Origin of the sequence: Maribellus luteus (genome assembly GCF_003576475.1) — a bacterium.
In the GTDB taxonomy this organism is placed as follows: Bacteria; Bacteroidota; Bacteroidia; order Bacteroidales; family Prolixibacteraceae; genus Draconibacterium; species Draconibacterium luteum.
The window spans coordinates 1-53,033 of the sequence record NZ_QWGR01000023.1; the positions used below are offsets into that span (position 1 = coordinate 1).

General features: G+C 44.2%; 50 protein-coding genes. 26 read left to right on the top strand and 24 right to left on the bottom strand.

Annotation, left to right across the window (positions count from 1 at the left end):
* Positions 1-188 precede the first annotated feature (188 nt).
* From D1614_RS22395 to D1614_RS22410, 4 genes are all read right to left on the bottom strand, one after another.
* The gene (locus D1614_RS22395; protein WP_119440238.1) at positions 189-1,901 is read right to left on the bottom strand and encodes an FAD-dependent oxidoreductase; all 1,713 of its coding nucleotides are present in this window, start codon (positions 1,899-1,901) and stop codon (positions 189-191) included.
* A 320-nt stretch (positions 1,902-2,221) separates the two neighbouring features.
* Positions 2,222-2,548, bottom strand: coding sequence for a DMT family transporter (locus D1614_RS22400; RefSeq protein ID WP_119440239.1), 327 nt, complete (start codon positions 2,546-2,548; stop codon positions 2,222-2,224).
* A 320-nt stretch (positions 2,549-2,868) separates the two neighbouring features.
* On the bottom strand, positions 2,869-4,482 hold the full coding sequence (locus D1614_RS22405; protein WP_119440240.1) for a MutS-related protein: 1,614 nt from the start codon (positions 4,480-4,482) through the stop codon (positions 2,869-2,871).
* 594 nt (positions 4,483-5,076) lie between these two features.
* Positions 5,077-7,734: an alpha-L-rhamnosidase gene (locus D1614_RS22410; RefSeq protein WP_119440241.1), complete on the bottom strand. Its 2,658-nt coding sequence runs from the start codon at positions 7,732-7,734 to the stop codon at positions 5,077-5,079.
* Between the two features lie 205 nt (positions 7,735-7,939).
* Here D1614_RS22410 and D1614_RS22415 point away from each other — a divergent pair, with 205 nt between their 5' ends.
* The 4 genes from D1614_RS22415 (at position 7,940) to D1614_RS22430 (ending at position 14,501) form a co-directional block, all read left to right on the top strand.
* Complete coding sequence (locus D1614_RS22415) at positions 7,940-9,604, top strand: nucleoside kinase (RefSeq protein WP_119440242.1); 1,665 nt, start codon at positions 7,940-7,942, stop codon at positions 9,602-9,604.
* A gap of 281 nt (positions 9,605-9,885) precedes the next feature.
* Positions 9,886-11,985 (top strand): phosphate acetyltransferase, encoded by a 2,100-nt coding sequence (gene pta, locus D1614_RS22420; protein ID WP_206610122.1) that lies wholly within the window; start codon positions 9,886-9,888, stop codon positions 11,983-11,985.
* A 166-nt stretch (positions 11,986-12,151) separates the two neighbouring features.
* A complete protein-coding gene (locus tag D1614_RS22425; protein WP_119440243.1) occupies positions 12,152-13,348 on the top strand; it encodes an acetate/propionate family kinase in 1,197 nt (398 codons plus the stop codon).
* A 151-nt stretch (positions 13,349-13,499) separates the two neighbouring features.
* Positions 13,500-14,501 carry an adenosine kinase gene (locus tag D1614_RS22430; RefSeq protein ID WP_119440244.1) on the top strand — a complete coding sequence of 334 codons (1,002 nt, stop codon included), beginning with the start codon at positions 13,500-13,502 and terminating at the stop codon, positions 14,499-14,501.
* Between the two features lie 181 nt (positions 14,502-14,682).
* Here the strand turns inward: D1614_RS22430 and D1614_RS22435 are convergent, their stop codons facing one another.
* Both D1614_RS22435 and D1614_RS22440 read right to left on the bottom strand, forming a co-directional pair.
* The gene (locus D1614_RS22435) at positions 14,683-15,297 is read right to left on the bottom strand and encodes a deoxynucleoside kinase (protein ID WP_119440245.1); all 615 of its coding nucleotides are present in this window, start codon (positions 15,295-15,297) and stop codon (positions 14,683-14,685) included.
* A gap of 43 nt (positions 15,298-15,340) precedes the next feature.
* Positions 15,341-16,855 (bottom strand): GH3 auxin-responsive promoter family protein, encoded by a 1,515-nt coding sequence (locus D1614_RS22440; RefSeq protein ID WP_119440246.1) that lies wholly within the window; start codon positions 16,853-16,855, stop codon positions 15,341-15,343.
* A gap of 506 nt (positions 16,856-17,361) precedes the next feature.
* Here D1614_RS22440 and D1614_RS22445 point away from each other — a divergent pair.
* The 3 genes from D1614_RS22445 (at position 17,362) to D1614_RS22455 (ending at position 19,347) form a co-directional block, all read left to right on the top strand.
* Positions 17,362-17,889, top strand: coding sequence for a CvpA family protein (locus D1614_RS22445; RefSeq protein ID WP_119440247.1), 528 nt, complete (start codon positions 17,362-17,364; stop codon positions 17,887-17,889).
* Entirely contained in the window at positions 17,879-18,901 is a 1,023-nt protein-coding gene (locus D1614_RS22450) for a DUF3667 domain-containing protein (RefSeq protein ID WP_119440248.1), read from the top strand. The genes D1614_RS22445 and D1614_RS22450 overlap by 11 nt, the downstream gene beginning before the upstream one ends.
* 89 nt (positions 18,902-18,990) lie before the next feature.
* The gene (locus D1614_RS22455) at positions 18,991-19,347 is read left to right on the top strand and encodes a DUF6249 domain-containing protein (RefSeq protein ID WP_119440249.1); all 357 of its coding nucleotides are present in this window, start codon (positions 18,991-18,993) and stop codon (positions 19,345-19,347) included.
* 288 nt (positions 19,348-19,635) lie between these two features.
* Here the strand turns inward: D1614_RS22455 and fmt are convergent, their stop codons facing one another.
* The 5 genes from fmt to D1614_RS22495 all read right to left on the bottom strand — a co-directional run bounded on the left by fmt (position 19,636) and on the right by D1614_RS22495 (position 23,869).
* The gene (gene fmt / locus D1614_RS22460; protein WP_119440250.1) at positions 19,636-20,604 is read right to left on the bottom strand and encodes a methionyl-tRNA formyltransferase; all 969 of its coding nucleotides are present in this window, start codon (positions 20,602-20,604) and stop codon (positions 19,636-19,638) included.
* Entirely contained in the window at positions 20,604-20,807 is a 204-nt protein-coding gene (locus D1614_RS22465) for a C1orf53 family protein (protein WP_119440251.1), read from the bottom strand. Before D1614_RS22465 ends, fmt begins: the two co-directional genes overlap by 1 nt.
* 807 nt (positions 20,808-21,614) lie before the next feature.
* Positions 21,615-21,950 (bottom strand): hypothetical protein, encoded by a 336-nt coding sequence (locus D1614_RS22475; protein WP_119440253.1) that lies wholly within the window; start codon positions 21,948-21,950, stop codon positions 21,615-21,617.
* Positions 21,951-22,503: 553 nt separating this feature from the next.
* Positions 22,504-22,944 carry a hypothetical protein gene (locus D1614_RS22485; RefSeq protein ID WP_119440254.1) on the bottom strand — a complete coding sequence of 147 codons (441 nt, stop codon included), beginning with the start codon at positions 22,942-22,944 and terminating at the stop codon, positions 22,504-22,506.
* 508 nt (positions 22,945-23,452) lie between these two features.
* Positions 23,453-23,869, bottom strand: coding sequence for a hypothetical protein (locus D1614_RS22495; RefSeq protein ID WP_119440255.1), 417 nt, complete (start codon positions 23,867-23,869; stop codon positions 23,453-23,455).
* Between the two features lie 373 nt (positions 23,870-24,242).
* Between D1614_RS22495 and D1614_RS22500 the strand changes: the two genes are divergently transcribed.
* From D1614_RS22500 to D1614_RS22515, 4 genes are all read left to right on the top strand, one after another.
* The gene (locus D1614_RS22500) at positions 24,243-24,638 is read left to right on the top strand and encodes a hypothetical protein (protein ID WP_119440256.1); all 396 of its coding nucleotides are present in this window, start codon (positions 24,243-24,245) and stop codon (positions 24,636-24,638) included.
* Positions 24,639-24,785: 147 nt separating this feature from the next.
* Positions 24,786-25,112 carry a hypothetical protein gene (locus tag D1614_RS26095; RefSeq protein ID WP_206610123.1) on the top strand — a complete coding sequence of 109 codons (327 nt, stop codon included), beginning with the start codon at positions 24,786-24,788 and terminating at the stop codon, positions 25,110-25,112.
* 19 nt (positions 25,113-25,131) lie between these two features.
* Positions 25,132-25,854, top strand: coding sequence for an aspartyl/asparaginyl beta-hydroxylase domain-containing protein (locus D1614_RS22510; protein WP_206610124.1), 723 nt, complete (start codon positions 25,132-25,134; stop codon positions 25,852-25,854).
* Between the two features lie 100 nt (positions 25,855-25,954).
* The gene (locus D1614_RS22515) at positions 25,955-26,863 is read left to right on the top strand and encodes a cation diffusion facilitator family transporter (RefSeq protein WP_119440258.1); all 909 of its coding nucleotides are present in this window, start codon (positions 25,955-25,957) and stop codon (positions 26,861-26,863) included.
* 101 nt (positions 26,864-26,964) lie between these two features.
* On the opposite strand, the gene D1614_RS22520 is transcribed toward D1614_RS22515, so the two are convergent.
* The gene (locus tag D1614_RS22520; RefSeq protein WP_119440259.1) at positions 26,965-27,633 is read right to left on the bottom strand and encodes a class II aldolase/adducin family protein; all 669 of its coding nucleotides are present in this window, start codon (positions 27,631-27,633) and stop codon (positions 26,965-26,967) included.
* A 187-nt stretch (positions 27,634-27,820) separates the two neighbouring features.
* On the opposite strand from D1614_RS22520, the gene D1614_RS22525 reads away from it, so the two are divergent.
* The gene (locus D1614_RS22525) at positions 27,821-29,143 is read left to right on the top strand and encodes a sugar porter family MFS transporter (RefSeq protein WP_119440286.1); all 1,323 of its coding nucleotides are present in this window, start codon (positions 27,821-27,823) and stop codon (positions 29,141-29,143) included.
* A gap of 4 nt (positions 29,144-29,147) precedes the next feature.
* Here D1614_RS22525 and D1614_RS22530 read toward each other — a convergent pair whose 3' ends face one another.
* The 6 genes from D1614_RS22530 to D1614_RS22555 all read right to left on the bottom strand — a co-directional run bounded on the left by D1614_RS22530 (position 29,148) and on the right by D1614_RS22555 (position 36,062).
* Positions 29,148-29,789: an MOSC domain-containing protein gene (locus D1614_RS22530; RefSeq protein WP_119440260.1), complete on the bottom strand. Its 642-nt coding sequence runs from the start codon at positions 29,787-29,789 to the stop codon at positions 29,148-29,150.
* A gap of 472 nt (positions 29,790-30,261) precedes the next feature.
* A complete protein-coding gene (locus D1614_RS22535; protein WP_119440261.1) occupies positions 30,262-30,993 on the bottom strand; it encodes a TerB family tellurite resistance protein in 732 nt (243 codons plus the stop codon).
* Entirely contained in the window at positions 30,977-31,576 is a 600-nt protein-coding gene (gene coaE, locus D1614_RS22540; RefSeq protein ID WP_119440262.1) for a dephospho-CoA kinase, read from the bottom strand. Before coaE ends, D1614_RS22535 begins: the two co-directional genes overlap by 17 nt.
* Positions 31,577-31,579: 3 nt before the next feature.
* Positions 31,580-32,569, bottom strand: a complete 990-nt coding sequence (locus D1614_RS22545) for a CdaR family protein (RefSeq protein WP_119440263.1) — start codon at positions 32,567-32,569, stop codon at positions 31,580-31,582.
* Positions 32,570-32,789: 220 nt separating this feature from the next.
* Entirely contained in the window at positions 32,790-33,710 is a 921-nt protein-coding gene (locus D1614_RS22550) for a DUF4249 domain-containing protein (RefSeq protein WP_119440264.1), read from the bottom strand.
* Positions 33,711-33,713: 3 nt separating this feature from the next.
* Positions 33,714-36,062 carry a TonB-dependent receptor gene (locus D1614_RS22555; protein ID WP_119440265.1) on the bottom strand — a complete coding sequence of 783 codons (2,349 nt, stop codon included), beginning with the start codon at positions 36,060-36,062 and terminating at the stop codon, positions 33,714-33,716.
* A gap of 331 nt (positions 36,063-36,393) precedes the next feature.
* Between D1614_RS22555 and D1614_RS22565 the strand changes: the two genes are divergently transcribed.
* The 13 genes from D1614_RS22565 (at position 36,394) to D1614_RS22625 (ending at position 46,983) form a co-directional block, all read left to right on the top strand.
* Positions 36,394-36,693, top strand: coding sequence for an ArsR/SmtB family transcription factor (locus tag D1614_RS22565; protein ID WP_119440267.1), 300 nt, complete (start codon positions 36,394-36,396; stop codon positions 36,691-36,693).
* 229 nt (positions 36,694-36,922) lie between these two features.
* The gene (locus D1614_RS22570; RefSeq protein ID WP_119440268.1) at positions 36,923-37,321 is read left to right on the top strand and encodes a nitrophenyl compound nitroreductase subunit ArsF family protein; all 399 of its coding nucleotides are present in this window, start codon (positions 36,923-36,925) and stop codon (positions 37,319-37,321) included.
* Position 37,322: 1 nt separating this feature from the next.
* Positions 37,323-38,024, top strand: a complete 702-nt coding sequence (locus D1614_RS22575) for an aromatic aminobenezylarsenical efflux permease ArsG family transporter (RefSeq protein WP_119440269.1) — start codon at positions 37,323-37,325, stop codon at positions 38,022-38,024.
* Positions 38,025-38,088: 64 nt separating this feature from the next.
* Entirely contained in the window at positions 38,089-38,862 is a 774-nt protein-coding gene (locus tag D1614_RS22580) for a pyrroline-5-carboxylate reductase family protein (protein ID WP_119440270.1), read from the top strand.
* Between the two features lie 326 nt (positions 38,863-39,188).
* Complete coding sequence (locus D1614_RS22585; protein WP_119440271.1) at positions 39,189-39,521, top strand: ArsR/SmtB family transcription factor; 333 nt, start codon at positions 39,189-39,191, stop codon at positions 39,519-39,521.
* Positions 39,522-39,532: 11 nt separating this feature from the next.
* Complete coding sequence (locus D1614_RS22590; protein WP_119440272.1) at positions 39,533-39,961, top strand: arsenate reductase ArsC; 429 nt, start codon at positions 39,533-39,535, stop codon at positions 39,959-39,961.
* A complete protein-coding gene (locus D1614_RS22595) occupies positions 39,958-40,761 on the top strand; it encodes an arsenite methyltransferase (RefSeq protein ID WP_119440273.1) in 804 nt (267 codons plus the stop codon). Before D1614_RS22590 ends, D1614_RS22595 begins: the two co-directional genes overlap by 4 nt.
* 5 nt (positions 40,762-40,766) lie before the next feature.
* The gene (arsB, locus tag D1614_RS22600; RefSeq protein ID WP_119440274.1) at positions 40,767-41,798 is read left to right on the top strand and encodes an ACR3 family arsenite efflux transporter; all 1,032 of its coding nucleotides are present in this window, start codon (positions 40,767-40,769) and stop codon (positions 41,796-41,798) included.
* Positions 41,799-42,049: 251 nt separating this feature from the next.
* On the top strand, positions 42,050-42,895 hold the full coding sequence (locus D1614_RS22605) for a LytR/AlgR family response regulator transcription factor (protein WP_119440275.1): 846 nt from the start codon (positions 42,050-42,052) through the stop codon (positions 42,893-42,895).
* Positions 42,896-43,208: 313 nt separating this feature from the next.
* On the top strand, positions 43,209-44,708 hold the full coding sequence (locus D1614_RS22610; protein WP_119440276.1) for a B12-binding domain-containing radical SAM protein: 1,500 nt from the start codon (positions 43,209-43,211) through the stop codon (positions 44,706-44,708).
* 51 nt (positions 44,709-44,759) lie between these two features.
* Positions 44,760-45,863: a fatty acid desaturase family protein gene (locus D1614_RS22615; protein WP_119440277.1), complete on the top strand. Its 1,104-nt coding sequence runs from the start codon at positions 44,760-44,762 to the stop codon at positions 45,861-45,863.
* A 77-nt stretch (positions 45,864-45,940) separates the two neighbouring features.
* Positions 45,941-46,501 (top strand): helix-turn-helix domain-containing protein, encoded by a 561-nt coding sequence (locus D1614_RS22620; protein WP_241558152.1) that lies wholly within the window; start codon positions 45,941-45,943, stop codon positions 46,499-46,501.
* Between the two features lie 65 nt (positions 46,502-46,566).
* Complete coding sequence (locus tag D1614_RS22625; RefSeq protein ID WP_119440278.1) at positions 46,567-46,983, top strand: hypothetical protein; 417 nt, start codon at positions 46,567-46,569, stop codon at positions 46,981-46,983.
* An 82-nt stretch (positions 46,984-47,065) separates the two neighbouring features.
* Here D1614_RS22625 and D1614_RS25705 read toward each other — a convergent pair whose 3' ends face one another.
* From D1614_RS25705 to D1614_RS22650, 6 genes are all read right to left on the bottom strand, one after another.
* Positions 47,066-47,227 carry a DUF5670 family protein gene (locus D1614_RS25705; RefSeq protein ID WP_155523347.1) on the bottom strand — a complete coding sequence of 54 codons (162 nt, stop codon included), beginning with the start codon at positions 47,225-47,227 and terminating at the stop codon, positions 47,066-47,068.
* A gap of 215 nt (positions 47,228-47,442) precedes the next feature.
* Complete coding sequence (locus D1614_RS22630) at positions 47,443-48,426, bottom strand: GTP pyrophosphokinase (RefSeq protein WP_119440279.1); 984 nt, start codon at positions 48,424-48,426, stop codon at positions 47,443-47,445.
* Between the two features lie 138 nt (positions 48,427-48,564).
* Complete coding sequence (locus D1614_RS22635) at positions 48,565-48,756, bottom strand: cold-shock protein (protein WP_119440280.1); 192 nt, start codon at positions 48,754-48,756, stop codon at positions 48,565-48,567.
* Positions 48,757-48,774: 18 nt separating this feature from the next.
* Positions 48,775-49,077, bottom strand: a complete 303-nt coding sequence (rbp, locus tag D1614_RS22640; protein ID WP_119440281.1) for an RNA-binding regulator — start codon at positions 49,075-49,077, stop codon at positions 48,775-48,777.
* 123 nt (positions 49,078-49,200) lie between these two features.
* Positions 49,201-49,644 (bottom strand): cold-shock protein, encoded by a 444-nt coding sequence (locus D1614_RS22645; RefSeq protein WP_119440282.1) that lies wholly within the window; start codon positions 49,642-49,644, stop codon positions 49,201-49,203.
* 208 nt (positions 49,645-49,852) lie between these two features.
* Positions 49,853-50,971 (bottom strand): DEAD/DEAH box helicase, encoded by a 1,119-nt coding sequence (locus D1614_RS22650; protein ID WP_119440283.1) that lies wholly within the window; start codon positions 50,969-50,971, stop codon positions 49,853-49,855.
* Between the two features lie 704 nt (positions 50,972-51,675).
* Here D1614_RS22650 and D1614_RS22655 point away from each other — a divergent pair.
* Positions 51,676-52,629, top strand: coding sequence for a calcium/sodium antiporter (locus D1614_RS22655; protein WP_119440284.1), 954 nt, complete (start codon positions 51,676-51,678; stop codon positions 52,627-52,629).
* Positions 52,630-53,033 lie beyond the last annotated feature (404 nt).

A 53,033-nucleotide genomic window follows, 5' to 3' on the forward strand; every position in this document is an offset into this window, starting at 1 on the left:
AAAAAAGATGGAAGAACTACTACAGAAAACAAATAAATTTGGAGTTATAACCTGTAAACTTTTTTTAGGACGAGTCAGAGGGGTAAAATGAAAGCCGATCATAAATTGTAAGTTTCTTTTAAAAAAATTTGACTTTTTGGACAGCTTCTGCAGAGCTATGTTTGTTGTTCTTTTATCGCTTCTTTCGGCTATTGCTTTTCGTGTGCAAGAACCTGTTTGTCTTTAAGCAAGCGGGCCTTCAGTACATTGTAATCCAGCGAATGTACATCGGTTTCGTTTTCGATGGCCAAAGCGGCGGCGGTGGCGGCCGACTGCCCCAGGATCATAAACACCGGTTCCATGCGGATGGAGCCAAATGCAATGTGGGTTGAGCTTACACAAACCGGAATCAGCAGGTTGTTGCATTCTCCTTTTTTGGGGATGATGGAACGGTAGCTGATCGGGTAGGGCGGAAAGCCGTGAGCTTCTACGTTACCTTCGTTCTGAACATACCCATTGGCATCTACGTAGCGCTGCACCTGGTGCGAATCCATTCCGTATGCGGCCAGGCTCACCGGGTCGTCGGCTACTTTTAGTCCTTCGCAGTCGTGCTGGCTCATAACATAGTCGCTGAGCATGCGGCGTGCTTCACGAATGTACAACTGCTGTTGCCAGCCGTCTTCGCGTTCGTATTCATCTTTGCAGGTTCCCCACTGCGAAACCACTTCTCTTACTTTTTCCGGAATGCGCGGATGGTAGGCGAGGGTCCACATCAGCCCCTGCTGGTAGCTGCGGTGGCGGTCAATTATCCTTTCACGTTCTTCGTAGCTGGCCTCCGGGTAGTCGTGGTTTTGTCCGATAAAATCGGTGGAAAAGCCTTTTTGATTGTTGGTGTCGGTTTTGCGGTTGGGCATGGCCGAGTTGATCCATGGTACCAGTTTGTCGCCATACGGATACATTTCCTCGATGGGGCCTTGTGCGGCTTCGTAATTCCGGAAAAGAAGTTCGTATTCCAGTTCGTTGTAATCGTCAGGTTTGCGGAAAGGAATCCGGTTTTCGGGGTGGTCGGTCAGGGTCATGCGGAAACAGTAAGCCTGTATGCCCTTATCTCCCTGTCCGTCGATTCCGGGGCCGCCTTTCACAATAAAAGGGAGCAGACCACTCGAAGGATCGCCTTTTACTATGTAAGGATCAACACCGTCGATAAAATTATGGTGAACACTATTGAGCGAAACTTTGCGACCAAGTGTTATGCTGTAGTCGTTGGCCTGAACACCGTTGAGTGTTTCGCCGTATTCCGTGTTCGATTCGCGTCCGTAAGTGTAAGTTACACCGGCTGTTGCCAGTAAATCGCCTTCGTAAGTAGCATCGATAAACATTTTCCCACGGTATTTCTGACCGCTTTCCATCTCAATTTCAACGATTTTTTGCCCCTGCTTTTTTACGCCGTTGTCGCGGTTTAGCCGCTGCTGGTAAACGACATCAATTTTTTCGGGAGCCATCATTTGTTCGTACACTTTTACGGCTGCCGACGGCTCGAAGGTCCACATGGCATCTTCTCCTTGTTTGTTTCTGCTTTGCTTGTATTCTTCGGGTTTCTGCCATTTCCAGTTTTCCGGCCGGGCATAATATTGTTTTATGTTCCTGTAAAATTCGCGCGAAATTCCGCCAATGGCTTGTTTGTTGCCAATATCGGTGGCACCCAATCCGCCGGTGGTTAATCCTCCTAGCCGGTTCGATGGTTCAATGATCAGCACCGATTTTCCCATTCGTGAACTTTGAATGGCGGCGGCAATTCCGGCCGAAGTACCGCCATAGATTACAATGTCGTAAGAGGTGTTTTGTGCCTGTCCGTTCAGCATAAACAGCATTGAAAAAATGCTTGCAAAGACGGTTGTTAAGAAAGTTTTTATTGAAAACATACTATTTATTTAAGATTTAGTACAAAGTTAAGTTCGCTAAAGTGCCCAGATTTTATGCCTTTAGGATGAGTCTTCATGGTGTTAAAATAGAAAAAGTTTTAGGATCATAAAAAGCTGTTTTTGACTTGCTGAATTTAACAAAATTACAAGGAACACCAAGAGTGGTTGAGCAAAATTGGAGATGTGCCGGAAGCTGGCTGCCCGATATTTGATTGCTGGGTAGCGCATGTGTTTTGCCGAATATCAGATAGGTGAGTTTTTCGGTAAGTTCTTTAATTTCATGGAATTGTACATAAATGGGCCTTGCCTGGAAATATGAATTATTCTGAAACCGCTTTTAACCCGACAATCGATGCAATGAGGGAGGTGAGAAAAAGCAGCCTTAAAAATGTGGTCGGTTCTTTGAACACAAAAATTCCGACCAATACGGTTCCAACCGCACCAATTCCGGTCCATACGGCGTAGGCAGTCCCGATGGGTAAGGTTTGCGTGGCTTTTATCAAAAGACTCATGCTTATGGTAAGTGCAAGCAGAAATCCGGCGTACCACAGGTACATTTCGGTGCCGGATGTTTCTTTTGCTTTTCCGAGGCAAAAGGCAAAAGCAACTTCAAACAGTCCTGCCACAGTTAATATAATCCAGCTCATTTTCTTCCTTGTGTTTTTGTTGCTGATTACGGGTGCCGCAAAACAAAAAGCAGTGGTTTTACGTCCCGTTTGTCCGGGTTGAAAGATAGGTATTTAAACGAGAACTGTGGCTTAGGCATGTTCATAAACTGTTTAGGCTATTTATATGTTGTTGTCTTTCTGTTTTAAATATTATTTCCCCGTAATTTGATTTCTGCTAATTTCATTTGAGAGATTGGAGAAGAGCAAGGAGTATTTCAACATAGCCATTTTGTATTCAGTTTGAATGTATGGCGTTTACATTCTTTTACAGATATTTCGTTTTATATGGCAATGATGTTTCATTTATTGATGGGGTAAACTAATGCATGAGTTGCGACTATCTCATCAAGTTTTTTCGAAATTCCGACGGCTTCTTCTATCAATTCTTTGGGGTATTCATTTATTTCCAGAATTCTGATTGCATTTCTGTTCTTTAATTTTCCTTCTTTTAGTTTAAAATCAAAAGCCACATTATTTTCTTTTACAATTTCACTAAAATGATAAAGCTCGTATTCGTCGGATAACAAGTCGGTTAACTCAATATCATGGGTCGAAACGAAGACAAAATTCTTATTTCTTGCTAACGTTGAAAGCACTGCCTTTCCTGCAGATATCCTTTCTATGGTGTTTGTTCCTTTAAATATTTCATCTAACAAAAACAAGTTTGATTTGTCGTTGGAGGATTCTTCAATCATTTCTTTTATCGTCAATACTTCTTCAAAGTAGTAGCTTTTATCATTCATTAGGTCATCGCTTATTCTGATCGCAGAATAGATTCGCGCTCTTGGTATTGTCATCGATTCAGCAAAGCACGTGTTAATTGTCAACCCGGTTATCATGTTTAAGCCAATGGTCCGAATAAATGATGTTTTACCCGACATGTTGGAGCCTGTTATCAAAATTGATTTTTTGGAAACCTCTATACTATTTGTTATACAATCAGCTATTAAAGGATGGTACACATTTACGGCTATAATTTTTGAATCATTGATTACTGGCAAACTAAAATGTTCTAAACCTTTTCTTAATGAGCCAATTGAAATCAATATGTCTATTTCTCCAACAAAACAATATACCTTTTCAATTTCTTCCCTTTTAGAGTCTAACTGTCTTAATACTCCAAATAATAGCAAGGGTTCTAACAAAAATGCTATTTTGAATAGCTCTAAAATTCCCCAGAATAAGACATCAAAATCACTTTGTAAGCCAGCTTCCAAACGAAAAAAGGACATTCGGCGGCGTACCTGATTTATTGTCTGAATAGAATTGGCTAGATCAGGATTGAGCTCTTTAAATTGTTGGTTTCTGTTGAGATTATTGGCAATCTTATTTAATCTTAGAAGTTGAGGAATCGAACCAAGGTATTTGTGCAGGTTTCGTTTATTCCAATAGTGAAATCCCAAGTTAATAACGAAAACACCTAAAAATATAAAAAGCATCTTCGGATTAACCGGAAGCATCAGAAGCGACAGTATGCTTGTAAATGATAAGATACGTATTATGAAAAACCATCCGGGAGGTTTCTTGTGTTCCTCTTGAAATAGCGATGAAATGAGATATACATCGCTTTTATTTAATTTTTCTAGTTGTAATTGAGTATTAATCCTAAAATCGATATCATCAGTTAAAGTTTTTATAAGTTTTTCGTTTTTATCGTGATCATTGTTATCATTAGGGATTGTTCTTAGCTTATTGTATAAACATTGCTGTCCTATTATTGAAGTAGTTCTGTCGAGAAACATGAACAACTCTTCAAAATCCAAGTCGTTACAGGTTTTGTTTGATATCACATGAAAAGAATCGGCATTCTTTTTATTCTTGAAATATTTCTCAATCAAATCAAAGCGGAAGCCGTCACTCTTTGGTCTTCCAAACGATTCTTTTAATCTCTCAATATTTTTCTTTTTTCGCATTGTGATTTTACTGCCTGATGTTTTTAATAACAGTGGTTAAGGTTCTTGAAGGGGATCTTTTCCAATCTAAGAATTCTTGCAGTGCGAATTGGTATGCAAAGGCTTTGACATTATAGTTGACAGTGTTTTCAAGGTTATTGCTTTTTCCATTTTTAAAAATAGCAATAAAAAGGTTTGGCACTCTGGTTGCGAATATGTTATAAAATCAGTTTTTTATTTCAGGGGTACTTCAGAGGCCCGCGTTTGGACCTCCGAGCCCCAACGTTGAGGCTCGGAGAAACTAATTTTCACCTTTTTTGTTAAAAGCCAGGGCTCTTAGGTTCAAGCGTGGGCCTCAATTGTTAAAATTTTGAGCAATTAGGTTCTCGCTTGAGCTTCAAATGTTAAAATTCGGGGCAAAAAGGCTCACGTTTGTTTCTCTGAGGTTCAAATTAGTTCTTCAGAGGTTCAAACTAGTTTCTTTGAACCCAAAGCTGTACCTCGGAGGTGAGACGCCAGACATTAGAGCCTCACTGTAATTTATCAATAGCTCAAAGCCCGAAGCTCACTGTCCTCAGCCTTTGCCTTAGCCTCAGCCTCAGCCTTTCTCTGAGTTTACCTTTCGTACCCGATGGTGTACTTGCCGCTTTTCAGCGCAATGTTTTTATTGCTCAACAGCTCTTTCGTGAGGCCGTTAAAGCGGTATTCCTGGGTGCAGGAAGGGAAGGCCACTTCGGCTTCCACACCCACCGGAATTTCGATGGTCATTTCCATTGTTTCGTCTTTTAGTTCCCAGTTTACTGCCAGTTTACCATAGGGCGTTTCCCTGAATGTTTTGGCCCAGTTCACACCGTCCGGTATCTGGGGGTGAATACGTACTTTTTGCCAGGCGGGTGCGTCATCCACCGGATGAATTCCCCCAATGGCCTGGTAGAACCACGAGCCTGTTCCGTTGTAGCAATTGTGAATGTGGCTTCGGGCGGCGTCCCAGTGTTCCCAGGTAGTGGTGGCCCCGTTGTCGAGCATGTACAGGTAGCTGGGGTAGTCGCGTTGCTTCATCATCGAGTACATCAGGTCGGGTGCCTGGTATTTAACCACCCATTCGGTGAGCACCGGAAGTCCCACCAACCCACAGGCAAAATGTCCCTGGCGTAGCACATTGGTTTCGAGGTAAAGCGCTTGCGTAACATCTTTCTTTTTGTCGGCAGGTACTGCACCGGCAAGCATGGGGTAGGCAATATCGATCTGTGTTCCCGTTCCGTAGGTATTGTCTGCTTGGTTGAAATACACTTCGTGTATGCGTTTGCGGAGTTGCTCTTTTTGTGCCGCGTATTGTTGTTCGTCTTCCGGCTTTCCGAGCACACGGGCAATTTTCTCCATATTGTCAAAACACACGGCTATAAACGAGTTGTTTACCACATCAACGGAAGCTTCGGCGGTTTGATCGATGCCAAGGGGTGTTGCCCAGTCGCCCAGGTACCAGTTGCGGTAGTCGTTGTTGGGCCAGGGTTTCAGCAATCCGTCAATGCTGTACTTGTTGACATATTCGAGCCATTTTTGCATCACCGGGTAGTACTTTTCCAGCACCTGTGTGTCGCCGTAATTCAGGTAGGTATTCCACGAGGCGGTGATAATAAAACCACACCAGTAGGGCCCGCCGCCTGCGCGGTAAGGGTTGGGGGCGGTGTGGGGCATTCCGCCGTCTTCGCGGATAACATCGGCCCAGGCCTGCAGCCAGTTGTTGTAGAGCGGTGCCAGGTTGTACATGGTTTGGGCCGTTACGGTAGATGCGTTGCCATCGCCGCCGTACCCCAGCCGTTCAAGCTGGGGGCAGTCGACCAGGTCGCCGCCAATGCTCAAACATTGCAGAGTATAATGCTGCATGTTGTGAATCGAATTCAGGTCCGGATCGGAGCATTCAAAACCGGAGGCTTTCTCAAAATCAGTTCGGACAAGGTAGGCGCTGATTGAATCGGCAGAAGGCATTTCTTCAAGCCCGGTTACACGCACATACCGAAATCCGTGGTAGTCAAATTTATTGATGAAAACTTCGGGTGCAGTGCCCGATGCAACGTAGCGGTCGTATTGATTGCGGTCGTTGAATGTTCCCTCTTTCGTAAGATGATCGCAATAGCCCATGGTTATTTGTTGTCCGGGCTTGAGATTGCTAAAATGAAATTCGAGCCAGCCGGTGAGGTTGGTCCCCATATCAACCAGGAAAGTATCTTTTGAGATTTGTAAAATGGCAGCCGGTTTTATCGTGTCCTGAATGGTGTTGAACTCCACCATTTGCGGACTTACCGAATGAGCCGGTACTTCAATGATCGATACCGCTTTCCATTCGCGTTCGGGATCATTCACCTGTAAATCACTTTTGGCAAGGTTTCCATCCACAATTTCGCCCCCAAACTGATGGGGCCTCCAGTTGCCATGCCGGGTGTAACTGCTTTTTCTTCCAAGCCATGTCGTGTCGGTGGCCAGGACAAGCTGACTTTGGTTTCCGGCTGTTTTCTCGAGTTGAGCCCGAACCACCGGGCCATCGTTTACCACCCCGGGAAGTCCGGTGGTGTACCAGCCGCTGCCCAGCCAAAGCAATAAATCGTTTGCACCTTTTTTTACCAGGTCCGAAACATCGTAAGTATTGATCAGCGAGCGTTTATTGAATTGCGAAACGGCCGGGCTGAGCACTCCCTTTTCCACTTTCTTTCCGTTCAGATACACTTCGTGATAGCCAAGTGAATTAACGTGTAACAGGTAGTGGGAGCCGGTTTCATCTATATGAAATGACTTGTACAGTTGCGGACATTCGCGGTAACCGGCGTCGGTATTAAAGGCAATGTAGCTGGCCTGCCAGTCGTCGGGCGAAAGAAGCCCGATTCCAAACGATGCTGCTTTGCTCCATTCCGAAACATTTCCGTGATTGTCCCAGGCACGTACTTTCCATACCACGCTGCTTCCCGGGTTTAATTTTTTGCCCTGGTAAGCCACCAAAACACTGGATGATGACTCGAATTTACCGGAATCCCAAAGATCGGCTTTGCCTTCGTGCAGCAGCGAAGCATCGCTTGCCACCAGAAGTTGAAACGCCTTTTGCTCCGTACCGTTTTTGTTGCTTTTTATCTTCCAGCTAAAACGCGGAGTGTCTTTGTCAATAGCGGCAGGATTGTGCAGGTTTTCACACCGGAGGTCGTACAAATGAATGCTGTGTTTTTTGTGGCATGCGCCAAAGGTTAGGCACAGACAAAGGAGGATTATCAGGTTCTTTCGGTTCATTGGTGTAAGTCTTAAAAGCTGTAAATGTAGCATCAATTTGTGTAACCAAGCAGTAAAAAGCTATTAATTGGGAAGAAAAGTGGTAAGGGTAAGGCGCTTAGCTCCCGGTTTCGGAGTACCGGGATTGACAGGCTGATTTCACTTCCCCGGTACCGGGTCCGAAGTCATAAGTTTTAGTTACTTTTGGTTGCTAAAACCGAGAGCTATGAAGGAAATAGAAATATTCTGTAAAAATACCAATGCTTTTCATTCTTACCCGATGGGGACATCGTTGCTCGAGATCAGCCACGATTTGAACATAAAACTGGAGCACCGGGTGTGTGGCGCCATTGTGAACAACAAAGTGCGTGAACTCTCTTTTTGTGTGGTAAAACCCAAGCAGGTTGAGTTTATCGATGTTACGCACATGGATGGTACCCGCCTGTATATCCGCAGCCTGATTTTTGTAATGTATGCAGCGGTGAAGGAGGTTTTTCCGCATGTAAATTTCCGGGTGCAAAACGGCATATCGAATGGCTACTTTTGCGAACTGCAAGGGCTGGAGCGCGAAATCAATGAGTCGGACCTGTTTGCCATCCGGCAGGAAATGGAGGCGATAATTGCGGCTGACCTGCCTTTTGTAAAAAGAGGGATTGTTACCACCGAAGCTGTTGATCAGCTGATGAAACAGGGACTGGAAGAAAAGGCACAGTTGTTTGAACAACAGGGGCAGCTTTACACGCAGCTTTACTTTTTAAAAGATCTGGCCAACTATTTCTACGGCCACCTGCTGCCGTCAACCGGTTATATCTCCGGGTTCGGGGTGGTAAAATATTACGACGGGATTTTGTTGCAGATTCCGCACCGCAAGCATTTCGAGCGGCTCCGGAAGGTGTTTTACAACGAAAAGCTTTATGATATTTTCCAGGAACAGAAAGACTGGGCCGAAATCATTAACGTGTCAACGGTCGGAAACCTGAACGATCACACACTTGCCGGAAAAGGCGGCGATGTGATCAAAATCTCGGAAGCGCTGCATGAAAAAAAGATTGCGGAGATCGCCAACATGATTTCCTCGCGCAACGGCGACGTAAAAGTGGTGCTGGTGGCCGGTCCTTCGGCTTCGGGGAAAACCACATTTAGCAAGCGGCTGGGCGTGCAACTGGCGGTAAACGGTTTGCGTCCGCACCAGATTTCGCTCGACGACTATTTTGTAGACCGCGAGCACACGCCACGCGACGAGAACGGAGAATACGATTTTGAAGCGCTGGAAGCGGTCGATATTCCGTTTTTTAACCAGCAATTGATTGAGTTGTTTGAAGGCAAAGAGGTTCGTTTGCCGCTTTTCGATTTTCACCTCGGACGCAGAGCCGAAAACGGGAAAAAGCTGCAACTGGGGCGCGGCGATATTCTGATAGTGGAAGGAATTCACGGGATGAATCCCGGTTTGCTGACACAGGTGAAAGAAAAGAATACATTTAAGATCTTCATTTCGGCGCTGACCCAGATATCGATGGATGAACACACCCATATTTCAACGGCCGACAATCGCCTGATCCGTCGTTTGATCCGCGACAGTAAATACCGGGGCTATCCGGCGGCAGCCACCATTAAACGCTGGCCCTCGGTGCGAAAAGGGGAGGAGCGGAATATTTTTCCTTACCAGGAAAATGCGGATGTGATGTTCAACTCGGCAACGCTTTACGAACTGGCAGTATTGAAAAAGTACGCTGAGCCAATTTTGAAAACCGTACTCGAAAACCAGTGCGAATACACGGAGTCGTCGCGTTTGCTTGAGTTCCTTTCTTATTTCAAACAGATCAACGACGACGAAATTCCACCCACTTCGCTTCTTCGCGAATTCTTAGGAGGCAGTAGCTTTGCCTATTAAGCGAATTTAAAGAGCAGGTTTCGTAAAAAACAAGAGCTTAATCCGAAAGATAATTTGACCGGTTGGGGACTACCTTCCCCTTCCGGTTTTACATGCCTGTAATTTTGTTCATTTGTTCGTTTATATGATATAAATCATGCTTGTTCTATCCTTGTTTTCAGGCCCATTTTAAAATTTATTCATATTCATTCTTTTTAAACTTTTTACAGGATATCGACGGTATATCTTTACTATTTTTGCACCGTTTTTTTATGGAATTGGTTCCTCAAAAATAGATTTAGATGATTAAGAAAGGTATTTATGTAACAAACACCGAGAAGCATTCAGGCCGATCGGTGGTGGCGCTGGGAATCATGAATTTGCTTCTTTCCCGTTCGGGGAAGGTTGGTTATTTCAGACCGATCATCAGCGACTATCCCACAGGAGTGAGGGATAATCACATTGAAACAATGATCTCGTATTTCAACCTGAACATCGACTACAAGGAAACTTACGGGTTTACCATGTCGCAGGTGGTGAAATACAAGAACATGGGGCAGGAAAGCCGTTTGATCGACAAGATCATCGAGCATTACAAGGAGTTGGAGAGCAAGTACGATGTGGTGCTGGTAGAAGGCTCTGATTTTTCGGGGAAAGGCGTTTCCTTTGAAGTGGACCTGAACACGGAAATTGCGAAAAACCTGTCGATCCCGACCATTCTTGTCAGTTCGGCTCATAACAAGGATCTAAAAGATGCTGTTTCGAACTTCGACCTGGTGGTAAAAACATTTGCCGACAAGGACGTACCGGTGCAGGCCATTGTTATGAACCGTGTTCCGGAAGAACATTGCGAAGACGTGGCAAAAGAACTGAAACAAGTGGTTCCGGCCGATACAACCATCGAGATTATACCGGAAGTAACCCGTTTGAGCAGTCCAACCATCCACGAGATTTATGATAAGATTGGCGGCGAAATTCTGTTGGGAGAGAACCTGCTCAGCAAACAGGTCGATCATTTTGATGTGGGAGCCATGCAGTTGCGTAATTACCTGGATCGCGTGCGGGAAAACAGCCTGATCATTACTCCGGGCGACCGTGCCGATATTTTGGTGGGGGCTTTTCAGGCCAATGCATCAACCAATTATCCGTCGATTGCGGGAATTGTACTTACCGGTGGACTTCGTCCCGAGCCACCCATTATGAAGCTGATTGACGGACTGCCCAACCCGGTGCCAATCATCCTGGTAGACGATGTTACCTTTGTGGCGGCCAGCAAAATTGCGAATATCAAACCGGGAATTCGTCCGGGCGACACACGCAAAATCGAACTCAGCATTGCCACTTTTGATAAATACATTGATACTGAATCGCTGCTCAACAAATTTGCCAATTTCAAAAGCAGCATTGTTACTCCGCGCATGTTCCAGTACAACCTGGTTTCAAAAGCAAAATCGAATAAAAAACACATTGTACTGCCCGAAGGAACCGACCCGCGCATTCTTGCTGCGGCTGTTCATTTGGTTGATCAAAATGTGGTGGACATTACGCTTTTGGGAAAACGCGATGAGGTGCTGGCAAAGGCCGACCAGCTTGGTCTGGTACTGAACGAAGAAGAGATCACGATCATTGATCCGAATACTTCGGAATTGTATGAAGATTACTGGCGTACTTATTTCGAACTAAGGAAACACAAAAATATTCCGGAAGACATGGCCCGCGATGCCCTGCTTGACGTATCGTTTTTTGGAACCATGATGGTTTACAAGGGAGATGCCGACGGTATGGTTTCGGGTGCAGCCCACACAACGGCTCACACCATTATTCCGGCGCTTCAGTTTGTAAAAACCCGCCCGGGAGTTTCTACCGTTTCGTCTTGTTTCTTTATGTGTCTCGACGACCATGTTTCGGTAATGGGCGACTGCGCAGTTAACGTGAATCCAACGGCTGATCAGTTGGCTGAGATTGCTGTTTCGTCGGCAGAGTCGGCCATCGCTTTTGGCATCGATCCAAAAGTGGCCTTGCTTTCTTACTCTTCGGGAACATCGGGAACCGGTGCTGAAGTGGATAAAGTGCGGGCTGCTACCGAAAAAGCCAAAGCCTTGCGTCCCGACCTTAAAATTGAAGGCCCGATTCAGTACGATGCCGCTGTTGACCCAAGCGTAGGCAAAAGTAAAATGCCGGATTCGGAAGTGGCCGGACAGGCAAATGTGTTGGTATTCCCCGATTTGAATACCGGGAACAACACGTACAAAGCCGTTCAGCGCGAAACCGGTGCACTGGCCATTGGCCCGATGTTGCAGGGATTGAACAAACCGGTGAACGATTTAAGCCGCGGTTGTACGGTAGACGATATTTTTAATACGGTAGTGCTTACCGCTATTCAGGCTCAGGAAGGAATTTAATCAAATAATTCCTCGTGGCTTGCCTCGAGGTTTCCTTGTATTCTCCCCTGAAATTCAGGGGAGATGTCATCTGTTAAGTAACGGATGACAGAGGGGTAAAAATAAATTGCAAATGTTAGGCTAAGACGAGTTCCGCCTTAACCTTATTGAGTAAACAAAATAAGAAATGAATATTTTAGTAATTAACGCCGGTAGTTCATCCATTAAATATCAGCTGATTGATATGGATACTGAACTTCCGTTGGCGAGCGGGCTGGTTGAAAGAATTGGCCTGGAAGAAGGAGTAGTGAAATACAAAACTTTTGTAAACGGTGAGAAGAAGGAACTGAAGGAAACGTTCCCGATTCCCAACCATACAGTTGGATTGAAAAGGGTAGCCGAGTTACTTACCGATGAAAAAGTGGGAGTAATCAGCGATCCGTCAGAAATTCAGGCGGTAGGTCACCGTTTGGTACACGGCGGGGAGGCTTTCACCAAAACCGTGGAAATTACCGAAGCGGTAAAAGCAAAAGTAAAAGAACTGTTCCCGCTGGCTCCGCTGCATAACCCGGCCAACCTGATTGGTGTGGAAGTGGCGGAAACCGTTTTCCCAAATGCCAAACAGGTAGGTGTTTTTGATACGGCTTTTCATCAGACCATTCCTGAAAAAGCATTTCGCTATGCCATTCCTGTTGAGTTTTACAAGGAAATGGGAATTCGTAAATACGGTTTCCACGGAACTTCCCACAAATTTGTTTCAGAGCAGGCAGCAGAATACCTGGGAAAAGAGGATGCCAAAATCATTACCATTCACCTGGGGAACGGCGCTTCTATGGCAGCTGTAAACGGAGGTGTTTGTGTGGATACCACCATGGGAATGGGGCCGCTTTGCGGATTGATTATGGGAACCCGTTCGGGCGATATCGACCCGGCCATTATTTTCTTTTTGGCCGAACAGAAAGGTTACTCGGTAAACGAGATTTCAAGCCTGCTGAACAAGGAAAGTGGTATGAAAGGTTTAACCGGACAAACCGATATGCGCGATGTGGAGAAATTGCTGGATGAAGGCGACGAAAATGCTATTCTGGCCTGTGATATGTACGCTTACCGCATCAAACAGTTTATTGGTAGCTACGCAGCCGTTATGAACGGTGTGGATGCGCTTGTATTTACAGCCGGTATTGGTGAAAACAAAACGTCTATCCGCAAGCTGGTGTGTCAGGATATGGGCTACCTTGGCATTGAGTGGGACGAGGAAAAAGACAAAAACCGCACAGATGGTGTACATGAGATCAACACCGACAATGCAAAAACAAAGGTGCTGATTATCCCAACCAACGAAGAGTTGGAGATTGCCAGGCAAACGCTGGAGGTGGTCAAATAGTAATTTCAGAAAAGAATATTCAGAGCGGCAGGTTATTCCTGCCGCTCTTTTTCGCTCAACAGTCAGTCAGGCACACAAGGAAAAATCCGCGAGGTTTTCGTGAATCGTGTAAAATGTTGATATTTGGGCTTTCAAAATAAAACAGAGATAAATGGTAAATAAAAATATTCCTGCCGTACTGGGTATCGGCAACGCACTGGTAGATGTAATTTCGGTGATAAAAGATGATTCGCTGCTGCAGAAATTTAACCTGCCCCGGGGCAGTATGACGCTTGTTAATGCAGAGCGTTCTCAGCAGATTTATGCGGCTACTTTTTCCGAAAGCAGTAAGCTGACCACTGGCGGTTCGGTGGCCAACACCATGCGTTCGCTGGCCAATATGGGCGGAAATGGCGGCTACATGGGAAAAGTGGGACGCGATAAACTGGGCGATCTTTTTAAAGACGATTTTGAAAGACGCGGACTCCGTACCCACCTGACCTACAGCGAAAGTGGCACCGGCCGTGTAATGGCGCTGGTTAGTCCCGATTCGGAACGAACCATGGCAACCTACCTGGGAGCGGCTTCAGAGTTGCAGGCCTACGACTATATGCCCGGTTTGTTTAATGGCTACAAATACCTGTACATGGAAGGTTACCTGGTTTTTAACCACGATCTGATCAAAGCAGGCGTTGAAAAAGCAAAAGCTGCCGGACTGAAAGTTGCCATCGATCTTTCGAGCTTTAACGTGGTAGACGCCAATCTTGAGTTTTTGAAAGACCTCATTAAAAACAATGTCGACATCGTGATTGCCAACGAAGAGGAAGCGCGGTCGTTTACCGGCCTCGAACCCGAAGCGGCGCTGCACGAGATTGCAAAAGACTGCGAGCTGGCCATCGTAAAAGTGGGCAAGGAAGGTTCGCTGATCAAGCACGGCGATGTGGTAACGCGCATTGGCATCGTTCCTGCCAAAGCATTGGATACTACCGGCGCGGGAGATGCATATGCTGCCGGTTTCTTTTACGGGCTTACCAACGGCTATTCCATGGCAGTTAGCGGAAAAATTGCCGCCCTGGTTTCAGGGAAAGTGGTGGAAGTAATGGGACCTAATTTACCCGATCATCAGTGGCCTGAAGTAATGGCCGAGATCAATAAAATTGTTGCTGAAGATTAGCGATCAGTATTCAGTGTTCAGTCGCAGTTGGCAGTAGGAAGTGGCCGGAGAACTTTGGACAGATTCCTGACAACAGTGAAAAAAATAACCAATCGTAACAACGGTTGGTTATTTTTTATGTATGATTCAGCTATTCCTGATTCAAAGCTTGGAGCTAGTGGCTTGAAGCTAAAAGCTCTTTTTAAAACAATCCGTGAATTTGTGCATCGATGCGGTCGATCACATAACTCAGATCTTCCGGATTGGTGGTGAAATCAAGGTCATCTACATTGATCACCAGTAATTTTCCCATTTTATACCCGTTTATCCAGGCTTCGTAACGGTCATTCAACTGTTTCAGGTAATCGAGCCTGATAGAGTTTTCGTACTCCCTGCCACGTTTCTGAATCTGGTTTACCAGCGTGGGTATCGAAGCACGAAGGTAAATCAGCAGGTCCGGCGGCTGAATAAGGCTCACCATCAGATCGAACAGCGTTTTGTAGTTGTTAAAATCGCGGGTACTCATCAAACCCATGGCATGCAGGTTGGGCGCGAAAATCTCGGCATCTTCATAAATGGTCCGGTCCTGGATAATGGTTTTTCCCGATTTCCGGATATCGATAATCTGCTGGAAGCGTGAATTCAGAAAGTAAATCTGAAGATTGAACGACCAGCGTTGCATATCATTGTAAAAATCGTTCAGATACGGATTCTCATCCACATCTTCGTAGTGAGGGGTCCATTTATAGTGTTTCGCCAGTAGTTCGCTCAGTGTTGTCTTACCGGCGCCGATATTTCCTGCAATTGCTATGTGCATGGTAAAATTTTGATTTGAAATTCTAAATTATAAAAAAATCAGGTTATTCCTCTAAGATCTTTAAAAGATCATCGAGATATTTGCGGTCGTTCGACAAGCGGGGAATTTTGTTTTGCCCGCCAATCTTACCGCGTTGTTTCATCCAGTTGTAGAACGTTCCTTTGGGCGCCTCTATTACATGGGGCATCTCCAAAGTCAAATTTTTGTGCCTTTTGGCTTCGTAATCAGAGTTCAGCGTTTTCAGCGTATTGTCCAGTATCCGGGTAAAATGATCCAGCTCGTCGGGTGGTGTCACAAACTCGATGATCCACTGATGGGCGCCTTTTTGGTTGTCGCCGATAAAGATCGGGCCGGCCGTGTATTCGTTTATAACGGCACCGGTATGCTGACAGGCCACTTTTAATGCCTGTTCTGCGTTGTCGATGATCACTTCTTCGCCAAAAGCATTGATGAAATGCTTGGTGCGCCCGGTAATTTTTATTTTGAACGGGTATTTACACGTGAATTTTATGGTGTCGCCAATCACATAACGCCACAATCCCGCACTGGTTGAAATAACCAAGGCATAGTTTTCATTCAGCTCCACTTCTTCCAGCCCAAGCACCTGCGGATTTTCTTTGCCGAATTCCGACATCGGGATAAACTCATAGAAAATACCATAGTCGAGCATCAGCAACATATCGTCCTGGTGTTCGTTGGTCTGGATTCCAAAAAATCCTTCCGACGCATTATAGGTTTCAATGTAGTGCATCTGCGGACTGGGAATCAGTTTCTGGTACTGCTCGCGGTAGGGATCAAATTTAACGCCTCCGTGGGTGAATACCTCCAGGTTGGGCCAAACTTCGAGCAGGTTTGACTTGCCCGTTTTTTCGAGTACCCGCTTGAAAAGTACCAGGTACCACGACGGAACCCCCGCAAAAGCGGTTACGTTTTCTTCCAGCGCTGTTTCAATGATCTTTTCGATCTTCTCCTCAAACTCTTCGATCAGGGCAATTTCGGTGGTGGGTGTGCGCAAAAAGTCGGACCAAAAAGGTACATTCTCGAGCATAATGGCCGAAAGGTCGCCGTAATAGGAATTGTTGCTGAAATTGTTTACCCGGTGGCTTCCGCCCAATGTCAGCACTTTGCCTTTGAGCACTTTCGTGTCAGGATGAGTTTTCATGTACAGGAAAAACACATCTTTGGGGCCTTTCAGGTGGCATTCTTCCAGGGCTTCGCGGGTTACCGGAATAAACTTGCTTTTGTCGCTGGTTGTTCCCGACGACTTGGCAAACCACTTGGTTTCGCCCGGCCACAACAAATCGCGTTCACCGTTGCGCATGCGTTCCACGTACGGCTTTATCTGGTTGTAGTCTTGCAGCGGTACGTTATTCTGGTATTCATGCAGCGAATTTATTTTTTCGTAGTTATGCAGCTTTCCCCATTCGGTGTCCTTCGCAGCAGCCAACAGGTTGAAGAGCACTTCGTTCTGAATCTCGAGTGGATATTCGCTGTAATACTGTATTTCATCACTTCTGCGCGTCGTGATCCATCTTATGACTGAATTTAAAATGGCCATACTTGGTAAAAATTTAACGAGTCCAAATTTATGAATATTTTATGTCAAACCTGAATCAAAATTCCCGATTTGTCAACTTCTTTGCTTGCCCTGAAATGGAGGCCTGTGGGCACTTTTCAGTCATACATCAAAATGAACGGGTGTCCTGAAAGGACCAGACTTTAATAACCGTGTGTGAAACGCACGGTAAAAAAGCGAATTCTATAAATCAGCCCTGAATGGGGTTGAATCGGTCCCGGTAAAAATGTTATTGCCATAAGCATGGATGAATTGGGTGACTTTAAATTTATCAGGTGTAACAGAAATGACGAACGCGGGTTTGAGCAGGCAGATTCAATCTTTTCCAATCTCATATCAATCTATGTCAATCTTTTTTCAATCTCTTTCTGCTTGCTCCGTTTCCGTTTTGCGAATGCAGGTAATTGTTTAAATTTACGCTCGATTAACAAATCTGATTCAGAAGCTTGCTGGTTTCAACGAACGGCTGGCTTTAAACCAACAGAATTATGAATTACATTGACATTATCCTGCTCATTTTGTTGTTGCTTTCGGCCATCAACGGGTTTACCAAAGGCTTAATCGCCGAAGTAGTTTCTTTGGCAGCGCTTATCCTGGGTATTTGGGGAGCCATCGAGTTCTCGTACGTTACTTCTGAATTTCTGATCGAAAATTTTAACCTCACCACGCGGCATCTGAACATTATTTCGTTTGTGGTCACTTTTGTGGTCATCGTTATCCTGGTTCATATCGTGGGTAATGTGGTGAATAAAATGGCCGAAGCCGTGCTGCTGGGTTTTGTAAACAAGCTGGCCGGACTGGTTTTTGGCATCATCAAATCGGCGCTTATCATCAGTGTTTTGCTGGTGGTTTTTGATAAGGTCGACAGCGATGTCGGTATTATCTCACCCGAAACAAAAGCCAATTCCCGGATGTACGAACCCATTCGGTCGCTGGCGCCATCCATTTTTCCGTTTATTGACGACTGGGAAATAAACCTGGGAGAAAACAACAGGAGAGATTCGCATGTGGTCTAAAATAAGGAATAAATTATTTCGGGCCGAAAAGGAAAAGGCAAGCGAGCCGGTTGTTTGTAAAAACTGCGCCACCGAATTTGTCGGACATTACTGCCCGCATTGCGGACAATCGGTCAGCGATTACGATCGCCCCTTCAGTTTTCTTTTCTTTAATTTTTTGGGTGATTTTTTTGCCTTCGACGAGCGCTTTTTTAAAACCACCATCGACTTAATGTTTAAGCCCGGTTTTCTTACCAAAGAGTATTTTGAAGGAAAGCGGATTCGTTATGCCCCTCCGTTCCGGGTTTTTATATTTACCAGTTTTGTTCTTTTTCTGTTGTTGCAGATCTACACCAACCGGGGCTTGCAAAACGTGCTTCATTTCGACTTGCGCAACCAGGAAACATTAGATACAACGGCAGTGGCTACCATCGATTCGATCCTGACATCGGAGCTTGGCCGGCAACCGGCAACAGATTCCGCCGGAAGTTTGGATGCTACACTGACCATGGACAGCTTTCGGAAGGGAGATGTACAAAGCTGGCTGGAGACAGCGGCCGCCCAAAAAGAGAAAGAGCTGAAAGAAGAAACCGACCCCGAAAGACGAAAAGAGCTACAGGACATCCTTCGTGTTCTCCGGTCGCCGGAGCAGGTAAATGCACGGATACTGAAATACATGTCGTGGGCGTTTTTTCTGCTTCTGCCCATTTTTGCGCTTCTTCTGAAACTGTTTTACATCCGGCGCAGGCAAAACTACATCCGGCACCTTATTTTTTCGATACACATTCATTCGTACCTTTTTGTTTTGCTGATAATTATTACGGGTATGTACCTTACCTTGCCCTATAAATTAGGGCTTGTTACGCTTATTTTACTGCTGTCGTTCCCGGTTTATACCATCCTGGCCATGAAAAACTTTTACCGGCAGGGAATCGGCAAGGCAATCGTAAAATTTCTGGGTATCTCGTTTATTTACAACACTATATTTCTATCCTTTGTGATCTATGTGATCATCGAAGCACTTCAGGTTTAGCGAAATTTTCAGGTCGCGCGAAAATAATTGCAACCTTTCTGAAACGGCCGTAGTCATACGTTCAGAAAAAACAATTAAAAACAATTATTATGGATTTAGACATTCTGATACCCGCGATTATCTTTTTTGCAGCGTATCACATCATCAAGTTAATTTCTACTCATTTGCTGAAAAGAAAACTGATTAAAGCAGAACAATACGAACGGGTTGGAATTTTAGACGAAGCACAGCCGGTGAATGATGAAGTAAACCGTTATCCTTCGCTAAAATGGGGCCTGGTAGCACTGATGACCGGAATTGGCTTTATTGTTATCGATTTGCTGAAACTGATTGATAAAGCGATGATCGACGGCCGCAACGCCGTACTTCCCTTTGGCATCCTGTTGGTGTTTGTTTCACTCGGATTCCTGATCTACTTCTTTATCGTAAACGGGAAGCGGAAGTAGTCAGTATTCAGTCTCAGTTCTCAGTCTCAGTTTTCAGTTTTCACTTTTGATGTGACTGTAAACTGAGACTGAAAACTTTTTAAGCACAATGCGAGAATGCAGAAATGCGAGAATGCATCAATAAGCTGCAAGCCGCGAGCCATTAGCCATTAGCCGCGAGTCGTTGATCATTGGATATTCATTAGTTGATATTGTTGAATGGAAATTCAATCCATTCAATCTACTTCAATCCTTCAATCCCTCAGTCCCTCAGTCCATCAATCCCTCAGTCCCTCAATCCTTCCTACGCTACACAAACCGGTAATCCTCTATTTGTTGAAATCCCCGCAAAAAATCGTTGGTTTTCATGCGTTTCTTTCCGGCAATCTGCAAATCGGTAATTTGCAGCCAGCCATCGGCACAGGCAACTTTTACAAAGGTTTTCCCGTCGGTATGAATGGTGCCCGGCTCGGTGGCTTTTCCGTCGGCATGCATGGCAAAAAATACCTTGGCAGAAATTTCTTCCCCGGTGGTAAGGTGTTTTAAAACCGTCCAGGCGGCAGGGTAAGGCGATAAGCCGCGGATCAGGTTTCTGACCGACTCCACGTCTTTGTTCCAGGCAATGCGGCAATCTTCCTTAAAAATTTTAGGCGCGTGTTTTATCTCCTGGTCCGAAAGGGCTTCTTCCTGCGGCACGGCTTTGTAAGTTCCTTCGGCCAGTGCATCCACTGTTTGGGTAACCAGCGTGGCGCCAATTTCCATCAAGCTGTCGTGAACAGTGCCCACGGTATCGTTTTCCCAAATATCAATTTCTTTGCTGAAAAGAATTTTCCCGGTATCAATTTCATGATCGAGCAGAAAAGTGGTGACACCGGTTTTTGTTTCGCCGTTGATAAGCGCCCAGTTTAAGGGAGCGGCGCCCCGGTACTGCGGTAACAGCGATCCGTGCAGGTTAAAGGTACCCAGTGGCGGCATGGCCCAAACCACTTCGGGCAACATCCGGAAAGCCACTACCACCTGTAAATCGGCTTTCAGTGCCCGCAATTCTTCCAGAAAAGCCGGATTCTTCAGCTTCTCGGGTTGCAAAACGGGTAGGTTGTTGTCTGCTGCATATTTTTTTACAGCCGATTCTGCCAGCTGTTTTCCCCGTCCTGCGGGGCGGTCGGGTGCGGTAATTACCCCCACAACATTGTACCCGCCTTCCACTAATTTACGGAGGCTTGCCACCGCAAAATCGGGGGTGCCCATAAATACGATCCGAAGTTCTTTTCCTTGCATCACATGTTTTTTCTTAGGTTGGTATTTCCTTTTTGTGCCTTGGGCCAGTACGGACAGTGCCGGCAGCCGTTGGAACAGCAATAGCCACGGCGGGTGAGGTATTCTTCGGTCATGACCCGGTAGCCGTTTTCCATATAGTAGTCTTTTCCCTCTTTCAAATTGTCGCTAAAGCTGTCGGGAAAAAGGTCGTCGAAATATCCCATTCAATAAAAATTTGTGCAAAACTAAGGATTATTGTTTGAATGTGTACGTTTAAAGCTATACCGATTAGCAATTGAATTGAGCCTTAAATTCGCTGCGCTCTTAAAGCCTCTTCAATTGTCTATCGGCATTAACCATTGTAATTCCAGAGTTTCGCATAAGGCTCACTCTGAAAAACAATTGGTATTACAGGTTGAGGTAACTGAAAATCCGCTATCAAATCTTTGTTCTTTTTGAATTTCAAATTTCCGCATCGGCGGAAACGTTGTTTTTACTTTATTTCTGACTTTCCGCGCCTGCGGAAACCTTCTTTTGTGTACGGTTCACACTTTCCGCACGTGCGGAAAAGCTGTTTTTGTTCCGGTTCTGACTTTCCGTAAGCCCGGAAAGGTTGATTTTTTTCTTTTTGGAGTTTTCCGCAACTGCGGAAAGTCTGTTTTTAACCGGTTGGGGAGTTTCCGCGCTTTCGGAAAGCCTGCTCTCGGCTGGTTTGTTTTTTCGGGAAGCCCCGACAGGCTGCCCGCGATCGGTTTCGGTGTTTCGGAAGTTCCCGAAGGCCCGAACCGGGGCAAAAACAGCTGAGCGGGAAGCTCCGAAAGTTTCAACTTTACCCGGGGCAGGGTTTCGGACATTCCCGAAAGCTTGTTCCTCTGTGGGTTCAGCTTTTCGGAAGGTTCCGACAGCGGGACAATAAAAATATGAGGCGATAAAAACCCATCAAATTACCCTATTTTAAAATCGAGCTGAGGTTAATAGAATCACAATTAAAAATCTATTAGCCTTTTTCATCGGTTCTGTTTTTCTAAAAATTAGTTCTTAGTGATTATCCGACTTATTTCAATCTGTTGATATCCTGGGGTTCTCCATCCACAATTCCATGTTGAAGTCAAGATCTCATAATCCAAAACTATTTTTAAACTATCTTTTTGATAGTCAACATCAAGATTGATGGGAGAGAATATAACCGTGTCAATTTCAATCATCCAACCACACCCATCAACTGAGGGATTCCCAAAATATTTTACAAGTCCGTGTGCATTTTTGATAGTATCTAATTCGTCATCGCACCCTGCCGCAAGTATAACCACACAAAGCGGCAGCAGGAACAAAAAAGTCGTTAGTATTTTTATTTTTTTTGATTTCATATTTAAAGTATTTAGAAGTAAGTAAATAGTACAAAGTACTTTTTCGTATTCCGATTAACTGTGGTTTCGGAAGTAGAGTATTGAGGTTCAGTTCTAAATATTTAGCAGTTTGGAACTGCTTAGCGCATCATTGCAGGCTTTAATTCTTGACTTACTACGGATCGTTTCTCATAAGTGGCTGTTCTATTGTTTGATTTGATTAACGCCGCTGCCGCACGATTGCATCGTGTGGCATTATTGCAAACTGTCAACCAAAATGGCTTTGTATTCATTCCTGGTAAAAACATCTAACCATTCAACAACGGCGAAGCTTACAAAATATACGCCATCAGGATTATGAAATTTGTAATTGCGGCTCATTTTAGCAGGATGCAATGTTTTAGAATTACTATAAGTCAGGAATCTTTTTCAAACCACGCGATGCAATCGCGCGGGAGCGGGGGGCCATTGGGTTGTGTAATTTCTACTGGATACGGAAATGCAGAAACAGCAAAAAGCTTTATCGTAAATAGGCTTAATATGACTGTAATAAGTATTTTTGTTTTCATTTTTGTTATTGTTTAACCATTGAAAATATTGTACTGATAAATTCTTTGTCTTCTTTGAAAGCAACAAACTCAGGGCTTGGAGGTGTTAACGTTTCCCACTCAAAGACGACATCGCCAGAACAATCAAAATATGAAATGGAGGAGTAATGCTCATCATGTATTGAAGAATGACCTATTGAAAAAATATACTCATCCTTATCAATTACTTTTAGTATATGAATATAAAAGGAGGAATATTTTTTCTGATCTTTAACATTGTTGTAAAGGGTTTTCAACCATTCAATATTCACCAAAGGGTCTTCTACTCCACAGGCAGAAATCTCGTGGTTTTCATAAATCTCATATTGTGGCTCATTTTCATCATCGCATCCAGCTCCTAACAAAACCACACCTAATGGTAACAGGAGCAATAAAAGAGCAAATCGTTTCATTTTTTTTGATTTCATGTTTAAAGTAATTAGTCGTGAGTAAATAGTACAAAGTAGATTTTCGTATTCATGGTAACGGCAGTTAACCTATAGGAGAGCATAGAGGTTCGGTTCTAAGCGCTAAGCAGTTTGGAACTGCTTAGCGCATCATTGCAGGCTTTAATTCTTGACTTACTACGGATCGTTTTTCATAAGTGGCTGTTCTATTGTTTGACTTGATTAACGCCGCTGCCGCACGATTGCATCGTGTGGCATTATTGCAAACTGTCAACCAAAATGGCTTTGTATTCATTCCTGGTAAAAACATCTAACCATTCAACAACGGCGAAGCTTACAAAATATACGCCGTCAGGATTATGAAATTTGTAATTGCGGCTCATTTTAGCAGGATGCAATGTTTTAGAATTACTATAAGTCAGGAATCTTTTTCAAACCACGCGATGCAATCGCGCGGGAGCAGGGAAAGTTGTTGGTCAGTAAGCTAACATTGATTAATACAATTAAGAAAAGATTTTTCATAATTTTGCTAATCTAAGGTTTTGATTGAAGTTATTTCAAATGCATAACCGTAACCACTCCTTAGGCCTGGCTCTGTTAATACCCTATTTCTATTTACATATTTCTTTCCACTTATATTAACCTCTAGTCCGGGTATTTTAAACTCATCGGATAGATTTAATGGAGCTAAAATATTACTATCAATAGGTGTCGTTTCCGAATTCAGATATTCTTCGTTGACAGAAATAGCCCAATTGTAATCCTTAACTTGATTATTATTGTCAATGCTTTTTACTGTCTTAAATATCTTTCCTTTTACATTCTTTAATGTGATGTAATCATTTTGTTGTGTTTCTTCTTCATCGCACCCTGTCCCAAGTATAACCACACAAAGCGGCAGCAGGAACAAGAAAGTCGTTAGTATTTTTATTTTTTTTGATTTCATGTTAAAAGTATTTAGAAGTAAAATAGTAAAAGGTACTTTTTGTATTAAGGATAACGATAGTTGGCTTGTAATAGAGAAGAGAGGTTCGGTTCTAAGCGCTTAGCAGTTTGTAACTGCTTAGCGCATCATTGCAGGCTTTAATTCTTGACTTACTACGGATCGTTTCTCATAAGTGGCTGTTCTATTGTTTGACTTGATTAACAGATGCCTAAAAGTAGCAAACGGTTGCGTAGTAAATAATATGTTTTGCAGCATTGGGGTAAAGCACGCGATAAGATTGGTACCGCAACGAAGCGTTGAAATTCGAAGAGTCCTTCTTAATCAATTCCGATAAATCACTACTTTTAATCACTTAAGATTCAGCTAAACGAAAATGAGCATTGAACGTGATTACCTGATGCGGCAGCTGATGCAGCTGTTCGAAGTTATTCATAAAATACTGGGACACCGCGAACGCGGCGAAGACAAACAGGCCGAAGACCAGATCCGCTACTTTTACAATTGCCTGAAAATTGATGCCGATATTCAAAAGATGAGTATCGGGGACTTGCTCGCTTTTCTTCAGAATGAAAAGAAACTGAGCAACGAACACCTCGAACTGTTTGCCTTTGTGCTAAAAGAACAGGGGGAAATGGCCGTGGACGAAAAGGATCGCATCAACTTTTTTCAAAAAGCCTATTTTCTGCTGGATAAGGTAGAGCGCGAAAGCACGGTTTTTTCAATGGAGCGGCAGCTAAAACTGGGTGAATTAAAAACTTACCTGAATTAGTTTTTCGAATGCGGGAGCTTTTCTCCGCTGTGTTAACAAAGCGATTGTTGCCTGGATCCTTAATTGCTTGCAAATTCGTTTTAAATCAGTGAGACTCTGATTTCAGGAGCGCTAGTGAACTGAAATTATGAAGTCGAACTGATCCCGATGCACCGCAATCGGGATCTAATGGGTTTTATTCCCCGCCCCTTGGGGCGAATTAAGAAATATCATGCCTTTGATACCCCGCCTGCTTGCAGCGGGGTAGTTCATTCCTCTGGCTGGTGGGTTGGTTATGTGGAACGCAGCGACAATGTCTATTTTTTTGCCACGCGCCTTGAGAAAGACAGGGAAACGCCTAACCCCGACTTTGGAAAATGCAGAAAGGAAATTACCCGGACCATTTTAAGACAACTGAACGTGATTGATTACCCGGCTGCCATTTACAGGCTTTTTTTGAACAAGCAGGGCGGCTTAATTGTCTCGTTCAGGTAAGCAACAACTTCAAATGCGTGTGGAAAAGCAGAAGACGATACGATACCTGAAACTTCCGTTTTGTTTCGATCCCGGGAAACTGGAAAAGGATCTGGCGATTGTCAGCAGTGCCGCGTGGATTCAGCATTACAACACAAAAGATTATTCCGGCGACTGGAGCGCTATTCCTTTGTATGCCATTAACGGTGACGCTACCAATATTTTTGCAACTTCGTTTGACAGTTCCGGCGTAAAGGAAACGGCCATACTGAAAGAATGCCTTTATTTTCAGGAAGTGATGCAGGCTTTTCAGTTCGAAGTAACGGCGGTGCGCCTGCTGCGACTCGGGGCCGGGGCAGTCATTCAGCCGCATACCGATCATGAACTTGGGTACGAGAATGGTTATTTTCGCCTGCACGTTCCTGTGGTTACCAACCCTGGTGTAAAATTTTTACTGGATGGCGACCGCCTGCGGATGTTGCCGGGTGAGTGCTGGTACATAAATGCCAATTTTGAACATTCGGTAAGCAATGCCGGAACAAGCGACCGAGTACACCTGGTGGTTGACGGAATCAGAAATGAATGGACCGACGAACTGTTTTTTTCGCTGGCTCCCAAAGAAAACTACGAATCTGAATCTCCGGTCGAGTCGCCTGAGATGATTCGCCGGATGATCGAAGAACTGCAACACCTTTCCGAACCGGCAGCTGAAGAGTTGCTTGCCGGGCTCCGGCAAAAACTGGCCATGCTGGAGGCTAAATAACGAGTCTGTCTTTTGCCGCCTTTAACGGAGGTTTGAAAATAAATTGCTTACTTCAGAAGTTAGAAGAACAGCGGTTGGGAAACCGTCCAACAATAGTTTTATGGGAAGTCATCATCATCACGAGCACAATCATTCGGGCAAAAAATTAAAGGTGGCCTTTTTTCTAAACCTCGGATTTACCGTTTTTGAAATTTTCGGAGGTCTGTATGTTAACAGTGTGGCCATTCTTTCGGATGCCATACACGATCTGGGCGACAGTCTTTCGCTGGGAACGGCCTGGTACCTCGACAAAAAATCGAAAAAAGGAGCCGATAGCAAATTCTCGTTTGGCTATGCGCGTTTCTCGCTGCTGGGGGCGCTTATCAACAGCCTGGTACTGATTGGCGGTTCGGTATATGTAATTTACGAAGCCGTGGGGCGAATACTGGAACCGGAACATTCGGATGCCGGGGGAATGATCGTTTTTGCCTTGATTGGAATTGCGGTAAACGGATACGCCGCCTGGAAAATGAGCGGTGGAAGTTCGCTGAACGAAAAAGTGGTGTCGTGGCATTTGATGGAAGATGTGCTGGGCTGGGTGGCCGTACTGATTGTTGCGATTGTACTGCGTTTTAAAGACATTCACTACCTCGACCCGGCGCTATCGCTGCTGATAACAGCCTATATTTTGTGGGGAGTGATGCGGCGTTTAAAAGAAACGCTCTTTGTTTTTCTAGAAGGTGTGCCGAGGAATATCGATCTGCCTACCATTGAACGGGAGCTGATGGCGATTGGGAATGTACAGTCGCTTCATCACACCCGCATCTGGTCGCTTGATGGCGAGCACAATGTGTTAACCACGCACTTAAAGCTGGAACAGATTTCGTCGTTCAGGCAAATATTGAAAGTGAAGGAAACGGCACGGAAAGTTTTGAAAAAGTACCATTTTGCGCATTACACCATCGAAACAGAGCTGGATGAAGAAAACTGCCCCTTGCTTGAAAACGGAGGAGACAGTAAACAACATTAGAACTGGTTTTAGATTGAAGTGATTGAATGGATAGATGAGATGGAATTAATTCATATCCATCCTTTCTGGCCTGTCCAAGTTAAGGGAAGTGGGCTGTCCTGCTATTCTTTACCCGCAAGTTTTGAATACTTCTTCAAATAGGCCTGGTGCATGGCCCATGCCGAGAATTTGTTGATGCTTTTGGCCCCGCCCAGAAATTCGGCTTCGATAAATGCTTTGCAGGCTTTTTCCAGCACCTCGCATACCGCAAATGCTTCGTTCAGATCGCGTCCGGCACAAACGGCGCCGTGGTTGGCCATCAGCGCTGCATTGCGGCCGCGCAGGGCTTTTACCGTATTTCGTACCAGCTTGTTGGTGGAAGACAAAGCATAATCGGCTACACGAACCGAAGGGCCAACAATCTGCGCCATGTCGTCAAGCACAGGAGGCACCTCGCGGCGGGCAGCGGCGCAGGTAGAAGCATTCATCTGGTGGGTGTGAATAATGGCACTGAACCCGGGACGATCCGCATAAATTCCGGAATGCAGTTTGAATTCAGACGAAGGTTTCCCGCTGTTTTTATCGTATTCGTTGGTGCGAATGTTGATCAGTACCATGTCCTCGGGCCGGGTATCTTCGTAATATTTTCCGCTGGGCGTAACCAGCATTTCATCTTTGTTCACCCGTATGCTGATGTTGCCCCAGGTGCGCGAAACCAGCCCCAGCTCCACCAGTTTCAGCCCGGCTTTTACCAGCGCTTCCCGTTCTGTTTTATAGTTTAGTTCGCTCATTTCTATGGTACTGCTTACAGAGTTGTTTTGAACCTAATTCCGTCAACTTTTAAGTTGAATTGGATTTCGTCAGAAAATGATTTTTATCTTTAGAAAAAGTAAAAGTAAGCATCCGTATTGATTTGCATGAAAGATGAGCGGATTTCTTTCTGAGCGGATGGTAAGGCAAAGCAAAACAAACCAACTTATGAAACATTCAAAAATATTTTACTTCTCGATAGTAGTGGCACTGGCAGGTTTCCTGTTTGGATTTGACACCGTTGTTATTTCGGGGGCCGATCAGCAGTTGCAGGATTTCTGGCAAAGTTCCGACTTGTTTCACGGGTTGGTGGTAATGTCAACCGCTTTGTGGGGAACGGTTGCCGGAGCTATTTTCGGATCGATACCCACCAACCGCCTCGGGCGAAAACGCACCCTGATAAGCATTGGTGCCTTGTTTTTTATATCGGCCATTGGTTCTGCGTTGGCTTCCGATCCTTATGTGTTTGCCTGCCTCCGTTTTATTGGTGGCCTTGGAATTGGTATTTCAACGGTGGTGGCGCCTTCGTATGTGTCGGAAATTGCTCCTCCCGCTCAACGCGGAAAACTGGTGGCTTTGTACCAGTTCAACATTGTGTTTGGCATTCTGATGGCCTACGTTTCCAACTACCTGCTGCGCGATTTGGGCGAAAATGCCTGGCGCTGGATGCTGGGTGTGGAAGCCATTCCCGCATTTGTTTATTCGATGCTGGTGTTAAAAGTGCCCGAAAGTCCCCGCTGGTTGCTGGAATACCGGAACGACAAACAGAAAGCGATTGAAATTCTCCGGAAGATTACGCCGGATGCGGACATTGAAAAAGAACTGGCCGAAATTGAGACCGAAAAATCAAAGGAAGTCGCCCGCGAAAATATTTACATGAAGAAATTCAGAGTGCCGCTGATGCTTGCTTTTTTTATTGCCTTTTTTAACCAGTTGTCGGGCATTAACGCTTTTCTGTATTATGCACCGCGCATTTTCGAACTGGCCGGACTGGAGAAATCGGCTTCGTTTTTAAGTTCGATCGGGATTGGTGTGATCAACCTTACTTTCACATTGATCGGTATTTCGATGATCGACAAATACGGGCGAAAAACGCTGATGTACATCTGTTCTTTTGGGTATATTGTTTCGCTGTCGCTGGTGGCGTTTGCCTTTGCCTTGAAATGGGAAGGAATGCTGGTACCGCTGTTTTTCTTTTTGTTTATTGCGGCTCACGCAGTGGGGCAGGGCGCTGTGATCTGGGTTTTTATTTCCGAAATATTCCCGACAAAACTGAGGGCTGCGGGACAGGCTTTTGGGGCATCGGTTCACTGGGTGTTGGCGGCTGCCATTCCGGCTTTGATCCCATTTTTGTTTGGACAGATAGGACCCGCATTGGTTTATGTATTTTTTGGGTTGATGATGGTGTGGCAATTGTTTTGGGTGATCTTCAAAATGCCCGAAACAAAAGGACAAACACTGGAAAATCTGGCGGCAAAACTGTCGAAGTAAGTTTTCAGTCCAGGAAATCGCCCCAGCGTTTTAACAGGTCTTTTCGGCAGCTGGCTGCAATGTTCGGATCGTTGATGGCATGTTTTACTTCCGGATCAAATTCCGATGCATAAATCCAGCGGTAAACCTGTTGTATGGAAACCGAATCTTTTCGCTCAAGCTGTTTCATTTCGGCCCCGGCGCTTACATGTCCTCCTTTCAGTACACGCACATAGACACCCGGAAAACCGGCATCTACAAACTTGCGAACAATGTCTTTGTCGTGAAACCGGAAGTTGAGTTTGAAACAGGGCTGGCGCGGCTGGCTTGCCTGAACGATCACATCGCCCATGCTAAAAACATCACCGATGTTTACATTTGCTTCCTGCAGTCCTTCCACAGTCAGGTTTTCTCCAAACATGCCCCAGGGCATTTCGAGCCCGGGATAAAGCTTGCTCCAGTACTCATAATGATCGGACGAATAAAGGTAACAGGCTTTGTCAACTCCTCCGTGGTAGCGGCGGTCGATTACGTGGTCTTGCACCACATCTTCGGTTCCCAGGTAAATACCTTTCTCCACCGGAAACTTAAAAATGCCGGTTGTAACTTCTTTTCCGTTAAACGGAAGTGTGCGGGCTTCGCCAATATTTGTGGAAATAATCTTCATACGTTGATCTTAAAATTATTGCGAAAACTGAACACTGATCACTGAATCCCCGGTCTAGCCGTAAAAATGCGGGAATGCTTTAATGCGTAAATGCTTGAATAAGCTGCAAGCTACAAGCTTCAAGCCGCAAGGAACACGTGATTGGTTATTTAGTCCTTCAATCTCATCAATCTATTTCAATCTAATTCAATCCTTCAGTCCCTCTGTCCGTCAATCCTTCCTTCCCCGAAAACTGCGACTGAACGCTGATCACTGAATCCCTGGTCTAGCCGTAAAAATGCGTTAATGCGTAAATGCTTGAATAAGCTACAAGATACAAGCTTCAAGCCGCAAGTAACAAGTGATTGGTTATTCAGTCCTTCAATATCATCAATCTCCCAATCAATCTCATCAATCTAATTCAATCCTTCAGTCCCTCTGTCCTTCAGTCCTTCCTCTCCTGGAAACTGCGACTGCAAACTGTGACTAAGACTTACGCGATGTTCCTTTCCTTTTTAATATTCTCATACGCCTGGTTCACTTTCTGGAACTTTTCTTTGGCTGCATTCTGAATCTCTTCACCCAGCGTGCTTACTTTGTCGGGGTGAAATTTCATGGCCATTCTGCGGTAGGCTTTTTTCACTTCTTCGTCGTTGGCTGTTCTTTCAATTTCCAGGATTTTGTAATCCGAGTCGGTATTTGGAATAAACATGGCCTGAATCGATTCGTAGTCATTGCGCTGAATGCCCATCAGGTTGCAAATCTGGTCAATGAGTTCCGATTCTCCTTTGTCCACTTTTCCATCCGCCTGAGCTATTCCAAAGAGGAAATGTACCAGCTGCAAACGGGCCGAGTAGTTCATGTTGGCCTGTATTTGGCGGCACACTTCGTTTACGGGTATGGTTTGCTGCAAAAGGTCGCGCAGCATTCGGATGGCTTCCTGCGCCGAGTCTTCCCCAAAATTATGCACCAGGAATTTCTTTACATAGTCGAGTTCTGATTTCAGTACTTTGCCGTCGGCTTTCATAACGGCCGCCACCAAAACCAGGAGGCTCATTACATAACCGCCGGTGGTGGTGCGGGAAGAGTATCCCGTTGCACCTCTTTTAATGGCTTCCTGTCCGCCGTCGAACATAGACCCAACTACAAACCCGAAAATTGCACCGATTGGTCCTCCAAAGGCCCATCCTAGGCCGCCACCAACCCACTTACCAAATTTTGCCATATTCTTTTAACTGTTTGTCAATTCTAATTATCTGCGGAAGCAACAGCTCCCGGTTGTCGTTCTTAATTTCAATGGTGGCGAGTTTTCTTTTTTCGTTGTCGCTCCATTGTTTTTGCATTCTTTCCACTACCTGTTCGCGCGAAGAACCGTCGCGTGTCATCACTCTTTTTATCCGGTCTTCATCCGGCGCTGTTACCAAAAGGGTGAAGTCCATCATTTTATAAAAACCGCTTTCGAAAAGAATGGCTGCTTCGTGAATCACGTAAGGAACATCTTGCGAATCGGCCCATTCCATAAACTCTGCACGAACTGCCGGATGCACCAGCGCATTTACTTTTGCCAGCTGAATTTCATCATTAAAGATGAAGCTGGCGAGTTTTTTTCGGTCAACACCGGCATTTGCGGTATAAATGTCGGGACCAAAAAGGTCAATCAATCCTTTGCGGATTCCGGGATCTGTGTCGATCAGTGTTTTGGCCACCGGATCGGCTTCAAAAACCGGAGCTCCCAGCAGGCTGAAAACCTTGCAAATGGTTGATTTTCCACTTCCTATTCCGCCGGTGATCCCTATCTTTAGTGCCATGCGTTAATTCGTTTCGATGAGGTATTCCACCGCTTCGGGCGAAACACGCACCAGTTGGATGAACGAAGATTTACGTTCAATTTTTACCGGCAGGTTCTGCGTATTTTTGTCAACGTCGGCATAATCTACCACCGCACTGAAGTCGCTGACTGCCACATCTTCAAATTCACTCAAGCCAACCAAACAGGTAACTTTTACTTCCGAGGGGAAGAGTTTTACATTTACACTGTCGGGGCGGTTGCGAATAATAAGCGGGATCTTAAGTTCTTTCTCTGTAAATTTCTCAACTTCTATTTTTAAGTTGACTTTGTCGGGAGAGATCGTTGTATTTTTGGGTTTCAAAATATCCACGTGTTTTTCGACGGCTGCATCCAGCTCTTCAAAATTCTCAAAGCGGGTGCTTAGCTCATTAATGGTGTCGATTACCGACGAAGGGCCGGTTATTTTTACTTCTGAAGGAGTTACCCTGACCGGGTTTTTCAGGTTAAACTGTGGTTTAAATTGTACCTGAACGTTGGCTCTTACCGGGACTGTTTTGGTTTTCAGGCTGTCCAGGATAATTTCCAGCATTTCGGGTTGAACTTCCAAAATAGTAATTTCATTACTGACCTGCGATTTAATGCGACGCATCAGTCCTGACGACGGAATCCGGTAAATGCCATCCTCGGGTTTCAGGTCTTTGGTAATATTGGTGAGGTTCAAAATGATCGGAGAAAAGGACAAGCTCAACTTGTAGCGAAGCAGGGTAAAACCATGCGCATCAATTTTCAACTCCAGTTTCGAAGGCGGGTGATTGGCCAGAAACTGCTTGCTGGGCGGATTTACGTATTTTACCGGGTACGAAATGGTGGTTGAATAGTCTTTGCTAAGCGCATTCAGGAACCACAATGAAGTCGAGATGAGCAGGCAAATCAGAAACACCACAACCCGCTTGTCGTTTCGTAGTTTCTCGATCTTGAAAAATTCCGGTAGTTTATTAATGTTTTTCTTCATACAGCAATGAAAACACAAATTTAACCAAATCTGCCAATTAGTGATTTCAGGGCAAAATTTTATGCTTCAAATTAATATTTATGTGTAATAAATCACACGCTAAACGTAAAATGTTGTACCTGCTTTTGTTTAGCCGTATTGCTGTTTAGCCGTGTCGCCGTGTTGCTGTGAAGAAAAGACACAGCCAGACAGCAACACAGCCACACGGCAGCACAATGTGTCAGATTCCCGGAGGGATGCTGGATACCAGCGGTTGGTAGTTATTGTCGTCAATGACAATGCTTTCGCCTACCGAAATATCGCGGGCCGAGAAAAGTCCCAGAACGCGTTTGCCATCGCTCGAAACCAGGTTGCCGGGAACATTTGCCGGCGGAACACTAAACGGGCTACCCGTGAAAGCCTGGTTTATCAGCGCAAAGTAAAAATCGTAGCTGGCTTTTGAAATGGAGAGTTGTTCTACCCGCACCGTGTCGTTTTTGTGCATTAGCTTGTCTTCTTCTTTCTCCTCAAAGTCGGTCAGTATTTCAAAATCATAAATGTAATTGCCATCCACCAGTTCGTCGCTGGCAAAGGAAAGGTACTCGCTTTCGTACAGCAGTTCGTTGTTTATGTAGATATCCCATTTGTAGTAATTCCCTTTTCCGGGCGTTTCCTGCGAGTTGATGTAAACGGCCAGGAACTCGTAATCGCCCCTTGCAGAAAGGTTGACACGTGTTTTATCGAGTGTTTCCACTTCCTGCAGGTATTCGCTGGCAGTAATAACCACACCTTCTTCCGTGGTGATGGTTAGTTGGTACGTTCTTCCCGGAACGGCTTCGTATACTGTATTTTCCGGCAGTTTGTATATTCCGGTGTTTCCCTGTTCTTCCAGCACGATTGTATTGGGAACAGCTTCGTTGTCGGAGATTTCCACCAGGGCATTGCTGACTGGCGGATTGCTTTCTGCCTGGTTTACCCGGAGCGTTTTTTCAATTTTTACAAAAATATTGTCGTTTGCCCGTGTATCAAGATAAGCCTCAACAGCTACCAGGTCAATGTCTTCATCGTTGAGGTTTACTTCAACAACATCTTCGCAACTGGCCAGAATAAAGGCCGTTAACAGTGATAGAAGTATGGCGCGGTATAAATATGTCTTTTTCATGTGTTAGAATTTTACGTTGTAGGTGATGGATGGAATGGCTGACCCAATGATCGACAAGCGAACAAACTGGGTTTGGTTGGGATTGTCTTCGTTAGCTTCGGGCGTAATCGAATAGGCGTTGCGGCGCGCATAAACGTTGTAGATCGAAAAGTTGATCGATTGCTTAAAACGCCGGTGCTCGTTCTTTTTAAAGTCGTAAGTGGCCGATAAATCGAGCCGGTTGTAATCCGGAAGCCGGTTGCTGTTTCGCGCCGAGTATTCAAATACCTGGTTGCCCTGCACGGTGTATTTGGCCACGGGGTACGAAATGGGCGATCCGGTTGAATAAACAAAGTTGGCGGCCAGGTTCCAGCGTTTGTTCAGCTCGTAGTTGCCCACTACCGAAAGGTCGTGCGTGCGGTCGTAATCCGAAGGGTAGGGGTTTCCGTTGTTGATGCCTTCAATTTTCCGGGTGGTTTTCGACCAGGTGTAACCCACCCAGCCGGTAAGCTGCCCTTTGGCTTTCTTGGCCAGAACTTCCAGCCCTTTTGATTCCCCTGTACCGTGCAGCAACTCGGTTTCTATGTTTTCGTTCAGGAAAAGCTCGGCGCCTTCCTTGTAATCCAGCACGTTCTGCATGTCTTTGTAATACACTTCCACCGACGTTTCCCACATATTGTTTTTGAAATTGCGGAAATAGCCCATCGAAACCTGATCAACAATCAACGGCTTTATGTAGGTGCTGCTGGGTAACCAAATGTCGAGCGGCGAGGGCGACTGTGTGTTCGAGATCAGGTGCAGGTTTTGGACCATCCGGTTGTAAGAGGCCTTTACCGAACTGGCTCGGTCGAGGCTGAATTTCATACCCACACGGGGCTCCAGATGAACAAAAGCATCTCCGATTTTATCTCCTTTTCCGTAATGAATGGTTTCAAGCACTTCGTCTTTGTCGGGCTGATCGGGATTTTCGTAAATATTCACCTCGCCTTCTCCTATTTGCTGAAAGTGGCTTAATCGTACTCCATACTGAACTGACAAACGCTCCGAAAATTGTTGTTCGTTCGACAGGTAAACTGCATTTTCCCGTGTGTTGTATTCGGTAAGCTCCAGGTCGTTAAACATCGAGTTTTCGCCGTTGGTAAGCACCTGCCCGGGTTTGAAATTGTGGAGGATTGTGTTTGCTCCAAATTTGAAGGTATTGCGTGGGTTGAAATAATAGGTGAAATCCAGTTTCAGGTTGTAATCGCGGATTTGTGACGACCAATCGAAATTATCTGCATTTTCTCCCGGAACACCGAGGTTGTAGCGGTATTTCGAATAAATGGCAGACACATTCATAAAAAGCTTGTCGCCGTAAATGTGGTTCCAGCGAAGCGTGGCGGTTGTATTCCCCCAGCGCATGTACAGCGACTCGCCCAGCTCAAACACATCTTTGCCGTTGTAAGCCGACAGGTAAATGCGGTTTTTATCGTTGATAATGAAGTTCGATTTTCCGTTGAGGTCGTAAAAATACAGCGTGTTGTCTTTTAGCTCTTCCAGTCCCATGGCTTTGCCAAGCACATCGTAGTAGGTGCGGCGCCCCGCAATCAGAAAACTCCAGCGGTCTTTAATAATGGGGCCTTCGATCGTAAGCCTGCTCGAAAGGTTGCCAATTCCGCCATCGAGTGCCAGTTGTTTGCTGTTGCCGTCTTTCTGGCGGATATCGATCACCGAAGAAGCTTTTCCTCCGTATTCGGCCGGAATGCCACTTTTGTACACCTGAATGTCTTTGATGGCATTGGAATTAAACACCGAAAAAAATCCAAGAAGGTGAGAAGCATTGTAAACCGGCGCTTCATCAAGGATCATCAGGTTCTCGTCGGGGCCGCCGCCACGCACATACAATCCCGAACTGGCTTCGCCACCGCTTTGTATCCCGGGCAGCAACTGGATGGTCCGGATCACATCCACTTCGCCCATAAAAGCCGGAAGTTTTTGGATGGTTTTAACGGGCAGGGTGGTCATGCCCATTTCCACGCGTTGTACGTTTGCATCGGCAGCTTCGCCACGCACGGTAACTTCCTCTATTTGCTCCGAAAGCCCTGAAAGTGAGAAATCGCGGGTAACACTTTCACGCGCTTCCAGCTTTTGTTCGTGGGGGTGGTAGCCAATAAAAGAAACACGGATCGTGTAGTTTCCTTTCGGAATCGTCAGGGAATAAAAGCCGTAGGCATTACTGGCGGTTCCCTGCTTTAACTCCGGAACAAAAAGAGTAGCTCCAATAAGTGCTTCACCATTGGAGGCATCTTTTAAATAACCACTTAAGGTAATTTCCTGCGCCTTTGCCAACACAGCACAAAGCAGCATGAGTGTGAGGATCTTTAATTTCAGCATGTGAGTAATTGTTTTCTGTTTTTGTTTTCTATGGACCACGAAGTTATACCAAACAATTAAAACAGCGGCGATTATCCGATAAACGATTGATATTTTTCGGTGAACACCGCGAATTGATAAACGTAAGGCATATCAAGGAACCATGTTTTGTTATCTGATCTCGTTTTGAAAGACAGCAGAAAGGCAAAAGGGTTGTAAACCCAAATAAAAAAAGTAAAAGAAAAGCTGTGAAAACAGAAAGGTGAAAGAAGATTTTGCCTGGCTATTTCCGGAATACGTATTATTTTTTTAAGATTTCTGCTTACATTTGTTCGGTAGATTACGAACAATCATGGCGTCGAAAGAAGTAATAACTGATAAGCAAAAGAAAATGGCCCGTTATGCCAAAGCAATGGGACATCCGGTTCGGATGTACGTGCTCGAATTACTTGCCAGTCAAAGCTGTTGCTACAGTGGCGATCTTACCGAAGAACTGCCGATTGTGAAATCAACGCTTTCGCAACACCTGAAGGAGTTGAAAGATGCGGGGTTGATTCAGGGGGAGATTGAAGCCCCAAGAATCAGGTATTGTATAAACAAAGAAAACTGGGCGGAGGCAAAAACACTGTTTAAAGAATTCTGGAAGATCTAAAAAATTTGTGTTGTTTGTTCGGTGTTTTGCGAATGCCGAACAGGTTCCGGGAAATGTATTAAATGGAGGCAGGCGTGAAGTGAAAGATTGAATAACGTTTCAAAAAAGCAAATCATAAAATTCGGGATGAATTCCCGCTAAAAACAAATAATTGAACCAAATGAAACGAGTCCCGAGTGCTCGGGACGAGTTCCATCTTATTCTTTAAAAAACAAACAATTTTAATAAGATGAAAACAAAAATCAACCTTGTCTTGCTAAGCCTTTGCGCTGTTTTACTTTTTGGAATGAAGGTTTCGGCACAAACCGATTCAGAACCTAAAGAAGCGCTGGTTAAGGTTTACTACTTTCACGTGAATAAGCGGTGTGCCACCTGCAAAGCAATCGAGTCGGAAGCTCAACAGGATGTGAAGGAGTTATTTGGCTCCCAAGTCAGTTTCGTGTCCTACAATTTGGATCAACCCGATGGTGAAGCCAAGGGAAAAGAACTGGGGATCAACAGTCAGGCACTTTTGGTGGTAAAAGGAAAGAAAAAGATCAACCTTACCAACGAAGGATTTTTGTACGCCCGAACCGATCCTGCTAAATTCAAAAAAGTAATCGAGGAAAAGATAAAACCTTTGTTGTAGCATGGAAGGATTTCTGACCGGATTACTCGAAAACAGCTCTTTCCCCGTAGTTACTGCTTTGGTGCTGGGATTAATGACTGCCATCAGTCCTTGTCCTTTGGCAACTAATATTACAGCCGTTGGCTTTATTGGTAAAGACATTGAAAACCGAAACCGGGTTTTTTACAACGGCCTGGTTTACACGTTGGGACGAGCGATAGCTTATACTTTGCTGGCCTTTGTTATTTTCCTGGGAGCCGACCAGTTCGAGGTATCGGGAGTATTTCAGCGCTATGGTATGAAAATCATTGGCCCCTTGCTGATCGTTATCGGACTTTTTATGCTCGGAGTTCTGAAAATCAGTCTTCCGGGAGGCGGAAAAATAGCCGAACGATTCGAGAAAAAAGGAGTGACAGGCTACTGGGACGTTCTTTTGCTGGGCATGTTGTTTGCCATGGCCTTTTGTCCCTACAGCGGCGTTTTGTACTTCGGAATGCTGATTCCTTTAACGATCAGTAGTGCATCGGGCTTGTATCTCCCTGTGGTCTTCGCCATTGCCACCGGTATTCCGGTCATCTTGTTTGCCTGGCTGATTGCTTATGCCGTGTCGGGGGTCGGAGGTTTGTACCAACGGCTAAAAACCTTCGAATATTGGTTCCGGAAAGTCATCGCAGTTTTATTTGTCCTCGTAGGACTGTATTACATTATTACAGTGTTCTTTTAAGCATTCACTGGCTTGAATGTGTGTGATTAAATGGGTGGTATTTTTTTGACTAAAAACCAACATCATGAAACAAAAATCAATAGGCTTTATCGGTGGAGGCCGTATTACGCGAATCTTTTTGCAGGGCCTCAGCAACAAAAACGCGTTGTCCGGAAATGTAAAGGTATTTGATCCGAATACTGAAACAGTAAATGCCTTGTGTACTGATTTTCAGGAGATAGAAAAAGCAGAAACAGTGGCGGATGTTGCGGCACAGCAGCTGGTATTTATCGCCGTACATCCTCCGGTGGTGATGGAAACTTTGCAGGCGATTAAAGAGGTGGTGAACGCGTCAACTGTAGTGATTTCGCTGGCACCCAAAATTACCCTCGAAAAAATGGCGGCGGTGTTACCAACTCAAAAACTGGTTCGGATGATCCCCAACGCCACATCGTTTATCAACGAAGGCTACAATCCTGTGACTTTTGCCCCTGGTTTTGTAGACCAGGATAAAAAGAAGCTGTTGAAACTATTGAAAAAGCTGGGGAAAACCTTCGAGACCGAAGAAGCAAAGCTGGAAAGTTATGCCATTAGCTCGGCCATGTTGCCTACCTATTTCTGGTTTCAGTGGCAGGAAATGGAGGCGATAGCCAAAGAAACCGGTTTAAGCGAAGAGGAAGCCCGGCTGACCGTTTCTACTACGTTGAAGAAGGCCTGGAAATTATATTATCAGTCAGGCTTGCAAGCCAACGAAGTAATGGACCTGATTCCGGTGAAACCAATCGGCGAAAATGAACCGGAAATCAAAAATATTCTGAATGCCAAACTGCTGGGGTTGTTTGGGAAGATTAAGCCTTAATGGTGACGCGTTTTCATCTTTGTGCGTCTGCTTAAAGTCGTAGAGATTCCTCTCTGCGTTCGGAATGACAAGTATTTGAATGACTTTTGCTTTTGGGAGAAATGGTCTCGTAGCAAAGCCGCGAGACCATTTCTCCCGAAAGCCCTAAAAAGCACAACATATTGTCATTCTGAACGAATCCGTCAATTGACGGAGAAGTGAAAGAATCTTTTTCTGAATAATTTAACTAGGTAATCGTGTTTTTTCAGCATGTAATAAAAATTTAATGACGTATTTATACGTTATTTGATTTTGTGACGTATATTTGCGTCATAGAATTGATAAAGATGGTACAATCAAAAACGGAATTATTCGATAAGGAGCTGGCTGAAAAGGCGATGCTTTTCAAAGCGCTGGCACATCCGGCCCGTTTGCGCATTTTGCAGTTTCTGGCCGAAACGCGGAGTTGTATGACGGGCGATATCTGCGAAGTTCTTCCTTTAAGCCGTACAACGGTGAATCAACATTTAAAGGAGTTGAAAGAACCGGGCTTGATCAAAGGCGAAATTGACGGGGTGAAAACCAATTACTGTTTGAATTCAGAAAAAATAAACAATCTAAAGGACATGCTGGGCGGATTTCTTTCAGAAATCGACTGCTGTTCGGATAACAACTGTTAAAACATTTACCAATGAAGATACTGATTTTATGCACCGGCAACAGTTGCCGCAGCCAAATGGCACATGGATTTATGCAATCGTTCGATAGCCGGCTGGAAGTGGCTTCTGCCGGAACCGAAGCTTCGGGCAAACTCAACCACAAAGCCGTGGAAGTGATGAAGGAGATTGGGATTGATATCAGCGGACACAGTTCTGATTCGGTGGAGATCTACCTCGATCAGGAGTGGGATTACGTGATTACCGTTTGTGGTGGCGCTAACGAAAGTTGCCCGGCGTTTATCGGGAAAGTAAAACACCGCCTGCACATCGGGTTCGACGATCCGTCGCATGCCGTTGGAACGCCCGAGTTTATCCAAAGCGAATACTACCGCGTAAGAGACGAGATCAAAGAAGGTTTTTATGCATTTTATCAAAAAGAAATTTTACCTCAATTGTCATGAAAGCAGAAGATGTAAAAAAAATGGTGCAGGAAAAGTACGGGACCATTGCTTCCCAAAGTACTATCCTGAAACAGTCGGGATGTTGCGGACCATCGACTTGCTGCGGTGAGCTGGAGTTTAGCATGATCGGCGACGAATACAGCTCGGTTAAAGGCCATAATCCCGATGCGGATATGGGGTTAGGTTGCGGCTTACCGACTGAATATGCTGGAATCCACCCGGGAGATTCGGTGCTGGATTTAGGCTCAGGAGCCGGAAACGATTGCTTTGTGGCACGCAGCATTGTGGGGGAAAGCGGAAAGGTTACCGGGCTCGATTTTACGGAGGAAATGGTTAACAAAGCGCAGGCGAACCTTGCCAAAACAGGCTTTACCAACATGGAATTTGTTATGGGTGACATTGAAAACATGCCCTTGTCCGACAATACTTTCGATGTGGTGATCAGCAACTGTGTGCTAAACCTTGTTCCCGATAAACAACAGGCTTTTTCCGAAATATTCCGCGTATTGAAACCGGGCGGGCATTTCTGTATTTCGGATGTGGTACTTGCAGGCGATTTGCCGGAAAAGATAAAACAGGAAGCCGAAATGTATGCAGGTTGCGTGGCCGGTGCATCGCAGGAACCCGATTATTTGCAGATCATCCAAAACATTGGCTTTGCGGATCTTCAAATTCATAAAAGGAGAGCCATAACAGTTCCGGACGATGTTCTTCATAAATACCTTTCTGTGGAGGAAGTCGCCGAATTGAAAACAAAGGGAGCAGGTATCTTCAGTTTAACGCTAAGCGCAACAAAATAGGAAGTATGAATCAAGGGAAAAAACGCATTGGTTTTTTTGAAAAATACCTGACTTTGTGGGTGGCTGTGTGTATTGCCGCAGGTATCGGCATTGGTCACTGGGCGGGTGAAAGCATCGGGTTTTTAAGCAGTATGGAAGTATTTAAGGTAAACATTCCGGTGGCCGTTTTAATCTGGCTGATGATTTACCCCATGATGTTGCAGGTCGATTTCTCGAGTTTGAAGAACATTGGCAAACGCCCCAAAGGATTGATTCTGACGCTGGTGGTTAACTGGCTGATCAAACCTTTTACTATGGCCTTTTTTGCCTGGTTGTTTTTTTCAAAGTTGTACGCGGCTTTTATTTCGCCCGAGCAGGCTGGTGAGTACATTGCCGGGGCCATTTTGCTGGGGGCAGCACCCTGCACCGCCATGGTTTTTGTGTGGAGCTACCTCACCGACGGCGATCCGAATTATACGCTGGTGCAGGTTTCGGTGAACGACTTGATTATTTTGGTAGCCTTTATTCCCATTGTCGGGTTGTTGCTGGGGATCACCAATATTACGATTCCCTACGATACGCTGGCAGCCAGCATTGTGGTGTTTGTGGTTATTCCTTTGGTGGCCGGGTTTATTACCCACAAAGTATTGATCCGAAAAAGGGGAGAGGAGTGGTTCAGGGAAGAGTTTCTGCCCCGCTTTAAACCGGTTTCAATTGTTGCTTTGCTAAGCACGCTGGTTTTATTGTTTGCCTTTCAGGGGAAAACCATTATCGAAAAGCCGCTGATTATTCTGCTGGTGGCTGTGCCACTGGTTATTCAAACCTACTTTATCTTTTTTATCACCTGGGTGGGTGGCCGGAAATTAAAACTTCCGCATGCCATTTGTTCTCCGGCAGCGATGATTGGCGCCAGTAATTTCTTTGAACTGGCGGTAGCCGTTGCCATTGCGTTGTTTGGCTTGCAATCGCCTGCTGCGATGGTAACCGTTGTTGGTGTGCTGGTAGAGGTGCCGGTAATGCTTTCGCTGGTGAAACTGGCCAACCGCTGGCGGTATTGAAAGGAATTTTAGTGCCATTCAAAACCGAATAGAGTAGCATACGGTTTTTCACAGAGGTTAGAGGTTGGAAGTAGTGATTGGGTGAAAAGCAGATGTTTTCCTGAACTTCGTACGGTTATTTGCGTACATTTAAACTGGTTTTTTATAAGTGCTTCAGAGAGATAAAGCATAGGAATTAGTTTAAGTAGATTATTGGGGCCTCAAATAAAGCTGATCTTCCGAAATTAATTCCGACCTAAAATTTTCTGCAGATGTCAAACAATTGTATAAATCAGTTTATTGCTTTATCAGGAAAGTATTTCAAAACTTATCTTGGCGTAAGTATTTCTGTTTTTTTGTTTATTCTGTTTTTCCAACCTTTTCCAACTGCAAATTTTGAGTTTGAGAACAAGCAGTTATACATTTCCGGTTACGGATTAATCGTTTTTATTATCCAGGTAATCGTACAGATTATCTTTCAGGCGTATCTTCTTCAGGACAAGACGGAAGAGGAATACAATCCGATATGGAATTTGCTTTATTACTTTTTGCTGCTTGCGTTAACCAGCGTAGCTTTTGTTTTTTACCTGAGGTATGTAGGCAATACTGCCATTACGTTTAACCTGGTTTTACGGGTTGTGGTAATTAGTGTGAGTGTGCCGGTTACCTTACATTTGAAAAATTCCCTTCAGTTGATAAACGGAAAATACCAGCAGCTGTTGGACGAAAACAGGCTGATTCAGGACCGGCTAAATCAGTTCACCGAAAGCAGTGCCAACAAATCTGTTGAACTGAGTTCTGATAACGAGGGTGACAATTTAATCATTCAGGTAGCAGAAATCGTATATGCAAAATCAGCTGATAATTACGTGGAAGTTGGATTTAAGGAAGGCGGCGAGCTTCAGAAAAAGCTGATCCGGAACACCCTGAAGAATATTGAAAATCAACTGAAGGAATACCATGTTTTTACGCGCACACACCGCTCTTGTATTGTCAACATACAACACATCGAAAAGTTAAATAAGAATTTTAACACCTATTGGTTAACGCTTACCGACATCAAAGAAACCGTTCCGGTTTCGCGGCAGTATTTAATGGCTGTAAAGGACTTGTTGTAAGGTACAGGGGCGAATGACATTCGTCCGGGTATTTTAACACTTGTCCTCTCAAATTAAGTCCCATCCCAAAAAAACTTTTGCCAGTCCCTTTCATTTTATCCCGGCAAAATCCCTTTGTAAATTTGGGTTATCTTCTCATTTTCTGAGAGCTGCAAAATAAAATCGAAAAGGAACCTGTGAATTGGATTGAGCCAGTTCATTTGAAAAATGATTGTATGAAATGAGCATGATAATGGGATTCACACCAAACTACATGATTAAATCTCATGCGAATTCCATCTGTTACCGTGTAAAAAATTAAAAATTTAAACAGATGAAAGTATTAATGATATATCCAAAATACCCCGATACTTACTGGAGTTTTAAGCATGCGTTAAAATTCATTTCCAAAAAGGCAGCCGTGCCTCCTTTGGGCTTGATCACCGTTTCGGCGATGTTGCCGGAAAGCTGGCAAAAAAAGCTGGTTGATTTAAATATTGAAGAGCTGAAAAACAAAGAGCTGGCTTGGGCTGATTATGTTTTTTTGAGCAGTATGTATGTTCAGAAAGAATCGGTTGATGATATTTTGGCTCGTTGCCGGGAACACGCTGTGAAAGTAATTGCCGGAGGTCCCCTGTTTACGCAAGAGTACGACAATTATCCGCAAATAGACCACTTTATATTGAACGAGGCAGAAATTACGCTGCCTCTGTTTTTATCCGACCTGGCAAACGGAGCTCCTTTAAAAAGAATTTACAGAAGCGATGAATTTGCTGATTTATCAGTGTCTCCCGTACCGGATTACTACCTGCTGAATCGAAAAGCTTATGCTTCCATGAGCCTTCAGGTATCGCGGGGATGCCCGTTTTCATGCGATTTTTGCGAAATAACAACATTGCTTGGGCACAAAGTGCGGATGAAAAGCAAAGAGCAGATCATTGATGAGTTGGAAACGTTGTACAAGCTAAATTGGCGCGGGCTTATATCCGTGGTGGACGATAATTTTATCGGGAATAAAAAAGTGATAAAGAATGAGTTGCTTCCTTCGATGATCGGATGGATGAAGCAGCATCGCCACCCGTTTAGCTTTAACGCACAAACTTCGATAAATCTGGCCGATGACGACCGGCTGCTGGCAATGATGCGGGAAGCCGGTTTTACCTCCACTTTTATTGGCATTGAAACACCGGTGGAAGAGTCATTGCAAAGCTGTCATAAAATTCAGAATGAAAACAGGGATTTACTCGAAAATGTGAAGCAAATACAAAAAGCGGGCCTCCAGGTGTCGGGGGGATTTATCGTAGGGTTCGACAGTGATACTTTTACCGTGTTTCAGCGGCAAATCGAGTTTATTCAGAAAAGCGGTATTGTATCGGCCATGGTCGGATTACTTAACGCCCCCAAGAATACGAGGCTGTATAAACAAATGGAAGCAGAAAACCGCTTAACGGTTGACCCAACCGGAAGTAATACTGATTTTACGATGAATTTTGTTCCCAAAATGAATAAGCAGAAACTGCTCGACGGATACCGGCACATTATTGCCAACATTTATACAGAAAGGCCTTATTATAAGCGCGTCAGGGAACTGTTCCGGAATTACCAGCCGGTGAAAATGGGTAAAAAAGGTATTGAATACAACCGGATTAAAGCCTTTGCCAAATCAATTTTTGTTTTGGGACTGGTAAGCGAGGGCAGGCTGGAATACTGGAAGTTCATGGGCTGGACGGTACTGAACAAACCCAAGCTATTAGCCGAGGCAATCACTTTTTCCGTGTATGGTTATCATTTTCGTACGGTTTACGGACTAAGAAAAGGTAAAGCCCCCAATTGACTAGCGAATGAAAATTACTGAAATATAATAAATGAAATAAGTTTTAATAAAATGCGAAACATAAAGTACTCAAGACATAAGCTCAATTTTACGACGGAATTAAGAAATTCAGTCAACGAATATTTTAGCAAAAACAACATTCAACCTTACGGAAACCGGAAAATTTACCTAAAGACTATTTTTATGGGCCTGTTGTACCTGGTGCCTTATATTCTGATGGTTTCGGGGCTTGTGACTTCTGTTATACCGGTTTTGGTGTGCTGGTTTGTTATGGGATTGGGTATGCCGGGACTGGGAATGGTGACCATGCACGATGCCAATCATGGGTCATTCTCGAAGCATGAATGGGTAAACCGGTTTTTTGGAAATTCATTGTATCTGCTGGGTGGGTTTCCGCCAAACTGGCGCTACCAGCACAACACGCTTCATCATGGATTTACGAACATTGAAGGACACGATGAAGATATCGCCCCTCCGGGTATTCTGCGGTTTTCGCCTCACCGTCCTTTAAAAAAGATTCATCGTTACCAGCATATCTATGCCTGGTTCTTTTATAGTTTGATGACGATTTCGTGGATCGTTTCCAAAGATTTCAGACGCTTTAAAAAGTACCAAAAAATGGGGGTTAAACTAAGCGGAAAACGAAGGGTTAACCAATTGCTTAGTCATATAATACTATCAAAAATTGTTTATTACTGCGTATTCCTGCTTATTCCACTCTTAACCATCCCGGTTTCGTGGTATTGGATAGTTGCCGGATTTTTACTGATGCATTTTACTGCAGGTTTGGTATTAAGTACCATTTTTCAGGCGGCTCATGTTGTGCCTTCTTCTGAGTATCCAATGCCTGATAAAGATGGGCAGATCGAAAATAACTGGACGATTCATCAATTGCATACAACCTGCGATTTCGCGCCTAAAAGCAAAATTTTTTCCTGGTTTGTTGGAGGCCTGAATTTTCAGGTAGAACACCATTTGTTCCCGAACGTGAGCCACATACATTATCGGAAAATCTCGGAAATTGTGCAGGCGAAGGCAAAGGAGTTCAACCTTCCGTACCATGTAAACAAGAGCTTTGTTCATGCCGTGTGGCAACATATAAGGATGTTGAAATTGCTGGGAAGCAGTAAAGGGACTGCGAACCCGGCTTGCTGATTGAAATACGGCAATCTTTTGTGCAGTGAAGAGTTTTGCGAAAGAATTTTATGAAGAGCGAAAAGAGATAAAAAAAGGTGAAGCTTTATATTAAAAATATGGTTTGTATTCGCTGCCAGGCGGTAGTGAGGGACGAATTAGAGAAGATGGGCCTTTCGTATTCGTACGTAAAAATCGGGGAAGCCGAGCTTGTTGGAAACGCCCGGCCTGAGCAGTTAATTCATTTGGCATTCGCTTTAAAAAAATCAGGGCTTGTGTTAATCGACGACAGGAAGAGCATTTTGGTGGAAAAGATAAAAGGTGTAATTATTAGCTTGGTTCATTACACGGAAGAACAGATCAAGGTAAATCTTTCCGATTATCTCAGTGAAAAACTGAACTACGATTATACCTATTTATCCAATCTTTTTTCGGAAGTAAATGGCACAAGCATCGAAAAATTTTACCTCACACACAAAATAGAAAGAGCGAAAGAGTTGATCGTTTACAACGAACTAAATCTTACCGAGATTGCGTACAAACTTCATTACAGCAGCGTTGCCCATTTGTCGAACCAATTCAGACAATACACCGGGCTAACGCCATCCCGTTTTAAGAAATTGAGAAACCCGGAACGAATTAGGCTTGAAAATGTGTGAGTGGTTCAAATTAAAATGAAGCAGATCTCGATTGTTTTGGTTAACTTATGTAATAATCAATAAAAATGGCGAAGGGAGGACATTTGAACAAGGAAGAGAAATATTATTTGGAAGATATCTTTTACCGGTTTATCCAGCCGTACTTTCCCATTGAGGATTATATTATTTTTTTCGAATGGGACCGTATTTCCAGAAGCTACCGCTATGTGGTAACACCACTAGGGAACAAAAACAAATTCATTAGTTTCTACCTGCGTGAATACGACAATGTTTGTGATTTTAGATTGGTGGTAATATATACCAGTGTTGGTGAATTTAATTTTCACAACACTCAGAAACTGCTTTTTTTGTTGGCTTATGACGATTTGGAGCGCTTTAATGAATTCTACGAGGAACTGATTGACGAGCTAAAAGAGAAGAGCGTTAAAGATTCTCCTTTCGACTTTTTTATTCCTTTTTTCATGGTTGAGCGTGAAAAATAAAAGCATAGGCAAAACCTGTTTACAACGCTGATCCTAAAGATTCCTGGATCAGTGCGTGCTTCTTGATTCAGATAATACCGGCTTATTTCTTCATGGCTCTTTTCACATAAAAAATACGGAGAAGAACGATAAATGCTGCCAGCGGTAGCAAAATATCGATGTACCGAAACGAATCAAAAGCTAAATAGGCGATAACCCAGAGAAGCACCAACAGGCCTGCAATAATGTATAACGAGTTTTTCATGGTATGGTATTTTGAGCAATAATTTAGTGCCCGATAACCTTATGAAGGTACTTAAATACGGGGTGTAAAGTGTTACACGATTCGGGGCAATAGTTACATCATTCACACATTACCGGGTACTGGCTCAATAAAAAAAATGAATGATTTTAGTTTGTCCCGAGTGTCGGGGCCGGAAGAATTGCTTAGGGCGCCTTTTTAATTCATTGGCACCGGATTTACTTTGTCAGCAAGAGCGTGTTCTTTTGGTAATCAGACAGTATGCTCGAAAACAGATGAGGGTTAAAGAGGTACAGGCAATAACGGATTTTTGTGTACGGGTTCAACTCTTTTTTTTCAATCTCAGCAATTTGTTTAACGGTTAACAGATGAGTTCGCAGGGCATCGTTTAATTCACTTTCCGTAAATTTATTCTTATTGGCAAGAATTTCCTGGACGAAGCCATCAACTTTGAATTCAATAAAATTATAATCGGGAAAATACTTTAGTGCTACAAATAGAAACCGAAAAACATCCAGAGGCATTTTCTTATCAACTGTATAGCCTTTTTTTAAGCGGTTGCTTATTCTTTTTTCTTCAATGCTGATTTCATCGTTTATCCGTAAAAACTCATCGTCAGCAATTTCAAACAATGCCGACAAGCGGTTGATTCTTCGCTTCAGGCTTTGGGGAATACTTTTTTTGTATTTGATTTTGTGGTCCAGAACACTCCAGGCATCCTGAATAATGGTTCTGATTTGAAGTTCAAACTGGATATTTGCGTAGCGGGCGTATTCGTTTTTTTGGGCGTATTTCCCGTTTAGCTTCAGGTCCAGATGCAGACTTTTATAGCCAAATTTATCATCAGTACTTTCAATCTGAACCGTTTTATCGGTAATCGAAACCTCTTTGAAATACTTGTTTAGTTCTTTTCGGATAATACGTACATCTTTCAGGTAGGGACAAACAACGCGTATTCCCACAAAGTCGGATAAAAAATCGATTATCCTGTAGTCGTTTCGTGAAGAGGGAATCGCTGGTAAATACTTCCGTTCAAACTTGCTCAGGCATTCTTCGTAGTCTTTAATCCTACCTGTAACGTATTCAACGTTTGGAAGGGGGGCAATGAGTTGCGTGAAGGCTGCCAATGCCAAATGGTAAAATTCAAGATTAGAATCATAATCGTTTTTGAATTCAGTTATTTTTAAATCGAAATGTGACATAAATTGGGGTGACGGGTAAAGCAATATTTCCACGTGAACAGTGGCAAAAAATCTGTCGTCATTTCAGCTTCCAACCAAAATTGAAAAGACGAAAAAATCCCGCATTGAGCGGGATTTGATATCTGTTGTTGAAACGAATTAAACTCGTTTAACATTTACGGCGTTTATTCCTTTTTGTCCCTGTTGCAACTCGAAAGTTACTGTATCGGCTTCTTTTACAAAATCAACCAATCCTGATGAATGGACAAAATACTCCTTTTCAGAATTTGAATCTTTAATAAAACCAAATCCTTTTGCTTCGTTAAAAAACTTTATAGTTCCTTTATTCATGATATTATTTTAAAAATATTAATAACGTCTTCTGTTAAATCCTCCGCCACCGCGGTTATCCCGGCCACGATCGTTTCTGTCGGGTCTGGGGCGGGCTACATTTACAATAATTGTTTTGCCTTCAAACTCTGTTTCATGCAAAGCCTCGATGGCTTCTTTACCTTCGGCATCCTGCATTTCAACAAAGCCAAATCCACGCGATGCTCCGGTGTACTTGTCCATGATAACGTTTGCAGAACTAACCTCTCCGTATGTTGCAAATAATTCTTTTAAGCTTTCACCTGTTGTGTTATTACTTAAATTCGATACATAAATATTCATTCGTATATGTTTTTAATTATTAAACGGAAACTCCTGTAACCCGCACCAAATAATCATCCTCTTTTGTGATTATTTTTACCGGGCTTGTTTCATTGGTTTCTATTTAAATCGTGAATAAAATTTCTACTCAGCTGGCTCAATCTTTACGGCGTTTAAGCCCCTGTTTCCTTTGGCCAGTTCAAAAGAAACCTTGTTTCCTTCGGTGATATTGGGATAAGCATCAGATATATGAAAAAAGTACTTTTCGGTACTGGCCATGTCTTTAATAAAACCGTAACCTTTGTCTTTCTTAAAATGCTCTACACGCCCTTTTAACGGCACGTCTTCCTCTTCCTGTTTTTTGGGCGTGGAAATGGCGATTTTATTGGCATCTACTTTCTTTTTAATCGGATCGGGCTGGGTATCCGTGATTACCCCGTTTTCATCCACATAAGCAATCATATCGTCCAGTGATCCACTGCCTCCGTTGGCTTTGCGTACTTCTTTTCGCTGTTGTTTTTCTTTTCTTTTCCGAGCTCTTTTTTTCTCTAATTCTTTTTTATTAAAAGAAATCGATGATCTACCCATTCATATTTGTTTTAATGTTATTGCTGATTTTATTTCAAGTTTGCAGCTACTTTAGTTGCTCTAAATCTTGAATGTCGAATAATGATTAACGAATAATGAATGAGGATGTGCGTTGCTGCATCGCTGTTCATATTTTTTGTAATCGTCAATCTGCAATCGTTAACCGATATTCATCATTTTTAGTTATTCTCCAATACACAGTGGTTGATTAGGCCACTACGGTATTCAGTTTCTTTCCCGTCAGTTTTTGGATGTCGCGCACCATCGAATATTCGTCCTGCGAACAAAACGACAAGGCAATTCCACTTTTTCCGGCACGTCCGGTACGCCCAATCCGGTGTACATAGGTTTCGGCCACATCCGGCAGGTCGTAATTGATCACGGTCTCCAGGTTGGCAATATCAATGCCCCTTGCCGCAATATCGGTGGCCACAATCACCCTTGTTCTTCTCGACTTGAAATTCTCAAGCGCCCGTTGCCGTGCTCCCTGCGATTTATTGCCGTGAATGGCTTCGCAATCTATTCCGTTTACATTCAATATGCGGGCAATTTTATCGGCCCCTCGCTTGGTACGCGAAAAAACCAGCACCGAGTTATTCTGCTCGTTTCGGAGTATGGAAACAAGGAGTTGGTTCTTTTTCGGCCGTTCCACATAGTACAGGTGTTGCTCGATCATCTCGGCGGTTGAGGCAACCGGGTTTACTTTTACACGTACCGGGTTGCGCAGTATCGATTTCGAAAGCGTGGCAATAGTCGCCGGCATGGTGGCCGAAAAAAACAGGGTTTGTTTTTGTTGCGGCAGCATGGGTAACAGGCGTTTAATGTCGTGTATAAACCCCATGTCGAGCATGCGGTCGGCTTCGTCGAGCACAAAGTGCCGGATATGGCGAAGCGAAATGTGCTTTTGCTGGATGAGGTCGAGCAAACGCCCGGGTGTGGCAACCAGAATATCGACACCTCTTCGCAGCTTATCAACCTGCGGCCCCTGTTTTACGCCGCCAAAAATCACGGCATGGCGCATCTCGGTATATTTTCCGTACTCCCAAAAGCTTTCGCCAATTTGTATGGCCAGCTCCCGGGTGGGAGTGAGGATCAGTGCTTTTATTTCACGTTTCTGTCCGTGTTGGAAAGACTCGCTCAATTGCTGAATAATGGGAATGGCAAAGGCGGCCGTTTTTCCGGTGCCGGTTTGAGCCAGGCCCAGTAGGTCGCTACCACTAAGTGCGGCCGGAATTGCCTTCTCCTGTATCGGAGTAGGAGTTTCGTAGTTCTTGTTGGCCAGAGCCCTTAATATGGGCTCTGAAATATTTAATTCTTTAAATGTCATAATTGAATGCGCTGTTCGGATCTACAGCTTTCTTTTAATAATTAATAAGCATACGGGAAAAATGCAGCGATTTCAGGTATTTAATCCAGAAGATACTATCTAAAAATGCGTTTGTACAATTCCGCCTGGCAGTATACGGTTTTGTGCAAAGGCAATACCTTACTACGTGTTGAACTCTGTTGTTCAAACGTTTGCTTTTTGGTGTTTGGCCGGGATGATTTCGGGTGAATGTGTGGACCACATCAGATCAAAGGGCTTAGCGCCCGAGGGTGTTAAAACAGTATAAAAAGATTTTGTCATAATATATTAAAGTGTGTCACGATGTATTGCGTAGCACACTCGCGACCTGTTAATCTAAACAAGAAAGTTGATTTTGGATGTCGATTGGACCATGAGAAGATTCGCTAACCAGCGGCGAAACAAAGCATTGCTAATGTCGATTCAATAAAAACCTGATTGTCAAGGGGACAAAGGTAGAAATTAATTCCGGATAAAATCATAATTTACAGATATTGTAGTCTTAATTTCACATTGGGCGATCTAAGGGCCCTTTTTCGGGAGAATGAAAGACTGCTTGCTTGCGGGATTTTACCCATTAGCAATTTTTTAACAGAACAGGCTTTTAGCATACCAACGTCCGAAAATTTCTGTACTACAGTTGTACAATGAATGAAATTCCACATATTCGTAAAAAATAACGACGTATGCTGATTTCATTATTGCTGGTGCTTGCAGGATTTGTGGCACTTATATTTGGTGCCAACTGGCTGGTGGATGGAGCTTCGGCACTGGCAAAGAAATACCGGGTTTCCGACCTGGCAATCGGGTTAACGATTGTGGCTTTCGGAACTTCGGCACCCGAGATGGTGGTCAACCTGGTGGCTTCCACCAAAGGCTTGTCCGATATTGTGCTGGGAAACGTGATTGGAAGTAATAACTTCAATTTATTCATCATCCTGGGTATTTCGGGCTTGTTGTACCCGATTACGGTGCAGTCGTCAACGGCCTGGCGCGAAATTCCGCTGTCGATTGTTGTGTTACTGGTGCTGATTGCCCTTGCCAATAACTTTTTTGTGGGGGTACCTGCCTTGTCGCGCATCGACGGGGTAATTTTGCTGACCTTGTTTTTAGGCTTTCTGTTTTATGTTTTCAAGCAAATGAAAGCCGAAAATGCAGAAGCATCAAAGCCGGTGGAGCGGGCCTTGTGGAAGATTGTGCTGTTTATAATTCTCGGACTGGGCGGTCTTGTTGCCGGCGGACAGCTGGTGGTAAACAACGCCGTGAAAATCGCTTCGTTGCTGGGGGTTAGCGAAAAAATTATTGGTTTAACCATTGTCGCTGCCGGAACTTCGCTTCCCGAACTTACCACCTCGATTGTGGCCGCGCTGAAAAGAAACAGCGATATTGCGATCGGGAACGTGATCGGCTCCAATATTTTCAACGTACTCCTGGTACTGGCAGGCAGTTTGCTGATCAATCCCATACCGTTCAATCCTTCGTTTAACACCGATTTGATCATCATGACCAGCGGAAGCATTTTTCTTTTTGTGGCCATGCTTACCGGCAAGCGAAAAAAACTCGACCGCTGGGAAGCCGCCCTGTTACTGGTGCTTTTTATTGCCTATACGGTTTTTCTGATCAAAAAGGAAATCGGGTAAAACTCTTTCATTCCGCAAGCGGAGTTTAATGGCGCGCAGAAAACGCAGATGTACGCAGAAAATGATTTCACTCAAATGGGGAAAATAAAATTTGCGGTCATCAGCGCAATCAGCGGGAGATAAAAAGTACTTGACGAATTCAGAAAGCTGGTTAAAAAAGCTCCCGCAAAAGAGACAACGCTGTATGCGTTGGATTTTCATAGCAACTTGGCGGGTGTGTGTTATTTGTGGCGCAGGAATAAAAAATCGATTGCTTTACGTGCTTAGCGGCTGTTTCCTTAGCGTAGGTTTATCTGCATAAGCGGAGTAGGGAACCGTTCGCCTCTGCGCCTCTACCCCTCGTTTGCAACGAGGGGTAAGTTGTTTTGCATTTGTAATGCCATTTTATTCGGCAGCATTTTTAT

What these genes read in the sequence shown, in the direction of transcription:
- D1614_RS22415 (WP_119440242.1), top strand. Translation starts at nt 7,940, where the DNA reads ATGAAGGAAATAGAAATATTCTGTAAAAATACCAATGCTTTTCATTCT.
- D1614_RS22550 (WP_119440264.1), bottom strand. Translation starts at nt 33,710, where the DNA reads ATGAAAAAGACATATTTATACCGCGCCATACTTCTATCACTGTTAACG.
- D1614_RS22635 (WP_119440280.1), bottom strand. Translation starts at nt 48,756, where the DNA reads ATGAATAAAGGAACTATAAAGTTTTTTAACGAAGCAAAAGGATTTGGT.
- D1614_RS22525 (WP_119440286.1), top strand. Translation starts at nt 27,821, where the DNA reads ATGAAACATTCAAAAATATTTTACTTCTCGATAGTAGTGGCACTGGCA.
- pta (WP_206610122.1), top strand. Translation starts at nt 9,886, where the DNA reads ATGATTAAGAAAGGTATTTATGTAACAAACACCGAGAAGCATTCAGGC.
- D1614_RS22410 (WP_119440241.1), bottom strand. Translation starts at nt 7,734, where the DNA reads ATGAACCGAAAGAACCTGATAATCCTCCTTTGTCTGTGCCTAACCTTT.
- D1614_RS22535 (WP_119440261.1), bottom strand. Translation starts at nt 30,993, where the DNA reads ATGGCAAAATTTGGTAAGTGGGTTGGTGGCGGCCTAGGATGGGCCTTT.
- D1614_RS22530 (WP_119440260.1), bottom strand. Translation starts at nt 29,789, where the DNA reads ATGAAGATTATTTCCACAAATATTGGCGAAGCCCGCACACTTCCGTTT.
- D1614_RS22435 (WP_119440245.1), bottom strand. Translation starts at nt 15,297, where the DNA reads ATGCACATAGCAATTGCAGGAAATATCGGCGCCGGTAAGACAACACTG.
- fmt (WP_119440250.1), bottom strand. Translation starts at nt 20,604, where the DNA reads ATGCAAGGAAAAGAACTTCGGATCGTATTTATGGGCACCCCCGATTTT.
- D1614_RS22615 (WP_119440277.1), top strand. Translation starts at nt 44,760, where the DNA reads ATGCGAAACATAAAGTACTCAAGACATAAGCTCAATTTTACGACGGAA.
- D1614_RS22565 (WP_119440267.1), top strand. Translation starts at nt 36,394, where the DNA reads ATGGCGTCGAAAGAAGTAATAACTGATAAGCAAAAGAAAATGGCCCGT.
- D1614_RS22400 (WP_119440239.1), bottom strand. Translation starts at nt 2,548, where the DNA reads ATGAGCTGGATTATATTAACTGTGGCAGGACTGTTTGAAGTTGCTTTT.
- D1614_RS22520 (WP_119440259.1), bottom strand. Translation starts at nt 27,633, where the DNA reads ATGAGCGAACTAAACTATAAAACAGAACGGGAAGCGCTGGTAAAAGCC.
- D1614_RS22590 (WP_119440272.1), top strand. Translation starts at nt 39,533, where the DNA reads ATGAAGATACTGATTTTATGCACCGGCAACAGTTGCCGCAGCCAAATG.
- D1614_RS22645 (WP_119440282.1), bottom strand. Translation starts at nt 49,644, where the DNA reads ATGGGTAGATCATCGATTTCTTTTAATAAAAAAGAATTAGAGAAAAAA.
- D1614_RS22440 (WP_119440246.1), bottom strand. Translation starts at nt 16,855, where the DNA reads ATGGCCATTTTAAATTCAGTCATAAGATGGATCACGACGCGCAGAAGT.
- D1614_RS22450 (WP_119440248.1), top strand. Translation starts at nt 17,879, where the DNA reads ATGTGGTCTAAAATAAGGAATAAATTATTTCGGGCCGAAAAGGAAAAG.
- D1614_RS22500 (WP_119440256.1), top strand. Translation starts at nt 24,243, where the DNA reads ATGAGCATTGAACGTGATTACCTGATGCGGCAGCTGATGCAGCTGTTC.
- D1614_RS22425 (WP_119440243.1), top strand. Translation starts at nt 12,152, where the DNA reads ATGAATATTTTAGTAATTAACGCCGGTAGTTCATCCATTAAATATCAG.
- D1614_RS22555 (WP_119440265.1), bottom strand. Translation starts at nt 36,062, where the DNA reads ATGCTGAAATTAAAGATCCTCACACTCATGCTGCTTTGTGCTGTGTTG.
- D1614_RS22595 (WP_119440273.1), top strand. Translation starts at nt 39,958, where the DNA reads ATGAAAGCAGAAGATGTAAAAAAAATGGTGCAGGAAAAGTACGGGACC.
- D1614_RS22545 (WP_119440263.1), bottom strand. Translation starts at nt 32,569, where the DNA reads ATGAAGAAAAACATTAATAAACTACCGGAATTTTTCAAGATCGAGAAA.
- D1614_RS22655 (WP_119440284.1), top strand. Translation starts at nt 51,676, where the DNA reads ATGCTGATTTCATTATTGCTGGTGCTTGCAGGATTTGTGGCACTTATA.
- arsB (WP_119440274.1), top strand. Translation starts at nt 40,767, where the DNA reads ATGAATCAAGGGAAAAAACGCATTGGTTTTTTTGAAAAATACCTGACT.
- D1614_RS22495 (WP_119440255.1), bottom strand. Translation starts at nt 23,869, where the DNA reads ATGAAATCAAAAAAAATAAAAATACTAACGACTTTCTTGTTCCTGCTG.
- D1614_RS22430 (WP_119440244.1), top strand. Translation starts at nt 13,500, where the DNA reads ATGGTAAATAAAAATATTCCTGCCGTACTGGGTATCGGCAACGCACTG.
- D1614_RS22580 (WP_119440270.1), top strand. Translation starts at nt 38,089, where the DNA reads ATGAAACAAAAATCAATAGGCTTTATCGGTGGAGGCCGTATTACGCGA.
- D1614_RS22485 (WP_119440254.1), bottom strand. Translation starts at nt 22,944, where the DNA reads ATGAAATCAAAAAAAATGAAACGATTTGCTCTTTTATTGCTCCTGTTA.
- D1614_RS22605 (WP_119440275.1), top strand. Translation starts at nt 42,050, where the DNA reads ATGTCAAACAATTGTATAAATCAGTTTATTGCTTTATCAGGAAAGTAT.
- D1614_RS22515 (WP_119440258.1), top strand. Translation starts at nt 25,955, where the DNA reads ATGGGAAGTCATCATCATCACGAGCACAATCATTCGGGCAAAAAATTA.
- D1614_RS22625 (WP_119440278.1), top strand. Translation starts at nt 46,567, where the DNA reads ATGGCGAAGGGAGGACATTTGAACAAGGAAGAGAAATATTATTTGGAA.
- D1614_RS22650 (WP_119440283.1), bottom strand. Translation starts at nt 50,971, where the DNA reads ATGACATTTAAAGAATTAAATATTTCAGAGCCCATATTAAGGGCTCTG.
- D1614_RS22630 (WP_119440279.1), bottom strand. Translation starts at nt 48,426, where the DNA reads ATGTCACATTTCGATTTAAAAATAACTGAATTCAAAAACGATTATGAT.
- coaE (WP_119440262.1), bottom strand. Translation starts at nt 31,576, where the DNA reads ATGGCACTAAAGATAGGGATCACCGGCGGAATAGGAAGTGGAAAATCA.
- D1614_RS22585 (WP_119440271.1), top strand. Translation starts at nt 39,189, where the DNA reads ATGGTACAATCAAAAACGGAATTATTCGATAAGGAGCTGGCTGAAAAG.
- D1614_RS26095 (WP_206610123.1), top strand. Translation starts at nt 24,786, where the DNA reads ATGCACCGCAATCGGGATCTAATGGGTTTTATTCCCCGCCCCTTGGGG.
- D1614_RS22445 (WP_119440247.1), top strand. Translation starts at nt 17,362, where the DNA reads ATGAATTACATTGACATTATCCTGCTCATTTTGTTGTTGCTTTCGGCC.
- D1614_RS25705 (WP_155523347.1), bottom strand. Translation starts at nt 47,227, where the DNA reads ATGAAAAACTCGTTATACATTATTGCAGGCCTGTTGGTGCTTCTCTGG.
- D1614_RS22465 (WP_119440251.1), bottom strand. Translation starts at nt 20,807, where the DNA reads ATGGGATATTTCGACGACCTTTTTCCCGACAGCTTTAGCGACAATTTG.
- D1614_RS22475 (WP_119440253.1), bottom strand. Translation starts at nt 21,950, where the DNA reads ATGAAATCAAAAAAAATAAAAATACTAACGACTTTTTTGTTCCTGCTG.
- D1614_RS22610 (WP_119440276.1), top strand. Translation starts at nt 43,209, where the DNA reads ATGAAAGTATTAATGATATATCCAAAATACCCCGATACTTACTGGAGT.
- rbp (WP_119440281.1), bottom strand. Translation starts at nt 49,077, where the DNA reads ATGAATATTTATGTATCGAATTTAAGTAATAACACAACAGGTGAAAGC.
- D1614_RS22455 (WP_119440249.1), top strand. Translation starts at nt 18,991, where the DNA reads ATGGATTTAGACATTCTGATACCCGCGATTATCTTTTTTGCAGCGTAT.
- D1614_RS22405 (WP_119440240.1), bottom strand. Translation starts at nt 4,482, where the DNA reads ATGCGAAAAAAGAAAAATATTGAGAGATTAAAAGAATCGTTTGGAAGA.
- D1614_RS22575 (WP_119440269.1), top strand. Translation starts at nt 37,323, where the DNA reads ATGGAAGGATTTCTGACCGGATTACTCGAAAACAGCTCTTTCCCCGTA.
- D1614_RS22570 (WP_119440268.1), top strand. Translation starts at nt 36,923, where the DNA reads ATGAAAACAAAAATCAACCTTGTCTTGCTAAGCCTTTGCGCTGTTTTA.
- D1614_RS22395 (WP_119440238.1), bottom strand. Translation starts at nt 1,901, where the DNA reads ATGTTTTCAATAAAAACTTTCTTAACAACCGTCTTTGCAAGCATTTTT.